This is a genomic window from Pararobbsia alpina, from assembly GCF_902859895.1.
Lineage (GTDB): Bacteria > Pseudomonadota > Gammaproteobacteria > Burkholderiales > Burkholderiaceae > Pararobbsia > Pararobbsia alpina.
The window spans coordinates 1-57671 of record NZ_CADIKM010000026.1; the positions used below are offsets into that span (position 1 = coordinate 1).

Here is a 57671-nt window from a genome sequence, read left to right on the forward strand (position 1 = left end):
TTATCGGCTGTGAATTTTTAAAGAACATACGCTGCGCCTGACTGCTTTGAACCACTCATCCGGTCCGGCGTTTGCGTCGCTGCGTTTGCAGCAGAGAAGCGAGATTATGTCGTCTGCACCTCTGATCGTCAACAAGTTTTTTAAACAAACTTCTTAACGCATCCGAAGTTAAAAGTTTAAAAACAACTTGAAACTCCGCCCGCCGCATTAGACCCATTCTGATAAACCAGAAGAAGTCTTTTTGAAGCGGGAAAGAAGAATTCTAGCGGCCCGTCCCCGGGCTATGCAAGCATTTTTTGGCGGGAAAACCAAGAAAGCGATACCCCCCACTCGCACGCGGCATCCGGCTCAAGCATTTCCTCGAACAGTACCCGCCTCCGGTACACGCAAACGTCAGGACCGCGGCAGCAACAGCCACATCCGGCCGCGTTGCTTCATACGTCCGGCCAGATCGCCGGCGTCATCGCCGAAGCCCCAGAAGTAGTCCGCGCGCACGGTGCCCTTGATCGCCGAGCCGACGTCCTGAGCGAACACGAGGCGATTCAGCGGCTGAGTGGTCATCGGCTGGGTCGTCGAGAGAAACACGGGGGTGCCCAGGGGTATCGACGCCGGATCGACCGCGATCGAACGCTCCGAAGTCAGTGGCACGCCGAGCGCACCGATCGGCCCATCGTCCGCACCGCCGCCCGGCATCTGCGCGGATAACTCGCGGAAGAACACAAAGCGCGGGTTCACCTCGAGCAGGCCGTCGACCCGCTGCGGGTTCGCGCGCGCCCATGCGCGAATGCCCTGCATGGTCGCCTGGCTCGGCGTGAGTTGGCCGTGATCGATCAGCCATCGCCCGATCGACTTGTAGGGCTGGTTATTGGTCCCTCCCACACCGACCCGCATGACCGAGCCGTCGTCCAGCGTGATCCGCCCCGAGCCCTGCACCTGCAGGAAGAATGCTTCGATTGGATCGTCGACATAGACGAGCTCATCGCCGTTGAGCGCGCCGCCCTGCATCAATTGCGCGCGCGTCGGCAGGGTCGCTCCCTTCGCGTAGGACTCGGGCCATCTATATAGGGGATAGAGGTAGGGCGCGCGCCGAACCCGGGAACCACGCAGGAGCGGCTCATAGTAGCCCGTGATGAGGCCATCGACGCTGCCGTCGCTGTTCGCCAACTGGTATGGCGCGAAGTACTTTTCGAAGAACGCCCGCACCGCCGTTGCATCCAGTTCGTCGAGACCGGCCGCGGCCGCGCACGCCGAACGCCAGCGCATCTCACCTCCGACACGCGCGCAATTGGAGCGAAGCGCGGGAAGCGCGCCGATCAAGGCATCGTCTTGCCAGCCCGGCACGTTGGCCCAACTGACGGGGGTCAGTCTCTGTGTGGCGATGATCCGGTCTTCATTGAGATCGGGTCCACCGATGCCGGACAGGGCAGGCGCGGAACGGGACGACGTCGGAGCAGGCCCCTGCGACGCGCACGAGGCGAGCAATACGAGCATGGCGGCCGACACCGACGCCAGCGCTCCGCGTGAACGGGCGTTCAAGCCTGCGTGCCCGCGCCCCGCTGCAGGACTCAATGCAGGGTACGCGGCATGGCAAGGCCAAACTCCGCGATCGGGGCCTCGAACCGCGCGCCGTCCTCGGCCACGCAGAAGTATTCGCCGCGCATCGAACCCGCGGGGGTCGCAATCACGGCCCAACTCGTATATTCAAACTGCTCACCGGGGCCGAGCAGCGGCTGGTTGCCGACCACGCCAAGTCCGGCAACTTCCTGAATGGTGTTCTCGCTATCGGTGATCACCCAGTGCCGGGAAATCAATTGGGAGGCAACCGAGCCCGTGTTGCGGATCGTGATCGTGTACGCGAACGCATACTGCCGTCCTGTCGGATCGGACTGCTCGGGCAAGTAGCGCGCCTTGACGGCGACCGTCATTTGATAGGGGTTCATGTCTTCCATTAGTGCGTCGGCGGCGGGAGTCGGGCCGCACTTCCGCCTCGGCACATTCTCCTTGATGCTTCCGCGAGCCGCAACCGGCCAATACGGCAAGCCGCCCTGCGCGGCGCTAAAATCAGGTTTTCGAATGCAGCACACTCCGGTCTTCCCCTTATGAATCCGACCTATCGCATCGCCCCCAGCATCCTGTCGGCCGATTTTTCGCGCCTCGGCGAGGAAGTCCGCAACGTCGCCGCCGCGGGCGCCGACTGGATTCACTTCGACGTGATGGATAATCACTACGTACCGAATCTCACGATGGGCCCGGTGATCTGCGAGGCCATCCGCCCCCATGTGACGATCCCGATCGACGTCCACCTGATGGTGCGCCCGGTCGATCGGATCGCGCCCGATTTTGCAAAAGCCGGCGCCAACAGCATCACTTTCCACCCCGAAGCCTCGGACCATATCGACCGGACCCTCTCGCTGATCCGCGACCATGGCTGCGAGACCGGCCTGGTGTTCAATCCGGCGACCACGCTCGACTATATGGACCATGTGATGGACAAGATCGACATTGTCCTGATCATGTCGGTGAACCCCGGCTTCGGCGGCCAGTCGTTCATTCCCGAGGCGCTGAACAAGCTCCGGCAGGCACGCGCGAAGCTCGACGCCTATAAGGAACGGACCGGGCGGCACATCAAGCTCGAAGTCGACGGGGGCGTGAAGATCGACAACATCGCCGAGATCGCCGCCGCGGGGGCCGATACCTTTGTTGCTGGATCGGCGATTTTCGGCCACCCGAACTACGCGCAGATCATCGGCGAGATGCGCAGCAGACTTGCCACGCTGGTGCAGACCGCATGAGCAGACCCCAATCGGAATCACTCGCGCAACCTCACGCGCAATCGTGCACCGAACTCCAGGCGGTACCTTCCACCACGGCTCCTGCGCAACCCTTGACGGCATCGCCCGCCGCCCCGATCGCGCGCAGGCAGATTCGCGGCGTGATCGTCGATCTCGACGGCACGATGGTCGACACGGTGGGTGATTTCCATGCCGCGCTGAACCTGATGCTCGGCGAGATCGCCCTGCCGAGCATCACGCCTGAGGAAGTGGTGCACTACGTTGGCAAAGGCTCCGAGCACCTCGTCAGGGCGGTACTGGCGGCCCGTCTCGCATCGGACGATGTCGAAACACGCTTTGTGCATGCGCTCGAACGCTACCAGCATGCCTATTCGAGCGTGAACGGCCGCCACGTCGAAGTCTATGCGGGCGTTGCCGAAGGTCTCGAGGCCCTGCGCACCGCCGGACTCCAGCTCGCCTGCGTGACCAACAAGCCGCACCGCTTCGCGGTCGACCTGCTCGAACAAGTCGGCTTGCTCGGGTATTTCAGCGTCGTGTTCGGCGGAGACAGTTTTCCGCGCAAGAAACCCGACCCCTTGCCCCTGCTCAAGGCCGCCGAGGCACTTGGCATCGCGCCGGACCGGATGCTCGCGATCGGCGACTCCGAAAACGATGCGCTCGCAGCACGCGCGGCAGGTATCGCCGTGCTCACCGTGCCCTACGGCTACAACCATGGCCAACCTGTACAATCGATTGACTCCGATGGTATAGTCGGCTCGCTGCTCGAAGTTGCGGGCTGGCTGAATCAATAGTCACCGCGAACAGCGGGGCACGCGGAAGGACCCGGAAATGACGATGTGAGACAGCCGTCGCGAGACTGCGGTCCCACGCTTTTTGAGTCCCTTACGCCCCGTCCATACGAGTCGGATCGCTACATTTCATATTGTCATGTTCGTCAACAGAAAACGGAGTCTGAGCGGTATCGACCGGGGAGCCTGGCCCTGGCGTCGCTGGTCTTGGTGATTCACACACAAGGCCGCTGAAGCTCGTCTTCAGCTTCCGTTTTCCGTCTGTGCTGCTTTCCACATCGATCGTTGAATCTCGCGAGTGATGATCACCCGGTGATCTCATTCAGCCGGGTCTGCCCGGGGCGAGATTTTCCGTGTGTGCCGATTCACCGGGCTGCCGCCCGTGGCTCACGCGGATCAAGCGAACGAAGCGTGCAAAGCATCCACCCGTATACTGAGCGCCGGCCGAGCCGCAGCGCTCGCGGGCACCCCCGGAACCTAAGACATGACCGAACTCGAATTCAAGTCGTTGGCCAATGCCGGCTACAACCGCATTCCGCTGATCGCCGAGGCGCTCGCCGACCTCGAGACGCCGCTTTCCCTCTATCTCAAACTCGCCCAGCCCGAACGCAACGGCGCGAACTCGTTCCTGCTCGAGTCCGTGGTCGGTGGTGAGCGCTTCGGGCGCTACTCGTTTATCGGCTTGCCTGCGCGCACGCTGATCCGTGCGATCGGCACACGTTGCGAAGTGGTTCGCGACGGCATCGTGGTCGAAACGCACGAGGGCGATCCGCTCGAATTCATCCGCGTCTACCAGGAGCGTTTCAAGGTTGCCCAGCGCCCAGGCCTGCCGCGTTTCTGCGGCGGCCTCGCCGGCTATTTCGGTTACGACGCCGTACGCTTTATTGAGAAGAAGCTCGAGGGCGGCGCGCCGAACGACGATCTCGGCCTGCCCGATATCCAGTTGCTGCAGACCGAAGAGGTCGCGGTGATCGACAACCTCGCGGGCAAGCTCTACCTGATCTCCTACGCCGATCCCTCGCAGCCCGAGTCATATCAGAAAACCCAGCAGCGCTTGCGCGAGCTGCGCTCGCGGCTGACCCGGACTGTCCAGCCGCCGGTCACCTCGGCCAGCGTGCGTACCGAGATCTACCGCGAGTTCGACAAGGCCGACTATCTGAATGCCGTGCGTCAGGCGAAGGAATACATCGCTGCGGGCGAACTGATGCAAGTCCAGGTCGGTCAGCGGCTGACGAAGCCTTTCCGTGACAACCCCCTCTCGCTGTACCGGGCGCTGCGTTCGCTGAACCCGTCGCCGTATATGTATTTCTACAATTTCGGCGACTTCCATGTGGTCGGCGCGTCGCCGGAAATCCTCGTTCGTCAGGAAGAACGCGGCGACGAACACATCGTGACGATCCGCCCGCTGGCCGGCACCCGGCCGCGCGGCAATACGCCCGAGCGCGATGCCGAACTCGCGACCGAATTGCTCAACGACCCGAAGGAAATCGCCGAACATGTGATGCTGATCGACCTCGCGCGCAACGACGTCGGCCGTATCGCAAAGACCGGCTCGGTGCTCGTCACCGACAAGATGGTGATCGAGAAGTACTCACACGTGCAGCACATCGTGAGTTCAGTCGAAGGCAAGCTGAAACCCGGTGTGAACAATCTCGACGTGTTGCGTGCAACCTTCCCGGCCGGCACGCTGTCGGGCGCGCCGAAGGTCCGCGCGATGGAGCTGATCGACGAACTCGAGCCCGTGAAGCGCGGCATCTATGGTGGCGCCGTCGGCTATCTGTCGTTCTCCGGCGAGATGGATCTCGCGATCGCGATCCGCACAGGCATCATCAAGAACGGCAATCTCTATGTCCAGGCGGCAGCCGGCATCGTTGCCGACTCCATCCCCGAGATGGAATGGCAGGAAACCGAAAACAAGGCCCGCGCCGTGCTTCGCGCCGCGGAACAAGTGCAGGACGGCCTCGATACGGAACTCTGACCCTACTGTTGAGATCACCGCTCACTTGACAGTACCACGCTGTGCTCGAGGTGCGGGCAGGGAAACCTGCACGCATCGTTCTTCGGGCGCCGCGTTCCCAAGAAGGAACTTCCGAAACCGGGCAATCGTTCACGCTCTGCTCGACCGATCCGCTTGCGATTTCGACCAGCGCTTATTCATCAAGCCGCGCCATGTAGGTCTTCCACCCCGCTTCCAGCGCTGAAGCGCGGTCGACTATCTTTTCCATCTGGGCGATCAACGGTCCGACCGACTGATCGGCAAGATCGAATTCTGCTTTCAGGTCTTCGTAAGTACTGGCGATTTCCCGAAGAATCGCGCCTTCGTCGATATCCGTCAGCCTGCCGTTGCGCATGACGCAGCGTCCTGCCACGAACGTGCTGTCGATTGACGTTCCCCGCTCGGCATACACGAGCTGACGTACGGGATCGGTAAGCGGCGAGAAATTGATTGTGTCGGTCCGATACGCCACAAGATCCGCCCGGTAACCCGGCGCAATCGCACCGAGTCGACCCGCCATGCCCAGCGCGCCCGCGCCACCGAGGGTCCCGGCCCGTAGCGCCTCGGCCGCCGTCAGCCAGCGGGAGTATTCCTTCCCGCGGATCTTCGACAAGGCAGCCGCTGAGCCCACGACGTTTAGCATGTTGCCGGTCACGGTGGACGAACAGCCGTCTGAACCCAGACTCACGTTGACCCCGGCGTCGAGCAGCCGGCGCGTCGGCTGCACGCCGGAACCGAGCATCAGGTTGCTCCATGGATTGTGTTGCACGGTGGCGCCGCTTGCAGCGATCCTGGCAATCTCGTCGTCGGAGAGCCAAACAGCATGAATCAGCGATGTTCCCGGCTTAAGGAAGCCCTGCTCGTCGAGGTACTGCACCATCGGCTTGCCGTAGAACGCCTGCGCCGTCACGATCTGCAAACGCGTCTCCTGGACATGCGTGATCACCGGCAACGCGTGTTCGTCGGCGAACGCCCGACAGCGCGCAAGAAACCCGGGCGTGCAGCGCTGCGGCGCCGACGGCGCCACCAGCACACCCACGCGGTTCGTCTGCGGATGTCTCGTCTGCACTTCCTCGCCGAGAAACGCGAACCACGCATCCGGGCTTGGCCGCGCTATCGCCCGCATCTGCGCCAGCAGTTCCTCTGGAAAAATCGCGTCGACGAACGGGAAGCTGTCCACGAGCGGGCGGTCCATCATCGAGAAGCCCACCATCGCGCGAATGCCGGCGTCTTCGTAAGCCTGGTAGATCGCATCGAGCGAATCGCGATCGATCGATCCACCCATATTGCAGTCATCCACGACCGTGGTCGCCCCGCTGCGCAGCGCTTCAATCGCGCCTATCAACGTGCGCAGATAAACCTGCCGGGGCGTCAGCCGGACCGGCTTTGGCGCGCGGACATAATGCATCCATAGTTCGAGCGGCAGGTTCTCGACCCGGCCCTTGTGAAAATGTTCGTGCGAATGTTGATGGCCATTGATGAGGCCAGGCGTCAGCAAACAACCGTCCAGCGGCACGACGGTGTCGCCTTCGGCGCGCGGCAACGTGCCGGCTGGCGCGATCGCGGCGATCCATTCGCCTTCCAGCGCGACGTCGAAAAGCTCGGGCAGGTACTGTTGTTCGACGCCATGCAGAAGACGAACGTTCGACAGGATGACAGTCATGATTGCGGTACCTCTTGCTTAGCGAAACTGACGGGATAGTCCGGCCACGCGCTCCATGATCAGCGTCGACACCAGCGTGACCAGAATGAGCACGCCGGCGGCGGCGGTGGCGCGAACCACATTCTCATCGCGCAAATAGTCGGCAACGAGATCCTGCTGCGCCTGATGCGCGAGCTGACGTCGCTGACCTGCGTGATCAATACCTTAATTCGATCTGGAAGATGCCTGTGGACCTACCGCAGTGGAACGGCTGGCCAAATCTTCGCGCCGATAGACTCGCCCCACCCTGAGCTGACGAGCCAAAGCAGCCGCTCCACCATACGACCCCGTTTGAGTGCGGGAAGGCATGACCCAATCCTCATTGAAATTTCATGCACTTTACTTCCAAAACCACCATCGCCCCACCCTCGGAACGGACGGTCTGAGCAATCAAATTGCACTGAGACAACTATCGGGCTTACCGAGCCGTGCCCTCCATGGCCCCGCGCTGGTAGAATCTACGAACCATGCGACACATCGGCAAGATCACTCCCTATCTGCTCCTTCACGGCTGGCGTCCCTAGTCCGCTGTGTGTCAACACGCCCCGCGCGGGCGCGCCGCCTGAAAGGGTGGTAAATCGGTGGTAAATCTATAGTTTCTCAGACCGATACAAAAGGATTTCCCCTTATTTTCATGGGGTTAGGAGTAGACATGCTGCTGATGATCGACAACTACGACTCGTTCACCTACAACCTGGTCCAGTACTTCGGCGAACTCGGCGAAGACGTGCGGACCTTCCGAAACGACGAGATCACCCTCGCGCAGATCGAGGCCCTCCAACCTGAGCGCATCTGCCTGTCGCCCGGCCCGAGCAACCCCCAGCATGCGGGGATCACGCTCGACGTGCTCCATCACTTTTCGGGCAAGCTGCCGATCCTCGGCGTCTGTCTCGGCCATCAGGCGATCGGCGAGGCCTTCGGCGGCCGTGTCGTGCGGGCGCGTACGATCATGCACGGCAAGACGAGCGAGATCGAAACCGATGGCCACGGCGTATTCTCCGAATTGCCCAAACGCATGACGGTGATTCGCTACCACTCGCTCGCGATCGAAGAAGCCACCCTGCCGAGCTGCCTCGAAATCACGGCGCGCACGGAAGATGGCGAGATCATGGGCGTGCGCCACAAGGAACTTGCGGTCGAAGGGGTGCAGTTCCATCCCGAGTCGATCCTGTCCGAACACGGTCACGCCATGCTCCAGAATTTCCTGCGGGGAATACGATGAGTGCGATGAGTGCGACAGGGGCAATGGCTGCGCCAGCCACCCACCCGGTTCCCGGGTCCACGGAGCTACGCGGAATGGAGACAGGCATGTCGATCACCCCACAGGAAGCGCTCCAGCGCACGATCGAACATCGTGAGATCTTTCACGACGAGATGCTGTACCTGATGCGGCTGATCATGCGCGGCGAGATCTCGCCCGTCATGACCGCCGCGCTGATGACGGGCTTGCGCGTCAAAAAAGAGACGATCGGCGAGATCGCCGCGGCCGCGATGGTCATGCGCGAGTTCGCGAACAAGGTCGAAGTCGCCGATAACACCCACTTCGTCGATATCGTCGGCACCGGCGGGGATGGTTCTCACACATTCAATATCTCGACCGCGACGATGTTCGTCACGGCGGCGGCAGGCGCGAAGGTGGCGAAGCATGGCAATCGCGGCGTCTCAAGCAAGTCGGGCAGCGCGGACGTGCTCGAAGCCCTCGGCGTCAACATCATGCTGTCGCCCGCCCAGATCGCCGAGTCCATCGCCGAAACCGGCATGGGCTTCATGTTCGCGCCGAACCACCATCCAGCGATGAAAAACGTCGCGGCCGTGCGACGTGAGCTTGGGGTGCGCACGCTGTTCAATATCCTCGGCCCGCTGACCAATCCGGCCGGGGCGCCGAACCAGCTGATGGGCGTATTCCATCCAGACCTCGTCGGGATCCAGGTCCGCGTGATGCAACGCCTCGGTGCGCAGCACGTGCTCGTGGTCTACGGCCAGGATGGCATGGACGAGGTTTCGCTTGGCGCGACCACCATGGTCGGTGAACTCCGGGATGGCAAGGTGTTCGAATACGAGATTCACCCGGAGGACTTCGGCTTGCAGATGATGTCGAATCGTTCGCTGAAGGTCGCGAACGCCGAGGAATCGAAGACGCTGCTGCTCGAAGCGTTGGAGAACAAGCCGGGGGTCGCGCGCGAGATCGTGACGCTCAACGCGGCGACCGCGCTGTATGCGGCGAATGTCGTCGGCTCGATCGCCGATGGCTTTGCCCTCGCGCGCGAAGCCATCTCGAGCGGTGCGGCGCGTGCGAAAGTCGACGCCCTCGTTCAATTCACGCGACGATGTGCCGCATGACCGCGCGTATCGACCCAAGCCTGCGACACTACCCGAATCCGGCAGCGAAGCCATGAGCGATATTCTCGACAAGATCATTGCAGTCAAGCGGCAGGAAGTCGCGATCTCCCAACAGAGCTACCCGTTCGAAGACCTGCGCCTGACCGCCGAGTCGCGCCCACCCGTGCGCGACTTTGTCGGCGCCTTGCGCGCGAAACACGAGATCGGCGCAGCCGCGGTGATCGCGGAAGTCAAGAAGGCGAGCCCTTCGAAAGGGGTCCTGCGCGAAGACTTCCGGCCTGCGGACATCGCCGCGACCTATGAACGGCATGGCGCGGCCTGCCTGTCCGTCCTGACGGATGTGCAGTTCTTCCAGGGCAGTGCTGCCTACCTCGAAGCCGCGCGCGCGGCCTGCCAGATCCCGGTGCTGCGCAAAGACTTCATCATCGACCCCTATCAGATTGTCGAAGCCCGCGCGATGAACGCGGACTGCATCCTGCTCATCGCCGCCGCGCTCGACCCCCAGCAAATGCGCGATCTCGAAGCATTTGCCCATACGCTCGGCCTGGCGGTGCTGGTCGAAGTCCACAACGCGAGCGAGCTCGAACACGCGCTGACCCTGAAGACGCCGCTGATCGGCGTGAACAACCGCAATCTCCGGACGTTCGAAGTCACGCTCGACACGACGCTCGACTTGCTCGACCAGATCCCCGACGACCGGATCGTCGTGACCGAATCGGGTATTCGCGGACGCGCCGATGTCGAACGGATGCGGGCAGCCGATGTGAACACCTTCCTCGTCGGCGAGACGTTCATGCGCGCCGACGATCCGGGCGTCGAGCTTGCCAAGCTGTTCTTTTAAACGGTTCTCTCGATCGGTGCTGTCACGCCTCGCCTGGCGTGCCCACCGACCGCACGGCTGGCTGGCCTGCTAGCTGAGTGGCTGGATGGCAATAATCGATGCCGATGACAGACACTCATGCAAGACCGTAACCCCGTCGTTTGATCCACCTATGTCCGCGGAGCGATCCATGTCTGTCGAATCCGAGTTGAAACTCGCCCTGCCGCGCGAGCACGCCACGTTGGCGCGGCAAGTGCTCGATCAACTGGCCGGCGGAGCCGGCCGCTCGATCCATCTCGCCAATGTCTATTACGACACGCCCGCGCTCGACCTTCAGCGTTCGCGCAGCGCATTGCGTCTGCGGCTGGCAGGCACGCACTGGCTCCAGACCTTCAAGTCCGGCGGCGGCGCGAGCGCCGGCCTGCATCGGCGCCACGAGTGGGAGATGCCGGTCGACCGCGATGCGCTCGATGCAGATGCCCTGCTCGAGGCTGTCGAGAAGGATCTCGGCCCTGCGCAAAGCGCCGACAGCGAAGAGCGCGTCTCACTCCAGCAAGCACTGCAATCCTTGCGTTCCGCTCTGCCCCAACTGAGTCCGCTGTTCCGCACGGACTTCACTCGCACACTGTGGAATCTCGTGGACGGCGATAACCAGATCGAAGCAGCGCTCGACGAAGGCGAGGTAAGCGTCGGTGAAGGCGCACTGCGGGATACGTTGCCGATTCTCGAAATCGAGCTCGAACTCAAGCAGGGTGACGAGGCCGCTCTGCATCGCGTCGCAACGATTTTGCGCGAACGCATTCCAGGACTCGCACACGACGATATCAGCAAGGCGGAACGCGGCTATCGACTGCGTGCAAAGCTACAGGGCACGACCTGAGCGCCGATGGACCCGATCCCGACACTCGAAGCCCAATTCGACGCGCTATCACCTGAGTGGAAAGCCTGCGTACGGCCCTTCGTGGGAAGCCCCCCATTGCGCAGCCTCTGCGCATTCGTGGATGGCGAGCGCGCCGCAGGCAAGATCCTCTATCCGGACACAGTCTTCCACGCGCTCGAACTCGTCGAGCCTGACGACATCAAGGTCGTGATCCTCGGGCAGGACCCGTATCACGGCGAAGATCACGGCATCCCGCAGGCTCATGGCCTTGCCTTCTCCGTGCGCCCGGGCGTCAGGCCACCGCCTTCGCTGCGCAATATCTTCAAGGAGATCGCCGCAAGCCTCGGCTATCCGATTCCCACCCACGGCAACCTCGAATACTGGGCGAAGCAAGGCGTGCTGCTGCTGAACACCGTATTGACGGTGGAACGCGGCCACGCGGCCAGTCATGCGAAGAGGGGGTGGGAGGGGTTCACCGATACCTTGATTGCCGGGCTATCGGCGCGGCATGAAGGCCTGGTCTTCATGCTGTGGGGCGCGCACGCCCAGGCCAAGCGCAACCTGCTGCGAGGACGCGACCACTTGATTCTCGAAGCGCCGCATCCCTCACCGCTCTCCGCGCATCGGGGCTTTCTTGGCTGCCGGCATTTCGTGCTCGCCAACGAAGCGCTCGAGCAACATCATCGCAAGCCGATCGACTGGCGTCTGCCCGACCTCTCGTCCGGCAGTTGAATCAAAAGAGCCCCGGACACACGCATCGTTCAGATGCGCGGCCGGGGCCCTGCCTCGTTGAGGCCGATTCGTGCGTGCTTAGATCGCGGCGATTGCTTCGCGCGCGTCGTTCAGTGCGGCAGCAGCGGAGTCGGGCCCCAACGCCAGGCCTTCGGCGTAGACGAACTCGATGTCCGTGATGCCGATGAAGCCGAGGAAGATCTTCAGGAACGGCGTCTGCGTGTCGGTCGGCGTACCACTGTACTTGCCGCCGCGCGCGGCCGCGATGTAGACCTTCTTGCCCTTGACCAGGCCTTCAGGGCCGGCTTCGGTGTAACGGAACGTCACGCCGTTGCGCGCGATCCAGTCGAAGTACGCCTTGAGCTGGGTCGAAATGCCGAAGTTATAGAGCGGTACGCCGATCACGATCACGTCGGCCGATTGCAGTTCGTCGATCAGCGCCTGGCTGCGTGCATCGATGGCGACTTGTTCGGGCGTGCGCTTCTCGGCCGGCGTGAAGAACGCGCCAAGCACGGTGTCATCGAGGTGCGGAAGGTTGTCGGCGAGCAGGTCGCGCACGATGACCTTCGCGCCACCGTGGGCCTGCGATAGCTTTGCGACCAGTTCGCTGGCCAGCATAGTCGATTGGGCGCCTTGCGAACGCGCAGCGGAATTCAGTTGAAGGATGGTCGTCATGTCGAGCTCTGGATCAAGTGGTGGGTCTCGCGGAGTGCCGAAGACCCTTGGACCATATGATGAATTCTTAACGCCATCTCAGAAAGCCACTACGTTTCAACAGATCGTTCCGCCTGGAGCAACAGTGGCCCATTACTCTCACTAACACCGGGCAGACGGAGTCGCTATTTCGTCAATGAGGGCATTACGACCCGATCCAGCCTTTGCGCAACTTGTCCTTCGGACTGAGGCCTCGGCGCGGGCCGGCCTCATCGACGGCCAAACGATAGCGCGCCACCTCGGGCGCGTCGAGCGTCACGACAGTCTGACGCAATTCGTCACGCCGGAAGGCATGGACCTCGACCTTGTCCCCCGCCCGGTATCGCGCCAGCAGTGATTCGAGATTGCTCCCTGTCACGCGGAGTCCATCGACGGCTACCAGCACGTCGCCGGCCGACAGGCCCCCACGCCGCGCCGCACTGCCGTCATGGACGGCGGCCAGCGTACAGTCGGCGCCCGCGCGCACCCGCACGCCGAGCGACGGCTTGCCGTTCGCTCCATCCGCCTCGAGCTTCACGCCGAACGGTGCGAGCAACTCCGCGAGCGGCAGGTCTCGCGTGCCGTCGACCGCGTCGGTGAACAGGCGCCCGAGCTCCACGCCGGTGGCCTCGCGGATCAGCGGCTCGACATCGTGCTCGCCGATGCCGATCGCCTTGCCCGTGTAGAAGTCGCGGCCGTAGCGGACCCAGAGCGCGCGCATCACGTCGTCGAGCGACTTGCGGCCTTCGCTCGCGGCCCGAATCGCGAGATCGAAGGCGAGCGCAACCAGCGAGCCCTTCGTGTAGTAGCTGACGATCGCGTTCGAGGCATTTTCGTCCTGCCGGTAGTATTTGACCCACGCGTCGAACGAGCTTTCGGCGACACTCTGCTTGCGGCGGCCACTGCCGCGCAGCACACCCCCGACCGTCTTGCCGACGAGCATCAGGTAGTCGTCACGCGTGATCACGCCGCTGCGCACCAGCACGAGATCGTCGTAGTACGACGTGAAACCCTCGAAGAGCCAGAGCAGCGACGTGTAGTTTTCCTGCTTGAGATCGTACGGTGCAAACGCGGCCGGCTTGATCCGCTTGACGTTCCAAGTGTGGAAATATTCGTGGCTGCACAGACCGAGATAGGTCCGGTAGCCCTCGGTCATCGCCTCCTTGCCACGCACGGGCAAGTCTGCGCGATTGCAGATCAGCGCGGTCGAGGCACGATGTTCGAGGCCACCATAACCGTCGGCAACTGCAAGCGTCATGAACACATATCGCTCCATCGGCGCACGCCGCGTGCGTGGCTCGAACAAGGCGATCTGCGTGGCGCAGATCTGCTCGAGATCGCGCGTGAGGCGCGGCATATCGAGCGAGGTCACCTTGCCCGAGATCACGACATCGTGCGAGACGCCGTGCGCCTTGAAACGGCCCAGCTCGAAACGGCCCAGGGTGACCGGATGATCGACGAGCTCATCGTAGTCGGCCGCCCGATATTCACCGAAGCCGTATCGCTTCGTGCCGCGCGCCTCGCACAATGCAGTCGCGACGCGCCAGTCGCCGTACTGCTCACCTGCCGGCGCCTCGATCACGACCCGGCATTCAGCCGCTTCATGTCCGAGCGGCAGCAGAAACACGCTCGTCCCGTTGAAGAAGCCGATATCGTCGTCGAGATGCGCGGCGCGCACCGACATATCCCACGCATAGACCTGATAAGTGAGCGTCAGCGCGCCCTGCTGCACGGGGGCGGCTTCCCACGTGTGCTTGTCGATTTTCCTCAGCGCGACCTTGCGGCCCGTCGCCTCACTGCGCGCGGCGATCGACACGATATTGCGCGCGAACTCGCGAACCATGTAACTGCCCGGTATCCAGACCGGCAGCATGAAACGTTGCCCTTGCGCGGCAGGCTCGGCGACGCTCACCGTGACTTCGAACAGATGCGCGGCGGGATCTTTGGGGACGATCGAATATTGGATGGGCTTCATCGAGCTGCTTTTTTGGAAAAGGTCAGGAAGGAGCGGTGCTCACGCAGGATGCCGTCGACCCACCCGGTCGACGGACTTGTCTTGCAGATAGGTTGAGGACACCGATGAACCGGTGTCGGACTTCATTGGACGCTCGACATTTCCTTCTCGAGCCGTTCCGCGCTGACCGCGCCCGGCAGGCGGCGTCCATCGGCGAGGAATACCGTCGGCGTGCCCGTCACACGCAAGGTCCGGCCGAGTTCGAGGTTTTGCGTCAGCACCCGCGTATCGCAGGTCCCGGGTGCGCTCGGAACGCGCTTGTCGAGCATCCATCCTGTCCATGCCTTCCCGCGATCCGCGGAGCACCAGATCGACTTCGACTTGCTGGTCGAATCCGGCGACAGGATCGGGAACAGGAAAGTGTAGACCGTCACGTTGTCGACCGCCTTCAGCTCGTCTTCGAGCTTATGGCAATACGGGCAATTCGGATCGGAGAACACGGCGATCTTGCGCAAGCCGTTGCCCTTGACCACCTTCACCGCATCCTGGAGCGGCAGCTTCGAGAAGTCGATCTTGTTGAGCTGGGAGGCGCGTGCGTCGGTCAGGTTCACGCGGTTCTTGAGGTCCATCATATCGCCCGTCATCACATAGTCGCCGTTGGCGTCGCTGTAGATGATCTGATCGGCCGTATCGACCTCATAGATGCCGGGAATCGGCGTCTTCAAGACATCGCGGACATCCGCCTCCGGACCGAGCCTTGCCTTCAGCGTTTCCTTGAGCTTGTCGGTGACGGCATCCGCGTTGGCGCGCGAATAGGGCATCAGCGCGGTCATCGTGAGCACCAGCATGGGCAGCACACGAAGAAGTTTGGGTTTCATCAGTGTCTCCGAGAAAAGTTCAGCTCCGGCCTGCACCGGATTTCAATGCGATGATCGATAAAGAAAACGAATCAGCCGAGCGCATGCGACACCAGCCAGCGCTTGACCTGCGGTTGCGCGCCGACCAGCGCGAGACCGGCATTGCGGATGCCCTTCGCGATCGGACCCGGCAGCGCGAACAGGCGATGCAGGCCGTCGGTCGCGACCATCATGCGTTGGATATCTTCGCGGCGCGAACGCTCATAACGGCGCAGCAGGATCGGGTCGCCGATGTCCCGGAAGGCCTCCTTCGCGGCAAGTGTTTCCGTGAGCGAGACCACATCGCGCAGCCCGAGGTTCATACCCTGTCCGGCAAGCGGATGAATCATATGGGCAGCATCGCCGACCAGTGCGACGCGCGGCGCGATCAGCCGATCGACCGTCTGCAGCGCAAGGGGGAAACCGCGCGGCGGCGTCACACACTCAAGTGCGCCGAAACGCTCGCCGGTGATCCGCTCGACTTCGGCGGTGAACTGCTCGGGCGACATTGAAAGCAATTCGTCAGCATGGGCCGTGTGGGCCGACCAGACAAGCGAGCCGTAGTCGCCTGCAAGCGGCAGCATCGCGACGACCTCGCCTCCGGTGAACCACTGCGTCGCCGTTTCGCCGTGCGGTTTGCCCAGGCTGAAGTTGGCGACGATGCCCGTCTGCTGATAATCGCGGCGCTTGACCGTCGCATCCGTCTGCGCACGAACCCACGAATGCGCGCCATCCGCGCCGATCACGAGCGCCGCGCTCAAGGTGTCGCCATCGTCGAGCGTGACCACCGCATGCTCGCTCGTCACCTCGAGCGCCTGCGCGCGCGCGTCGAGCCAGTTGAGCTGCGGCTGGAAGCGCAGCGCCGCATCGAGCGCCTGTTCAACCTGCGACGATTCGATGATCCAGGCGAGCTGGGGAACCGCCGCCTGGAACGCGGAGAAATGGAGCTCCGCCTGCGCGTCGCCGAACACCCGCATATCGTAGACCGGGGCGATCCGCGTCGCGTCGAGCGCCTGCCAGACCCGCAGGCGTTCGAGAAACGCTTGTGAACTCGACGAAAACGCATAGACCCGCGAGTCGAACCGTACCCCGGGCGCAGGCGAACTCGCCGGCTGCGCGAGCAGCGCGACTCGCATGCCGATCTGAGTCAGGGCGAGTGCCGCCGCCTTGCCGACCAGGCCACCGCCGACGACGACGGCTTGAAAAGTTTGGGAGTTTCCACGCATGAAAAGCATTATAGCCGCGGGGTTGTGAACAATCGGAGAGGTGCTGGCGCGCTTCGAGCCCGCGCCGATCCGGCGAGCTCGCCGCCACTGCCGCGCGGCGACGGTACAATATGCGCCTTTGCGGTATGGCTGGAGCAAGACGGGCGATCGACCTCGCCCGGGGCGCCGGCGGGTCTTCGCCTGCGTGCCCATACCGTTACCGATATTCCGATTCGAAGGATCGTCATGAGTCTCAAATGCGGCATCGTCGGCCTGCCGAACGTGGGCAAGTCCACGCTATTCAACGCGCTGACCAAGGCCGGCATTGCCGCCGAGAACTATCCGTTGTGACAACGGGGTCAACGTCCCGTTCATAATCAGATAGTTAGAGGCTCACTTCGAAATTCGAAGACAAAACTAGCACAAAATCCTGACGCACCATTCGCCCTTGTCGGCGATGTTTGATCTTACTTCGAAGAAGCATTTACAGCTACACGACTGGCGAACGCCGTCCGGCTACGTGTACAACTCGTCCCAATCCTCACCAAGCATCCATCGCAGCGCCGACAGCTTGCCGTTAATCATTCCCCATTCGAAGTCGGACCAAGGCCCAAAGTTGCCTTCACCGAGTTTCAGTTCTGCCTTCTTTGCAGACTTCAAGGCACCTTTCCAAATGTCGTCCGCGATGTGAGTTTGAGCACTGCTCCTGCGTCTGCTCCATCTCTCTTGCCATTCTTCTCGACTGACGATCTTGACCTTGCCCTTTTCGACTTGCCATGCAGTGTACTTGTGCCGGTTGTACCAGACCTGCGTCGTCAGCCGGTCCATTGCATCTAACATCTCCGAAAGACTTCTCGGCTCCTGTTCCCATTCCTGCTCCCACATCGCGTAGGTGACACGCATCGGGTCTATACGTCGCAAGCACTCCGCCAAGTTGATGAAGTACATGGACTTGATCTTCGAGAACGAAGCGGCCAAGTCAACGTGTGGCAGCTTCTGGTTGCCATTGACGATACTGAAGTCATGCTTGTTGTGTGTCACGAACGCGAACCGTTGGCCCGTACCTCCCATCGCCTGCACACATTCGAAGTACGTTTCGATCAGGATCGCATCAGCCATCGAATTTTTATTTTCGTGGTGGCACGGGGCTTTTCGGTAGAGCGCACGATCTGCCGCCCTAAGCTTGACCGCATCACTCGCTTCGATGATCGTTGATGAAGACAGGATCGCCGCAATTCGTGCCAGTGCACCCTCGGCGGCACCACCTAAGATGGGGATGCGGTGATCCAAGTCCGACAGGTAGTCCAGCACCCGATCCTTCTGCCGCTTGTCACCATCGACCTTACGTATGGCGCTCTTGACGTGATTGAAGTGCGTCGAAAGGCTCTTCGCACTTGATTTGGCGACCCGATCACGGTTCTTGTGGAATTCGTCTACGACGGTGCGTGGCACCAACAATCTCATCTGCGCGTCCGCCAGCAGCCGCTCTACCAAATCAAGCAGTGGTGTTTGCTTCGCATCTGCCGCAAGGTCCAGCCATACGCTTGTATCGATGAGTACGTTAAACATCGGAGAGCGATACTGCATCAGGTTTCAGGCTGTACTTTTCCACGATTTGAGAAGCCCACGTCCGGTGTTCCTCGCTCGACTCATGGAAATGAATCTCGGTCTGGAATAGCGGCCACTGACCCGCCTTCCGTATTAGATAGACCACTTCGGCTTCAATCGTTTCGATGTCCAAGCAGGGGCGCTGTTCTGGCGGATCGCGATGACACCATATGTCTAGCACTGCCGTTGACATTTCGCTTCGCCACGCGTATCCGTGATAACCATTCTTTCCTGTCGCACTCCAACCCAACCGTAGTCGGTTCCGAATCGATTGCTTGGTGATTCCCACGTATATCGGTCGGTCTAGGGCGCTGACGACATACAACTTCGGTAGCGCGGACGTCGCGAGGCCGGAGAACTTGTCGGTACCTAGAGGGCATTCCACCGTGAATTGGTCCTTGTCGAACGACAGTTTGTACCTGCCAACCCTTTCTATTTGCATCAACGTCCTCCCGAAGAAACGCGTGGTTTCGATCCATAATCGCAGCATATCGGCAACGCGAGACGCTACTTTAAGCCAACCACTGAAGCGTCAGGATCAAAGGTTCGGCGAGGTCGAATCCACGTAGCTGTTGCAGCCAGCGTGCCGGTATCCCGGCAAGGCCGAACCGGATTCCCGCAAGACCACCCGCCACGGCGGCGGTTGTATCTGTGTCATTGCCGAAGCTAATCGCCGTTCGAATCACATCCTCGAACGAGTCTTCTTCCAATGCCTTGCGTGCTGACCATATGGTGTCGATGACATACCCGGTGCCACGCGGCGTGTCGGTCCTCGAAAACCGTCTCAGCACGTCCAGTTCAGTCAGCAACGCCCTTCTTTCACGTTCGTTGGACCAATTGCTGTAAATTTCTTCGAGACGTTGGTCGGCCCATACCCACGGATCGGCCCGCGTCCCCAGGTAAGCCCTCGCCACAAGGCAGTAGTAGCCGCAGGCGACCAGCGAACGCGGATGACAGTGTGTGGGCATCGATTGCAGATGTGCGTCACGGACCAGTGCGTCATCGGGACCGGTGTGCCACAGGGCAAGCGGCAAGACACGCATCAACGATCCATTGCCGTTATCCCATTCGGACGCACCGCCAGATTCGTGCGGCGGCACACCATCGCGAAGTTTGCTCAATGCGTCGGCAGTCTGGATACCAACATCGAACACGTCCCCATCGACAGCCATATAACCGTGATCCAGCCATCGAAGCAGTCTGTCAGCGAAATCGGGTAGCGAGAACCGACCACATTCTATGAGACTTGCAAGCAAACACAGCGCCTGTGCACCATCGTCAGACCATGTACCGACAGGCACACCGGCATGAGAACGGCAGAATCTGGCGGGCGGCATCATCTCGATACGGTCGCGCGGCGGGATTTCAGACGGGTCGTGGAACTCGTATGGGACGCCCAACGCATCGCCAACAAGAAGCCCCACCAGTCCCGCAATCCGGGCATCAGCACAGCCCCGCAAGCCGACGAAACCTGCCTCGTTTCCCATCGATTCTCCTTCATCCGACGTAGACGACAGAACCTGTTGACGCGGTTGCACGCCCACAGGAGAGTGAAGAGGTGAAACGGTGTCCAGCGCCTACCGGTTCATGTGACCTTTGATCGCGGGTTATCACGCGAATTTGATGGTGGGCGAACAAAATAAACTGCGGCACACCATATGTCTGTCGATGAGTGCGCAACATCGGATTTTATCTAATTCGCAACACCAGAACTACGTGATTGACGGATTTGTCCCCAGTGGTGCATATCAATTCGGTCCGTGACCGATGAGCCAGTAGTTTGTACTTCTCGAATGAATAAGCAACCAACTGGTCACGAACCAAGATTGGTAACAGATCGGAAACGAGTAGAGAACAACTTGGTCCTTGTTCATTCGACCGGTCCATGAATTCGACGGTACGCAGTGACGGCGATTCACTTGGGCATTTGCGCAACTTGTCGGCGTACCGATGAACGAAGTCTAGATATGTGCAAGGCGAAACGGAATCATCGTGCTGGGCCGTGGAAAACGCGTGAGTCTGTCGAAGTGGCGACGCAGGAATGGGTGGCCCGGTTCAACCATCCGCTCGGCTATATCACGCCCGGAGAAGGCGGTGATGGCGCAAATGATTGCTATCGCAATAGTTCGCGATCTAGGGGTCGTTGCGGTTCTAGGCCCAAGGCGTATCCTCGCGAAGCACACGTCCTTTTGTGCCGCATTGACTTTAAGGTCCGCCCTACACTTCACCCCGGAGTTGGGGCGGCTTTTTTTTCGTCTGGATCCTCATACCCTGCTGGAACGGCAACTAGTACGCGTGGAACTGCTGCATTCAGGACACCAGCGACTTCGCACCACTCTGCACGGCGACGCCGTTCTGCAAGCTATTTCGCGGGCTCACTGAGTGCACTCCTTACCCTGCGAGAGACTGCGGATCTAACGGGTCCGACAGCAGTGTTACAGGTAGTCATCGCGGCAATTGAAGGAAGGCAAGCGGTCAGCGACTGCGGACCGGACCTATCGATGGAGGCTGCAATGGTCGAATCGTGGATGTGGATGTGGATAGTGATCGGTACGCTCGCCCTGATAATCGCGGCGACTGTCGTGGTCGGCCCCTATCGTCGCAAACGTCATCGTGCGCAACTACTCACGAACCTAGACCACCACGACTGGTGCCGCTGGACCCGGTCCCGACGGTGACAGTTCGCAGCAGATGAAGCGGCGAGGTGGAGTTAGCATCACCCGCTTCCTGCTTCCTATCTCCCCCGCCTCAGCGCATCAAGCAGTCCATCGTGATAGGTGGCGTCTCAATGTCATCCGGCACTTCTTCGCCGTACTTTGAGGCTACCCGGGCACGCATCGCGGCGATCAGCGCCGTCGGACCATATTGGCGGCATGGCGAATCATGCGGAGGTTCTCCCCGGCCATCGAATCGCTCGAAAGCAAGCCACTCAACGTCTGGAAACGGTTCTAGTTGGATTCGCTCGCGCTCGATAATCGGATGGCTCTGCCTCGGGTCGGTTGAAGGACTCCACTCCCTGCCGCCCGCGCATGCAATGCACAACGTTCCCGCGTTGTTTCTGAAAAGAACGGCCCGTCCATTGCCTACCGCAGCCCTGGCTATTGTCGCCGGGTCCGTGACTAACTCATGTCCCTCGGCCTTCGCAACCCAGAAGTCGAGAACAGCGCCCGACAGGTCAGCGACCTTCATCAGCTTTTTCCTCCGCAAACACATCCTATAGCGCCTTGATCGCATCCGCGTATAGGCGGTCTTTCCAGCTGCGACCGGTGTAGCCGGGCATTGGCTTTTCGGTAGAGCGCACGATCTGCCGCCCGAAGCTTGACCGCATCACTCGCTTCGATGATCGTTGATGAAGACAAAGATCGCCGCAATTTGCGACAGTGCGCCCTCGGCGGCACCACCTAAGATGGGGATGCGGTGATCTAGGTCGGACAGGTAGTCCAATATCCGATCCTTCTGCCGCTTATCGCCATCAGCCTTGCGAATGGCGCTCTTCACCTGATCGAAGTGTGCCGAGGCTCTTCGCACTTGATTTGGGGACCCGGTCACGGTTTTTATTTGGAATTCATCGACAATGATACGCGGTACCAGCAGCGTCAACTGGCCGTCCGAAAGCAGACTCTCTAATAGGTCCAGCCACGGTTCTGCTTCGCATCTGCCGCAAGGTCTAGCCAACACTGGTGTCGATACTCGGCGCCCCTGCATCTGTAGCAAGAGCGCCTGATTTATCAACCGTACATAAACAGTGCCCAAAGAATCGACAAGGCACTCAGGGAACTATAGGCGAGTGCAATGAGACCGCGTTGATCCATAGCTTCCTGTTATTCCCCCTAGTTACCTCGCCGTGCGTGTCGTGGACTAAAGCCATGTGTAACCCCTTGGTTGCATTGTTTTGCGGTACATCGGTATGGGTCGTTGTCGTCAACTGCGTACAGTATGACCGACACCGCGAATCGCGGCGTGGCTTACTTCACGCCGGGTTCAGTAACGGCTTTACTCCGAAGACGCCTCCTGAGCGAATCTGCATCTCCGATTGGTACGCTTGCTTGACATAAAACCAAACCTTCGAAGAGGCTGCCCGTTCAGGTTGCCCGAGAGACCGCCAGTTCGACGTTTGTAAGTCGCTACTGAAAATCGGGGTGAATACGAAACTGAGACTGGTGACGGTCAATGGGTTCCAGATCGGAGTTTGATTATGCGCGGCGGCTAGCGGAGCCCCACATTTCGTGCAGAATTTGCTTTGGGCACCGTTATCGGTGCCGCACTGCGTGCATTCCATATCGTCTCCCGTATTGGCTTTTTTTGGTCCTGTTAACGAACCTTTGATTTTTTGCGGTCGCGTCGTCAGAGCAATGATCGGTACACGACCACCTCTTTGTTATCTCCGTAGGTCTTTGCAGTATCGGGAAGCGGCCAAATTCTCACCAGCATTATTTTAGGAAGCAAGTGATTTGCTGGCTACCCATCAGGTGGATCGTCAGGGTATGCCTGCATGAGCTACCACATTGAGCACCGACACGTAGATCAATAGGATTGACCGGATGTGATCCATCGCCTAATATTGATCCATTGATTCAATTGATCCACAAGGCCAACATGCGAAAACTCTATTACGGGCGAATCTCCACCACGGATGGTCAATCGGCGGCAAGTCAGCATGAAGACGCAAAGCAGCACGGTGTGAATGTGAAAGACGTGTTCATAGACGAAGGTATCAGCGGTTATCACGTTGCGCCCGGAGATCGCGAACAGTGGCGAAAGGTCGAGCATGACTTGCGGCATGGCGGCGTGTTGATCGTTCGGTGGCTGGATCGGATCAGCCGCCGCTATGACGAACTGCACCGGACCATGCGACGACTCATAGACATGGGCGTTCGTGTCGAGTGCACGCTCAACGGTATGGTCTTCGACGGCAATGCGACGGACCCGATTGCGAAGGCGACGCGGGACGCTGTGCTTGCGTTCATGGCGGCACAAGGTGAAGCAGACTATAAAAACCGAGCGGAAATGCAGCGGCGTGGCGTTGCTATCGCCAAGGCTACGGGCAAGTACACCGGACGCGAACGGTCGCACGACTACGGCGCTATCCGGGCATGGCGGGCCGAACATGGCGCGAGCATCAGGCAGACTGCGGAACAGTTCGGCGTCGGCACTGCCACGGTCAAACGGGCTTGTGCGGAGCGTGCGTCAATAGCCTGATGTGGTCTTTGAACAACTTGGCAGCGGACACATATGGTTCGCAAGGCAGGAGTTCGGTTTCGGTTGCCTAAGGCCATACATCGAACCAGTCCACCGCACCGATGCAGCAGTTCGCATGGCGCATTCCCTTCCGAACTGTTTGTGGCATAGACGACGAAAGCACATCCACATACCGCAGTGGGGTTGGAGCGGGTCGTCCCCCAATAGCCGAATTAGAATTGCGTCCGGTATTCTTCCGACATAGCCTTGCTAGGCATGGGGGAATGGCATGACCTATGACGAAAGCCAAGAACTGACGCCGCCCGAGGAGTGCACGTGGCCAACGGTACCGAACATCGATAAATTGCGCGACACAGTATTGGAAAGGTCCGAGCGCGAGGAAGAGGAGATCATTAGCTATTTTGAATGGCAGGCAAACAAGGGGCGCGAAGACGGCGACTTAGTGACGGTACGGCACCTAGAAATGATGAAGACCGAGGTGGTATTCGGCACGACGTACTCGGCTTGGGATGTACATGCCAGCGACGGTCGATGGTGGGTTATTACAAGCCCGACAAATCTGTATTCTCGAACCGAATTCCCAAGCCTTGACTATCTCTTCTCGTTCCACGTTGGTCTCATGGCCCGGGTCGCATCTCGCGATGCCCGCAAGGCCGGAACACCCAATCAGGATCGATTCGCCGCAGCATGGCGGCGATGGGAACAAGCGGCTTCCGCTATCGATAACGCGTCCGAGGCTGAGGACTTTCAAGCAGTCGGCATGAAGTGCCGCGAATGCCTGCTGACCTTTGTCGCAAATGCGCCCGAGTATGTCGATCTGCCTGACAACGCTACGCTACCAAAGCGAGGGAACTTCACAGAGTGGGCGGAACTGATCGCGAACTGGTCGGCACCGGGGGCGCACTCGAAGGACATACGAGCATATCTGAAGCAGGTATCAGGTTCGGCGTGGGGACTGGTGAACTGGCTTACGCACACGTCCAATGCGGTCACCATCGATGCAGAATTGGCAATGGACGCGACGCATCATGTACTTGAAGTGTTCTCTGCTGCCGTCGTGAGAAGAGAATCTGAACGACCGGACCGGTGCCCCCGGTGTTCGTCCTATCAACTCGACAGCTTCTATGCTCCCGAACTTGAATCGGACCCGCCATACGTCACGCTTTGTCGGCGCCTGCGAATGGGAATCTGGTGTTCCGCCAGACGCTTCGACGACCCAATGAGGGCACACGGGGCGATCATAGAATATGTATAGATACTTCCTTGATGGCGAGGTTCATCCCGAACGGGCTCAGATACCGGATCGCCGCATCTCCGCGCGGTTCACGCATGCCGCATCCGGCGTCGATGCGAAAGCCGATGTTCGAATCCTTCTGAATCAAGTTGCCGTCTGGGTCGAAACAGAGGTCGAGTGGAATGCACTGGACCTGAGAAACGTCGTCAAGTACTTAGTCCAGTTGGAGATGGACATGGTGGGCTACGTTTTGGGCCACACCTACGATGTTGAGATTCGACGGGCAACTTGCTCGGAAATCGGCGTCGATGTCGTCTTCGGTATCGACGTACCGTGCATCAGCGAACTACATCGCGGAGTCGATCTGGACGCTCGAATCGCCACCATGCGTCCCAAACTTCAAGGCGAATCGGGAGTTTTCATTCATCGTTGCTTGCGGGACCTTATCACGGCGATGAAAGAACCGGACGACGTTGCGTTTCATTGCTACCGTGCTGTCGAATCGCTGCGACAGCACTGCATCGCCACTCGAATACTGGACCCGAAGGACAAGGCAACGCAATGGAAGACCCTGCGCGACATCGCAGGTTGCGACGAATCTGCCACAAGGTCGCTAGAAAAGGCAGCACAGGCACCGCGTCACGGAGAAGCAGAAGTCGTCCCTGAAGTAGATGCGGTCAAGCTGTTGACGACGGCATGGCTATCGCGGACGGCTACATCCTCAACTGCTGAATCATGTGAGAGTCTGGGGCGCTGGCGGTGAACGTATCGTTCGGCGTGAATTCATTTGTGAGATGCTCGGCTTCGGGGCCACTTTCAGCGAGACAGGCATCGTTTGAGTTTTCGCCGAAAAGTGCTTCGTACATATGCGAATTTGCGGCATGGAATTTTTTTAGTTTCGCGATTTGTTTTTTTAACACTTTTTCCATGGTTTTGTTTGTGGATACTTGTTTCATGGTTTGATTTCTGGATACTTGTTAGGTTTGTTGCGTCTGTCGTCGCCTACTTCAGGAGAACGGAACGCGATTTGTCACAACTACGCAAAGATTGTAGGTTTCCCACGGGAGATGCTATTGAATGCATGGGGCCACCATGTTTCCGAAGGCGCTGCCCTTCCCCTTCACCTGTAACGGCCTCACGCCGGAAAAAAAAGGCCCAGTGCTATCAGTGCTAATTCAACATCATTTTCAAGAATTTTTCTTATTGAATCGATATAGAAAAATTTATAAAAATAGACCTAAATCAGCACTGCCAGCACTGCCGGTTCCTGCGATCAGTTAAAAACCAGTTGTGCCGATGGGGAAACAAGCGGAACAACCGGCTGCGTGTTTGGGTGCCAGCCCAGCGAATCGGTCAAGGCCAAGCCCGGCCACCACGTCTTTCCATTAGATTTTCGTGGTTCGAAGCCGCGTTCACGGAGACGGCGACTCAATGTTTGTGAACTTGCGGCCTGAAAGCCGTTATCCATTGCCCATGACTTGTAGTTCGCATACAGCGCCGTTGACAGTGTTTCGCGAGAGACATCTTTAACCGTGCAGTCGGACAACCACTTGCCCGTGATGTCTTGGTCCTGCCGGTACCCATCAGTCGCATCAGTGATCGCATGCGGCGTGTCGGCCAATCCGCGCTTCTTCCACGCGAGACAGCCTTGCAGCATCCAGCCAAGAATGAGCGGTGCTTCAATTTTCAGCGTGGACAGAAGCTGCGGGTCACGTTGATCAGCCGTGAACGTCTTATTGAACGGAACCAGTCGGACACGCCGCCAGATTCCCGAATCAACGCCATTGATCCTTGGTTGGTGATTCCCGGCCATAATCAGCTTCAACATCGGCGTGAATTGAAGCTGCGCACCGTAATTTGCACGGACGGGCATTGTGTCACCGCCCACAAGACCCTTAACCAATGATTCAGCCATGCTGGCGTTGTCTTCAGTTTCGGAAGAAATTGCCAATCTCGCACCGATCAAAGGCACAAGATCAGGTGTAGCGGCACCGGCCTGTCGTCTCGTTGCGCAAAGTGTCTCCGGTGCAATCGCACGGGCATAGTCGCCCATAACGTGCTTCAGGGTCTCAATGAACACGGATTTTCCGTTCGCACCATGGCCGTAGCAGAAAAGAAAAAACTGCTCTTCTGTCGAACCCGTCAATAGGTACCCGCAAAACCGCTGAAGCCAGTCGATCATTTCGAGATCGTTGTCGAACACCTGCCTGAGAAATTGTATCCAGCGTATATCGTCGGTCGATGTTGCAATTGACGAGACGTTCAGCGACTTGGTGATGAGGTCTGTGGGCGTCGTCGGGCGTACTTCACCGGTATCGAGATCGATCATCTGTCTTGCGCCGTCAAACCCAATTTTTAGTATATCGGCATCGATGCAAGAAGACGGCAAGCGAATCTCTTCGAAGTCTTGCAGCAATGACACGGACGCCTTGATCGTCTTTTCCTTATGAGACTGTCTCGACCACTTCGCAAAGTGTTCGGCGTCCGTTAAATATTCACGAGCTTCGTTTAGGATCACCGTAGGTAACTTCATAGCCATTGCGCGGACCGAAGCGCCGTCCGTGTCCCACGTCCACGCTGTTCCGTCCCACTTCAGCCACTTTTTAACGTCGTAGACGTATCTCAACCGGTCGCCAACGAGATCAAGCATACGATACGCGTTGCCGAGTTCTGACAATGGGCGAGTGGTAGCCGTACCATCGCGGACGTCAGTTTTCGCCAGCGTCGGCACCGCAAAAAGCTCACGGATCGGCCCGGTCACTTCGGTAAACGGAAGCGCCATTGCACCGATTGCCGTACTGATCTGACTGCCAACCACATCGATTCCGTCACATTGGTGCAGGTCATTGAAATCGCCATGATCACGGCCATCGGCGAACGACGGATAGACAACCATCGAGTTATTAGCCACCGCCAGTGCCGCATTGGCAAACTTTGCACCCGCACCGGTTGAATCAAGATCACCTGCAACGACGAGACGCGAATTTGGATAACACAAGCGCAGGTTTTCGGCGACAGTTGCAATGTTGCTGCCGGAAAAACAGATGACCGTGGGGTGGCCCGTTGCCTGATGCAATGAACAACCGGTGGCCCAACCTTCGCACAAGATCAACCGCGAACCATCCTCGGGATCACCCAAGATCAGACGCCCGGACTTCATCTTGCCTTTGGCGAGAAACCTCTTGCTGCCGTCATCGGCAATGAACTGCAAACTCTGTAATGCATAGTCTGGGCCATACACGGGCAGTACCAGCCTGCCATCCGACGCCTGTCGTGCGCCGAAAGGCGTGACACTTTTGCGCGCCACATAAGGATGTGTCGCTTGTAGATCACTGCTTTCGGCCCACAACCGGCTGGCGGTTTGCATTGCTTCGGCCTGTTCTGCCGCACGTTCAACGTCTGCCTGTTGACGGGCCGCATCTGCTTTCGCCCAAGCAACCTGCCTTTCTTCATCGGTCGGCGGCGGTGCACCCGGATCGCGCTGCTGCCAGATGTAGGTAATGCCATTACGGTGATCGCCGAAGGCCGCACCAGTCCCATCGGGAAACAGCCTGCACCAACCGGCATCGTCGCTTTGCTTGTCGTTCGTGGGGAACCGGACAAACCGACCGCGTTCCAGCTTGCGCGTCGGGTAAAGCATTTGCGCTTCGGCGAACGCTTCATACAGGGATTGACAGAAGATTACATGTTTCTTTAACTGAAAAGACATGAGTTGTTGTACGCGGTGCTGCGTCTATAAATCAGCGGCCCCAGAAGTCCCGTTTACCGTTCACACGCAATGGCGTTGGATGACCTAAGCGCGTGGGTACAAAGCAGTCGGGGAAGCTGAATGATTTTCGATATGTTCCAGGACACCGCTTTGCAGTGATGGCAAAGCACAGCCAACGTTCGCACGAATGCAACGTAGGCTAAGTCAAGGAACTACTATTGGAATTCATATAGACGCGCAACCAGATGCGGTTGCTGCGTTGTGAGCGTTCAATAAAAATGCCGAACGTCACTCACATAAGGTCTTCTTGGGATGCTCAACATCTCCGTGAACGATTCGCTCCCTCAAGAAACGCTATTATAGCAAAAAGTGTCGCCACTGCCCACCGAAATGGTTGACAGTGCACGCCTTGTGTTGTATCGCGCCAACGTGAGTTACGTCGCCCGACTGAATTGACGACCGAAACAACGCTGGCCCGAGAGATTCCGTAATGCCGCGCCAAAGCACTCACCGTTTGGCCCGTCGCATACTTGCCCTTCATCTCTGACCGTCGGCTGTATGATCGCCACTGACATTACTGCATATCCCAATTTTTGAATGACTTCGGGGCTTGATGTTCGAGAAAGTCCGGCAGCCAGTCGTATGCTTGCCCACCTTGGTGTTCGACGACGAACTGATGCGACTGGGACGCGGGACAGGACGGAAACTGAATGCGCTGATTCCACGACATGTAGGACGAGTGGATGATGCCGCTCAGCAGGCAGAACCGCGTCGCAAAATTCATCGCGACAACCTTGAGATACTGTTTGGGTATCGGCGTGCGAAGTGCGACTATCAACTGATAGCTTCCGGTCGGATATTCGCTACAGAAGCAATGGCTGTGGGTGCTATACAGCCAGGATGCAAGCCCATCAACGCACGCGAGAATGTCTTTGGGTTGCGTGGAACCCCGGACTTTCTCGAACTTGAATGCGAGAAGGCTGCACTCTTGCGCGTGGTATGCGTGGAAATGACGTTGCGAGAACGTGAACGGTGAAAAGGTCGGACCGTCGTTCTTCTCTCTGATCTCTGGTGTGCGGCAGCGCATCGCCAATTCTTGGAACGATTCAGTCACGCGTTCCGGTACGGTCGTGGTTCTGTTCTTGAACCATGAGTACGTCACTGTGGAGCCGAATAGATCGTCGGCGCGATGATATACGTAGGAACCTTTTGCGGCGGGAGCACGCGTTGAAAGTTGAGTAGTTACTTGTTGCTGAGTTTTTTGGTTTTGATTGTTCAAATTCATTCTGAATGGCTGCATCTATATGCCAGCATTCCCTAAGGTCGTGCGTGCCACCCCACAAAGGCAGTGAATAGCCTGTGTGATACACGGCAACGTCGGGGACGCTGATTGGTTTTCGATCTGTTCCCGGACATCGCATTGCAACGACGGCGAAGCACAGCCAACATGCGCACGAAGGCGACACCGGCTAGGTCAGGGAACTGAAAATATAGACGCGCCAACCAGAACGATTGCCGCGATGTGAGCGCTCAAGAACTGAAAATTTCACTCCGCTCACTGAATGAATCGATGATTATACAGGACCTTGAAAGGATTGTCAACTACTTCACAAGCACGCCATTGTGCTATTCCAAAACAACATGGCAACGCGGTCCGTCGCTTGCATTGCCCGAGCGGTGTCGCACCCCAGCAACTGGCTGCGCCGCCACTCCTTCTCGCACCCGCATGATCGTCTGGCGGCTGGTCTTCATGTCTCGGCCCAACTGCGCCACGAATGTCCGGCCATTCAAGCGTTCTACCACCACGGCACGTTGTTCTTCCGTCAGGGCTGAAGGTCTGCCAAACACTTCCCTTCGGCTATGGATTCACGACAGCGAGAACGCTGGCCCGCGAAATCCCGTACTGCCGTGCCAAGGCACTCACCGTCTCACCCGACGCGTACTTCGTCTTCATCTCTTCACGTTTTGCGGGCGTGGTCTTGGACGGTCTACCGAGTACCTTACCTTCAGCCTTTGCACGTGCCAATCCGGCTTGCGTGCGCTCCACCAGCAGTGAACGCTCCATCTCCGCAACCGCAGACAGCATCGTGAGCATCAGCTTTCCGGCAGATGACGCGAGGTCCAGTTTCCCAAGTTGAAGCACGATGACCTCGATCTTGCGTTCGGCCAAGGTCCGCACCGTGCGCAACACGTCTTCGGCATCTCGGCCCAAACGGTCGAGACGAGAAACGACCAGCGTCTCGCAATCCCTGATCTTGTCCAACATGGCGACGAACTGCGGTCGCTGCGACGCGTGCGTCTTGCCGCTGATGCCCTCGTCCGTGAACCAGTAATCGACCTTGTAACCAGCATTCGCGATTTCCAGTCGCTGATTCTCGGTTGTCTGCTCCCGCGTGCTAACCCGGCCATACCCAAAGATCGCCATAGGCACCCTAACGTGTCGGAAAAGGGCGTCAGAATATCAGCATCTGTCAGAAACGGTCAACCCTATATTTCCAACAGTCTGACCGCTGCGATTTCATCACTGTTAGCAAACGGTGGTATTCCTGCGACGTCGTCGCCGACGTAACCCTCACCGCTGCTGCGCAACTCTTGGGACATTGCCGGACAGCCGCTGCGGCCGGAATATCAGGGCCTAGCGCCTGGTCCGAGATGTTAAAGTTGCGTGCCAATACTTGCTGGAACTGAGAAAGAAGATGGACGATACGGTAGCCGCCGCGAGGGAGCGCAAAACCCGCGAGACAAGCCCAAGCAAACCGAACGCTAAACCGAAAGCCGCGAAGGTGAATCCGAAGCCGCTCACTAAGGCGAACCCGAAGCCGCTCACTAAGGCGAATGCGGCCCTCGTCCCTACCGTTGCAACGCATGAAGCGTTCACCCACCCGGAATTACGCAAAGTTGCCTTCTACTCGGATGACCACGTTCTGATCCTGAACATGGATGTGCGCGAGGCCATGACGCACCTTGCGAAGGCGGGAGTCAGTGTCAACTGCATGGTGACCTCTCCGCCCTTTTATGGACAACGAGACTACGAAGTAGACGGGCAAATCGGGCTGGAAGAGCACCCGCGACAATTCATTGAGAACCTCGTCGAATCCTTTGAATCGGCTAGGCCGGTTCTAGCCGAAAACGGTAGCCTATGGGTAAATCTTGGGGACACTTATTGGAGCGGAAAAGGCGAGCACAGGAGCGGCGAGAGCAAACAAAGTGCTCGTCGGTTCGGTCTTCGTCCGCAAGACAAGACAGGCGATGGATTGCTGTGCAAGCCGAAGCAACTGTTGCTGATTCCCCATCGCTTCGCCATCGCGATGCAAGACAAAGACTGGCTGGTCCGCAATGACAACGTTTGGGTCAAGCCTAACCCAATCCCGGATCAGGTTCGGGACCGCTGCTCAATGTCGCATGAGTACATGTTCCATATGGTCAAGTCTCGATGGTATTACTTCGATAAGTCCGCAGTCGGGCGAAAGTCTGATTCGGGCAGCGTACTGCCGCCGCCTGACACTTGGGAAATTGCACCAGCGCGAAATAGTCACCAGCACAAGGCACGCTTTTCTGAAGAACTGGTGCGCATCCCAATCCTAGCTACGACGCCTCCGGGCGGCGTAGTGCTCGATCCGTTCGGAGGTAGTGGAACCAGCCTCGCGTTCGCCAGAAAAAACGGGTTTAGGGCGATTGGGATCGACATCAAGAAAGAGTTCTGTCAGTTGATGGTGGACCAACTTACTGACGGCGAATAAGACCCGCTCATAAGGGCATAACATGTCGAAGTTTCTCACTGCCGAGCGCCTGAAGGCGTCGGTCGAAGCGCTGTCTGACACCCAAGCTAAGGGGGCATTGCTCGACTTTCTGGTCGTCAAACGCACTATCGCCATCAAGGGGGCGGCCTCTGTTGCCATGGCGACGGGTGAGCCAGCTTTTGTTCAGGCCGCATGTGAACTAGCCTCTGTTCATAACACCGCGCGACCCGCCCCGACTGCGGTGAAGGAATACTTTGTCCCATTCACCGTCAACACTGACAAAGGCGGTTTTCGAAAAGGGAAATGGTTCTCGAATGGGACCGGCTCAACCATCGGCGGCACAAGTTGGGCTAACGTGATTAGCCTCTCATCAGACTCGCCTCGTCAGGCAAGTCTCGCCGAAGGGTATGACGCTCATCTTGCCGATCTCATGTTGAAAGAAGCAACGCGCGCGACTTCCAAACCCGCCCTGGGTGAATTGGCCGTTTGGACCTATCGTCACGCGGACATAGAACCGATACTCGGTTCGGAACCAAGTCCGCTTCAACGTGGGAAACTGCTTCAAGAGCGACTGATCGCCGACCTCGGACTGACCAACAACGAGATCGATGTGCTGTTCGACAAGCCCGAACTCGCTCTTGAGGACAGTGACCTTTCAACATCGGCGGCAGACCCAGCGAATTATTTGACCGGGCTGGCCGTGCTTGTTACCACTACCGCAGCCCCTGCTGGGGTGGACTGCTCCTTGGACTTGGTCGCAGCGCTTGCCGCCAAACCTTTTGTCATCCTCTCCGGCACATCCGGCACCGGAAAATCTCGATCATCTTTGCGCCTTGCGGAAGCTCTTCAATCTCACTACGCAGGATCGATCAACGGCCAGATTTTTCAACTTGTGCCGATTGGCCCTGACTGGACATCACCGAAAAAGCTATTGGGATACCGTACTCCATTTGGGCCGACGCGGAAGCGGGCTGACGGTTCGGAGACGAACGAAAGCTATGAAATCACGGAGACCCTGAGGATCATCCTTCGAGCGTGTCACAAAGACTCAACGAAGGTACCTCATTTCCTGATTTTTGACGAAATGAACCTTTCGCATGTCGAGCGTTACTTTGCGCCGTTTCTCTCTTTGATGGAGGCGTCAAATATTTTGGATGACGGAGAGAGTGCACCCATCGTGGACCGACAGGCCCTTGGCGTCATCAGCGAGATTCTCGATATTGAGGATAAAGGGTCGCCGGAGGCTGAGTCTGCCCGTTTATTGGTCGAACGGGACCAACCGTTGACTCTTCCGCCAAACCTTTTTTACGTCGGGACGGTCAACGTCGATGAAACGACGTACATGTTTTCCCCAAAGGTCCTGGATCGGGCGCACGTGTTGGAGGTTCATGCCATGAAGCCAAGCCAATATGTGGCGGGCGGTGCTTCAGGTCCGTGTATCGATTTGGCCCCTGCAAACGAACTGTTACGTGGCGCTATCGATGACCGAGAAGTGCGGACGGCAAACAATGCTGATCCCACGGCCATCATTGACTTGCTTGCTTCGAAACATGGCGTCAACCATGGGGAACTACAGGCGGCCAAAGCACTGACCTTGAACGCGCTAGACGGGTGCTTCCATCTCCTCAGCCCGACCGGGTTTGAGTTCGGTTTCCGAGTCGTTAAAGAGGTCTACGAGTACCTTCACGTCTGGATCAAAGCGCAGCTTGGGATGGGGCTGACACCCGCTGATGCGATGAAAACATGGAACGATGGTCTGGACCGCGCCATATTTCAGAAGGTTCTGCCGAAGATTCACGGCAATCGATCCGTCTTGGGAGACAGCCTAAAGGCGCTGGCGGCATTTCTCGACGGCGGTGACGGCAGCAGTGACCCCGCCGCTAAGTACACTTTGGGAGTAAACGCCGTGTTCCAGATTGCACCGGGCCAGGCGCTTCCCGTGTTGCCCCGCACGTTCAAGATCAGCTCGGCCAAACTGGACAGCATGCACTCGCGCCTAGTCACTCGAAACTACACGTCTTTCATCAAATAACATGTCGTTCGTTGCCCTACATCGAGCGAGGTTTGATCTTGGTTCCGGTGTCGTGCTGGACATCGAATCGGCACTCGGACAGGGCAGACCACTAGGCTCTTTTCAACCAATCCCCGGCTTGTTGGCTGCCGAGGAGGAATTGGATGCCGAAACCCTCGAATCAGGCGGCGTGCTGCCCATGTGCTGGCGAGAGACCAATCAGCTATTTGAACCCTTCCAGCTTCGAGAAGACAGTGACTATTTCATAGACATCACCGTCCCGCTTTCCTTGGCCGATGTTAAGCAACAGGCCACGATTCATCCCGCTTGGCCGTTCGATCAGCGCCTGACCAGCGCGTTCAAACGGGAACCCGTTCGGCGTTGGAGGGAGGTACTTGTCGCCGGTCGTGCACATACGATCATTACAGCGCAATTGCGCCTGCGTTCTCATGCTGGCGTAATTCATTTTGCTACACAATTCGGCGGATACCTGCGTGCCGAGGTCGTGTGTCGGAAGCTACGGTACTTCGACGAGTTCAAGCTGCTACTAGATAAATTAGCTGAAAAGGCAGCGGAATTACTACTCGCCTACGACAGCCCCGTATCGCTATCGTTTTCCGTCAGTGAGGATCAGGCAGAAACCGAAGCCGCCTTGCACTTTCTCATGCGACATGTGATGTCGTCGGGAAACTTGCCTGTGGCAGTCGAAGAAATTCTGGCAAACCCGCATGTTCGCCTTCTCGAACAGACCGAAGCGACCCCGGTTGAGGAACTGGAGGAGGCCGATCCCGAACTGATCGTTGACAGCATCGATCTGCACACACTCTCTCTTGGTGGTCCGTTGTCGCGCGTATTTCGGGGCTTTACCCCGACCGAACTTCCAAGGCGTGAGGCGTTTGAGTCGCATGACACGCCTGAGAATCGCTACGCCAAGGCATTTCTTGAACACTGCCGCCTAATCGCCCAGCGCCTAGAGAACCTTATGGCTCTGCGCCGACGCAGAGCAGCCGAACGGGAAGCGCGGGTATGGGGCAATCTATTGGATGAGTTGCTGCAATACGGACTGTGGCGCGAAGTGGGTCCGCTGGCTCAGGTTCCGACTAACTCGCAAGTCTTGTTGCGCAAGCGCGGCTATAAGGAGTTGTTTCGCTTCGACATCACACTACGCATGCGTCTTGCCCTAGCTTGGAAGCAGGGCGCGGAACTGGCTGATGGGCTGGTCGGCGATGTCCGACCGGTAAGCCACATCTACGAATACTGGTGTTTTTTCACGCTACGCGAAATTCTGTCAGAGATTTGCCCGCAAATCGGCGGCGGCGACTTCCTTACTGTGTCGAAGGATGGCTTGCGGATTCAACTGTCCAAAGGCCAACGCAGCGAGTGCAGGTTTGAGTTCGAATCCAAATCGGGCATCAAGGTCCACATCAGTCTTTTCTACAATAGGCGGTTCTCGCGGCCCAAGGCACCGCGAACTGATTGGTTTGGAAGCTACACCGCCTCGTTCGATCCTGATTTCAGCATAGTCGCCCGCATTCCGGGTCATCCTGCACATTGGTTTCATTTCGATGCCAAATATCGGCTTGATCGACAGGAAGCCGAGGACCTTTTCCAATCGTCTGGCGATCAGGGCGGGGGCGAGAGCGAGCCCGCCGCAGAAACAGATTATACGGTCGAACTATCGCGGGTTCACAAGCAAGACGACCTGTTCAAAATGCATACGTATCGCGACGGAATATTGGGTACGCGAGGAGCATATGTACTTTTCCCGGGTGACGGCGTTGGAGGGCAGGTACAAAACCCCAACCCCAACTTCTTCGTCCGGCACCCAAGTGCATTCGGTACAACGTCACCTCAAAGTGTGCCAAGCGTGGGAGCATTCCCTCTGGCACCGGAGCATTCAGGCACGCAGACAATGGCGGTGCGTGCCCTACTCTCGATGGCGTTTGAGGCAGTTGCATCAGGCTCAGGATACCGAGAAGAGGATGCATATTTCCCATAATCCCAATGCGCAAGTGATCGCGGACATCGAGTCCTTTACAACTGAACGCGGGACAGCCTCGCAGCACCAATGGTTGCGATTGCAACAACTCCGGCCAGTCGTGCGGACAGTCCCTGCAATACATCGGTACGGGTCGCAGTCCGATGGTCGAACAGTATTCAACCAATGGTCGGCAGTGAATCACTGGCCGATACGGTCACGACGCAAGGACTGAATGGTCAGCGGCACCATTCGGTCCACCGGTGCAACAGTGGTTCGGTAGCCCGCCTACCATTGCTATAGTGGCGCGGTACTGTTGATCGTCGGGACCAGCGTCACACATTACCATTGACATACCGAATATCAATTGTCTGTCGGCCATTGGTGGTACTACCGGACACTGCAATAGTGTGCTATCAGTCTGCCTACCATTGGTTCAATGGGTAGCTGCCGCCTGTCATTCACTAGTGGATCGTTCGCTACCACTGTCCGATGAACGGTAAGCCAGTGGCAGGTCCGCATCGCATTTCTGCCTATCAGTCGATGACAGTCACCAGAAGCGGTCCACCGGTCAATTAGTCTGCCGACATTGGTACACCGCCGTTACGCCTCCCGTCAGCAACGGTCATCACAGTGGTAGATGCCGCGTCGCCAGTCGATCCGTCAGCCTGCGGCGCGTTCATGACGAAGGCGGTACAGTCTTTCAGAAATAGGTCAGACCGGTTCTGCACGATAGTCGCCGCACTGTAGCCACGAAAGTGATTGCCTTGCGCTTCATCTAGAAATTTATGATATGCCCCTTAAAGTCACGGAACCTTCGAATCAACTTTCAATGATGCGCGTTTATACTAGCGGTGACTTCGTTAGTTACGGCCTGCGACTGCTGAACTGCCAGTGCCATACCTGACGGTTTATCGGTAGTGCCGCCCTGTGCCGAAACCCTTTCGCCCTGTGCTTCGGCGTTCTCCTGTTGTACTATTCGTATCGCTTCTTGTTCAGCTTGTGCCATTCTGTCGGCCTTTTCCTCCTCCGACCTTTCGTAAGCGTCCTTAGCTGCATTGTTAATGGTAGTTGCGTGGTCGTAAGCTTCCTGTGACACGAAGCCACCGGGACAATGACGATATGGGCACGGCTTGCCATCGAAATCAATCGGCGTCGCTATCTCGCGAGGATCATTGTTTGCCACAATTTGTTCTTTAATAGCCTTCATATGCGCCTTCGCGTCCAACGCCTTCTGTTCGGCGGGACTTGGTGCCGTTACTATCGAATACACCATGAATAAGAAGGCAACAAAAATCATAGCCAAGAATGCGCCGGGAAACGCCAACGCGAGTAACAGGCCACCCTCCCCGGACGTGAAATCCGAAGCTGAACCATATGCAGATACATTACGACCTACGCGTACTCTATATCGAATAGACATAATCTCCCCTTGGTTTGTTAACTTCGGTTGACTGCGTAAAAAATCGCGGACATCCTGACCCACGTTCTCGTATGCGAAGCATCGTGCCGCTTGGTCATTTCCCCCGCCAGTCGGGCAGCCCGTCACTCCGCGTTCGGGTCAACCGTGAACGTCACGGTCTCTCCTCCGCCCGTCAATACCGACGCTTCCGGCCACAATGTTCACGCGAGGTCAGTTGAGCAGATTTGCCGTGGGAGGGGTTCGACTTTCCTCGAAATCAATCAGGCCGCTCTCGTTCTGTGTATGCACTACGAAGTCGAGGAGTGACCCGAAACGTTGGACGATGGCTGCAAACTGTCCCGCGATCAGCCCGTGTCCATACGGCATGACGTATGTAACTGTGACATCTTCATCGTCGTCGAGCGTGAACGTCGCCAGAAAGATCGATGCGTTCAGTCGGTGCTCAAGTTCACGTTTTTTGGCGGTGGGTTCGTCACTACGCAATGGCAGGTAGGTACTCAGTCGAATGAATTGAGGCGAATCGTGAAGCGTGACGGAATAGCCGATACCCGCACCGGTACGCAGTGAAATTTGATTGTCTTCAACGCCTTGAACAACAAAGCCGCTATTGCTCAGATGCTCGGACAGTACTTCAATTGACACTTCTTCTTCTTTCCACACTGGTGTCATGGCATTTTCCGTTCGTGAAGGAAGCGTTCGCAGGAGCGACTCGCGACATAAAAGATAGATGCTCGGCCGGTCGTGCGGTGAACTACCGCAGAAGTACTAACTGCGGCACAGCATCATCACCCGACCATACAATCGCGTTCTGTGCAAATTGCTTTCCGATTGCCTTGGCATTTTCCAACGACACACCAAGCACCAAAAAGCTTTCCTCCGCAGGCCAGCCGTTGGAAGGAAGCTCGCCGATACCTTCAATGAAGATCAGGCCGCGCTGCGCTAGATCATTAGCCAATGCCTGCTGACGATGAACGTTGGACGCAACGTCAGCATCCTGCCTGCTGAACGGGTTGCAGGCGGTGATAAAGGCGCTGCACGTAACACCGGCAGCCTTATGCAATGCTGCCAGCGGCTGGTTGGCTTCACCGACAATCAACATCGTGGGCGCGTTGCCCAATACGCGATAGTGGGTCTCCCGATACGCTTGAATGGTATCGCGAGGAATGGCTGTGGCTGAAGACAAAAACCCTCCGTATAAGGAGGGTCGGTGCTTTACCCGCTTGGTTGCTCCTCAATGAGCCACATCCGCTTTCGCGATCCACCTTGCCCGGGAAGGCAGGTTGGCTTGGGCACCGACCCAATTCAGAATGTCCGCCGATTGGAACACAGGTGGTCAGCGTGCGTCAAGCGTCTGGACGCCGCATGCAGGCATTGTCGGAAGATCAATCTGACAAGTTGTAAATTGACTGTCCGGCACGCGACATGATTACGGTCTGAATGCTTTTTAGCGACTCCGCAACATCTTTGGCGTTGAGGCTGACGTAGTGACGGTGCAGTACGTCGCCGCGCTTCGGTGCGTGTCCCAGAATCCGTCGCAAGATGGCGTCTCCAATCGCCAACCGTGCGCCGACGCTTGCGAGAAGTTTTCTCAGATCATGGAGTGTGAATTCTGGCGCTCCCGACCGCTTCGCCATCTCCGTTACATGATCGGCTGAAAGCCCATCGAACAATTGATGTTCCGGCCTCAGTCCCGCGCAACGCCGATCTAAGACTTGGCGCATCTGTATGGTGATCGGCAACGAGTGCGGCCTCTTCCCTTTCGTCTCCGGGATCGTGAGTACGCCGCTGGCGAAGTCAACATCGCAACATCGGACGGCACGGCCCTCATTTTTCCGAAGTCCCGTGAGCGCGATCAGGCGTAGATAGTCGCCCTGTTTTTCGGTAAGGCAATCGACCGCATTCCACCATGCGAGAAGGTCGCTCTCATCAAGGTTTCTCGCACGCGGTTGCGGTCGATCAGGCATCAGACCCGCAGCACTCAGGCGGAGAAAAGGGCTTTCAATGCTGACGCCGTGGACCGCGAAGAGATACTTGATGATCGAACCAACAATCCCGCGACCTAGATCGACTATTGCAGCGCCCCTCGTCTGGGCGAACGCATAGCAGTGATCGCCGAATGCCGGTTCCTTCAAGGCTGAAACCGGTCTGTCAAACCAGTCGGCGAAATGCGTTTTCAGGAGTGACTCGTATCGCGCCAAGCTGGACGCCTTCACCTTCTTCGCCTTCGCGTATTCCGGCAGCACCTGCCGAAGGGTCGGCAACTGCGCCCGAACGGGTACCACGATGTATTCCCCGGACCGGCACCGGCGAAGTATCGGCAGTGCCAATTCGCGGGCTTCGTCAACTGTAATCAGCGGCCATCGCCCGAGAGTGACCCGTATTTGCCGTCCGCCAACACTAGTCGCAACGACGAACGTATTGGTACGCGCTCCAATTCTGAGACAAAGACCGCAGAGCGTTCGGTCTCTCACCGTAGCCCCGACCTTGCCCAGACCCTTGCGAATCAGGGCATCCGAAAGAGTTACAATCGCCATTTTCGTGTACAAAACTCGCACAAAATCGTTGAGCCAACGCCCCGATTCGTGCCGTTTGTCACTTTCCCGAATTCACCTTGCGGCTGTCGCATTCCGACTATCGCCGGATACAGTGCAACACTCTGAACAGTCGCAAATCAATGATTTATAAGGTTTTCCCATGAGTCTCAAATGCGGCATCGTCGGCCTGCCGAACGTGGGCAAGTCCACGCTATTCAACGCGCTGACCAAGGCCGGCATTGCCGCCGAGAACTATCCGTTCTGCACCATCGAGCCGAACGTCGGCGTCGTCGAAGTGCCGGACTCGCGCCTGGGCAAGATCTCCGAGATCGTCAAGCCCGAGCGCATCGTGCCGGCCGTGGTCGAGTTCGTCGACATCGCCGGGCTGGTGGCGGGTGCCTCGAAGGGTGAGGGCCTGGGCAACCAGTTCCTTGCGAACATCCGCGAAACCGACGCGATCACCCATGTCGTGCGCTGCTTTACCGACGACAACGTGATCCACGTGTCCGGCAAAGTCGATCCCCTCTCCGATATCGAGGTGATCAACACCGAACTCGCCCTCGCCGACCTCGCGACCGTCGAAAAGGCGCTGTCGCGCTACACCAAGGCCGCCAAGTCGGGCAACGACAAGGAAGCCGCGAAACTCGTCGCCGTGCTCGACAAAGTGCAGAAGCAGCTCGACCAGGCCAAGCCCGTGCGCGCGCTCGACCTCAACGAGGACGAGCTGGCCGTGATCAAGCCCTTCTGCCTGATCACCGCCAAGCCGACCATGTACGTCGCAAACGTGAAGGACGATGGCTTCAAGGACAATCCTTACCTTGAGGCAGTTGAAAAGCACGCCGCTGCCGAGAAAGCGCCGGTCGTCGCCGTCTGCGCGGCCATCGAAGCCGAAATTGGCGATCTCTCCGACGAAGACAAGGCCGTGTTCCTCGCCGACATGGGCATGGAAGAGCCGGGCCTCGATCGCGTGATCCGCGCCGGCTTCCGCCTGCTCGGTCTGCAGACCTACTTCACGGCCGGCGTGAAGGAAGTGCGCGCGTGGACGATCCATGTCGGCGACACCGCGCCGCAGGCAGCGGGCGTGATCCACACCGATTTCGAACGCGGCTTCATCCGTGCGCAGACCATTGCTTATGACGACTTCATCGCAAACAAGGGCGAAGCCGGCGCGAAGGAAGCCGGCAAGATGCGCGCGGAAGGCAAGGAGTACGTCGTCAAGGACGGCGATGTGATGAACTTCCTGTTCAACGTCTAGGACGCAGTCGGCTCGGACGATTTCGAACGCTTCGCCCTCCCTTGCAGGCACGAGAGATTTGCCATGTTCGACAACATTGCCGACTTGACCGAAAAGATCCGTCTTGGCGAGGATTCTTTCTTGGAACTGAAGGAAGTTCGCTTATCGGGAAGCCGCGTTTCGGCGCCTCGTCGCGACTCGCTGGCGGACGAGCTCGCGGCGTTCGCCAACAGCCGCGGAGGCGTATGCGTTTTGGGGGTGGCCGACAATCGCGAGGTGGTTGGCATCGCCCTCGATCAGCTCGACAGTGTCGAGGACTTCATCCGCGAACTTTGCATTTCAGCGATCACGCCGCCCTTGGCTCCTGTCATCGAGCGCCTGAGTCTTCCGAGCAACACTGGTGCGATGCTTCCGGTCATTAAGGTCGAGGTGCCGAGTAGCTTGTTCGTGCACAGGAGCCCGGGCGGCTACCTTCATCGGGTCGGGAGCGCCAAGCGAGAGATGGCGCCGGACTACCTTGCGCGGTTGTTCCAGCAACGCAGTCAGGCACGCATTATTCGTTTCGACGAACAGCCCGTGCCGGGGGTCACGCTCGACGATTTGTCTCCCGAACTCTGGCAGCGCTTCCGCAGTCCTCGACTGACCGAACGCCGCGAAGTCCTTCTCGACAAGCTGGCGATGGCCCGGCCCGACACAGATGGCATACTTCGTCCGACCGTTGCCGGCGTCCTAATGGCAAGTCGCGACCCTCGCCGCTGGCTGCCCAATGCCTTTATACAGGCCGTGGCCTACCGGGGAACTGAAATTCTGCCGCACGCCGGGCAGCACTATCAGATCGATGCACGAGACATCACGGGCCCGTTGGATCAACAAGTGCTGGAGGCCTGCCACTTTGTCGGAAGGAATATGCGAGTGGAAGCCATCAAGCAGATGGGCCGGCGCGATCTTCCACAATTCGACCTGACCGCCGTGTTCGAAGCCATGGTCAACGCAGTCGCGCACCGCGACTACTCGATCTACGGCGCGAAGATCCGCCTGCGTCTTTTTTCTGACCGGCTCGAACTCTATTCGCCAGGGGCAATTCCGAACACGATGACGGTCGAGAGCCTCCCCTATCGCCAGGCCGCCAGGAACGAAGCCATCACCAGCCTGTTGGCCCAATGTCCAATCCCCGAGGATGAACAGATCCTCACTGATCGAAACGCCATGATGGACAAGCGTGGCGAAGGCGTGCGAGTCATCCTGGACAGCAGCGAACGCCTGTCCGGAAAACACGCCTATTACCGATTGATCGACGAGTCGGAATTGTTGTTGGTCATTCCGGCCGCGTCGTTTTCCGAAGCTCCCGATTGATCGTTCGCTGAACGTACCCCGGCACAAGCGTCGAGTTACTCACAATAAAAAGAAGCACCTCGAGGAAAATCCAATGCGTCCGTCCGCTGACCGGCGAGGCTATTCGAAACCCGCGATCCTCTTTCACTGGGCGATCGTCATTCTGATCGCCATCGCCTTTCTGGCCATCGAGATACGAGGTCCGAAAGGGTCGGAGAGTCGCCTGATCTGGACCAATGTCCACTTCTGGGCCGGCTCCCTGATCCTGACCCTTTCCGTACTTCGCCTGCTCTACCGCCTGTGGCACGGAACACCGCCCGAGGTCGAGGAAGCACGTGTACTGACCTTCCTGGCCCGGCTCGTGCACCTCTCGCTCTACGTCTTCACGATCGCCCAACCCTTGCTGGGCATCCTGATGATCAACGCGGGCGGCCATCCCTTGAGCCTCGCCGGTACCAACCTGAACATCCAGTTGGTCGGCGCTGCCCCCCTCGCCCACAAAGTCCTCGAGGACACACACGTGTTCATCGGCAACGCCTTCTACTGGATCATCGGCCTGCATGCATTCGCCGCGATCGGACATCACATCCTGTTCAAGGACAACACCCTGCGACGCATGCTCGGCACCATGAGGTAAAGGCATCTCATGCCCGCTCGGCACCGAACCGGTTACTTCTGCCCGTCCTCGAAGAACCGGTTCGCGGGCCGCGCGAGGCCAAGATGATCGCGCAGCGTGCTTCCTTCATATTCCTTCCTGAAGATCCCGCGCCGCTGCAACTCCGGTACCACCCGGTCGACGAAATCATCGAGCCCACCCGGCAGCCACGGAAACATCACATTGAAGCCGTCCGAGCCCTCTTCGACGAGCCATTGCTCCATTTCGTCCGCAATCGAAGCCGGCGTCCCGACGAATGCGAGACCCGCATAGCTGCCCGCTTTCTGCGCGAGCTGCCGGATCGTCAGATTCCCCGCTCGCGCAAGATCGACCAGACGCTCGCGCTGACTCTTGCCCGCATTCGTCTCCGGAATCTCCGGCAAAGGCCCGTCCGGATCAAAGCCCGACACATCGTAGTCGAGCATGCTGTTCAGCGAGCCGATGCCACTTTCGTAATGAACCAGACCATCTAGAAGCGCCCGCCGTTCACGCGCCTGCTCCATCGTATCGCCGACCACCACGAACGCCGCCGGCAGGATCTTCAGCGACCCGGGATCGCGGCCGATCTTGTGCATGCGCTGCTTGATATCCGCGTAGAAACGCTTGCCGATCTCGAGCGAGCCCGTCGCCGCGAAGATCACCTCCGCTGTCTCCGCCGCCAGCTGACGTCCCGGCTCCGAGCTTCCCGCCTGCACGATCACCGGCCAGCCCTGCACCGGCCGCGCGATATTGAGCGGCCCGCGCACCGACAGGCTTGGCCCCTTGTGATCGAGCACATGCATGCGTGCCGGGTCGAAGTAGATCCCCTTGTCCACGTCGCGCACGAAGGCGTCGTCCGCGAAGCTGTCCCACAGCCCCGTCACGACGTCATAGAACTCCCGCGCCCGGACATAGCGCGCATCGTGATCCATCTGGCTCTCGTAGCCGAAATTCAATGCGGCGTCCGGGTTCGCCGTCGTCACGATATTCCAGCCCGCGCGGCCTGCGCTGATGTGATCGAGCGAGGCAAAACGGCGCGCGATGTGATACGGCTCGTCGAACGTCGTGGATGCTGTCGCGACCAGGCCGATCCTTTCCGTGGCTCCGGCGAGCGCCGAGAGCAGCGTGAACGGTTCAAAAGACGTGACCGTGTGACTGCGCTTGAGCGCATCGACCGGCATGTTCAGCACAGCCAGATGGTCCGCCATGAAAAACGCATCGAACTTTGCTGCCTCGAGTCGGCGCGCAAAATCGCGCAAGTGCCCGAAACTGAAGTTGGCGTCCGGAAAAGCCCCAGGGTACCGCCATGCCCCCGTATGAATACTGACAGGGCGCATGAACGCTCCAAGATGCAGGCGGCGAGAAGATTCCATCAATGGTCCTTTGAGGGGATATCGAAGCGAGAAGGAGGCTCATAACGATCCGCACGAGAAACCGTCTACGAGATCGAGCCTTGACGACTAACTTACCCGATTCGCGCAATGCCTGCCGCACACTGCAAAACCGCGACCACAAACACAAAGCCCCGAGCCCCCACCCAAACCCAGCCCACATGGCATTGACCACGCGGAACAGGACCGAGTGGGCGGACGGAGCGGGGCCGGTCGCACGCAGCGTGTTCCGCGGAGAGCGAGCGGCCTCGCTCTGGCCGCCTGGCTGGACATGGGAGGAGCAGCGAAGACCGTCCAACCGCGCCCCCAAATGAACCCCGACCCAAACCAACCGTTTCCCGCCCCACCCCTCACTCGCGCTAAACTTCGCCCACTTCCGACTTCCTCGCATCCTTGACCCATGGCTCAATACGTCTTCACGATGAACCGGGTCGGCAAAATCGTGCCGCCCAAGCGTCAGATCCTCAAAGACATCTCCCTGTCCTTCTTCCCTGGCGCGAAGATAGGCGTGCTCGGCCTCAACGGCTCCGGCAAGTCCACCGTGCTCAAGATCATGGCCGGCCTCGACAAGGAGATCGAGGGCGAGGCCTTGCCCATGCCGAACCTCAACATCGGCTACCTGCCCCAGGAACCCCAGCTCGACCCCGAGCAGACCGTTCGTGAAGCCGTTGAAACCGGCCTTGGCGAAGTCTTCGAAGCCCAGAAGAAACTCGAGGAAATCTACGCCGCCTACGCCGAACCCGACGCCGACTTCGATGCCCTGGCCGCCGAACAGGCCCGCTACGAAGCCATCATCGCCACGACCGAAGGCGGCAGCGCCGAACAACAGCTCGAAATCGCAGCCGACGCATTACGCCTGCCCGCCTGGGACGCCCGCATCGGCAACCTGTCCGGCGGCGAAAAACGCCGCGTCGCACTGTGCCGCCTGCTGCTGTCCAAACCCGACATGCTGCTGCTCGACGAACCCACCAACCACCTCGACGCAGAATCCGTCGACTGGCTCGAACAGTTCCTCACCCGCTTCCCCGGCACCGTCGTCGCCGTCACCCACGACCGCTACTTCCTCGACAACGCCGCCGAGTGGATCCTCGAACTCGACCGCGGCCATGGCATCCCATGGAAGGGCAACTACAGCAGCTGGCTCGACCAGAAGGAAACCCGCCTCAAACAGGAAGAATCCAGCGAGTCCGCTCGCCAGAAAGCCCTCAAGCAGGAACTCGAGTGGGTCCGCCAGAACCCCAAGGGCCGTCAGGCAAAATCCAAGGCCCGACTCGCCCGCTTCGAGGAAATGAGCAGCGCCGATTACCAGAAGCGCAACGAAACACAGGAAATCTTCATTCCCATCGGCGATCGCCTCGGCAATGAAGTCATCACATTCGAGAACGTCACCAAGAGCTACGGCGACCGCCTGCTCATCGACGACCTGTCCTTCTCGCTGCCCCCCGGCGCCATCGTCGGTATCATCGGCCCCAATGGCGCAGGCAAGTCGACCCTGTTCCGCATGCTGACCGGGAAAGAGACGCCCGACAGCGGCACCATCAAGATCGGCCCCACCGTCAAGATGGCCTACGTCGACCAGAGCCGCGACGCACTCGAAAGCAACAAGACCGTCTTCGAAGAAATCTCGGGCGGCGCCGATGTGCTCACCGTCGGTAAATACGAAACACCCTCGCGCGCCTATATCGGCCGCTTCAACTTCAAGGGCGGCGATCAGCAGAAAGTCGTCGGCAACCTGTCCGGTGGCGAGCGCGGCCGGCTTCACCTTGCCAAGACCCTGATCGCGGGCGGCAACCTGCTCCTGCTCGACGAACCGTCAAACGACCTCGACGTCGAAACCCTGCGCGCGCTCGAAGACGCCCTGCTCGAATTCGCAGGCTGCGTCATGGTGATCTCCCACGATCGCTGGTTCCTCGACCGCATCGCGACCCATATCCTCGCCTTCGAAGGCGAATCCCAAGTCGTCTTCTTCAACGGCAATTATCAGGAATATGAGGCCGACAAGCGCAAGCGCCTCGGCGAGGAAGGCGCCAAACCCAAGCGCCTGCGCTACAAGCCGATCGTCCGCTAGTACCGGCGAACAGCGACCCGGCAGTCATCGACAGGAAACCGGCTCACGGCGCTGCATCGATGACGGCCCTTCGCCGCGAGGGCGACGGCGAGGCCGCTGTGAGGGTGAGAGGGTAAGCGGGATCGAAGCGCATCAAGGGCCACGGCTCGCGCGACAAGCCCTTGCGCAGCGCACCCCGACACCGTCAACCGCTGTCCCGACATCATCCGGGTCCGCAATTTGCACAGATGTTTGAACAGCCGGAGTCGCCCGCAGCTTCGTTTCACTGCGGCGGCCCGGATTTCAACCATTCCGGCGCCGTCCATTGGCTGCGCGCACAGGAGCACCCGATGAGAGCCCAGCCGCGAGGCAAGCGTATTGCAGTCATCGTGCTGAGTATCGTCGTCCTTCTCGGGCTTGCCGTCCTCATCGCAATGCGCTGGGCCGCCGGCGAGATCAAGGGACGCATCGTCGAAGTGCTCGGCCCGAACGGCAGCGCCGAACAGATCGACGTCGGCCTGTACACCGTCCATCTGCGCAACGTCCGTCTCGGTGCGCCAGCCGGCTGGCCCGCCGCCGACTCGCTGCGCGCCGCGACCATTGACATCATCCCCGACTGGCCCGCCTGGTTCTCACACCGCCTCCACCTGAAGTCCGTCGTCGTCGACCAGTACTACCAGTCCGTATGGCGCACCACCAACGGCCAGCTCGGGATTCTTCCTGGCATCAGGGACAATCTCACCCGGATGACGCAGGCGCACGACGCCGACCAGGGACCGTCCGACCAGCCCCGGCACAAGACCATTGTCCAGATCGATCGCATCGAATTCCGTCAGGGTCAGTTCGACTTCTTCGACGAAAAAATCGCCAAGCCGCCCTACACCGTCCACATGAGCAACTTTAACGCGACGATCGTCAACCTGCAGTTCCCCGCGTTGACCGATCGCTCGATCATCCAGATCAACGCTGACCTGGGCGGCGGCAAGATGGCGCTCGATGGCTGGATGGAATTTGCGACACGCGATTCGCAGATCGGCCTCACCTTGAGCGGAGTCGAGGCGAAAACCCTTCAACCTTATCTGCTGAAGGGGCAGAAGGTCGCGATCGCATCCGGCACGATTGACCTGACCTTGAACTGGACCGTGCAGAACGGCCGGTTGAACGCGCCCGGCAAAATCACGCTCAACCACTTGCAGGTTGCGAACAAGACCGCCGGCCCGCTCGGTGAACTCGAGACCCTTCCGAAGAAAGCCGCCGTCGAAGCACTGAAAGACGACAACGACCGGATCGACCTGAATTTCGTGCTGAGCGGCGACCTCAACGATCCGAAATTCTCGATCGACGAAGATCTGTCAAAGCGCATCGGCGCAGGCGTGGCCAAGGCACTCGGCGTGACGGTCGAGGGAGTCGGCAAAGGCGCGGGCGATGCCGCCAAGGGCATCGGCAACGCGCTCAAGAGCTTGATCGGGCAATAGCACGCCGACCCGCCGCGCAGTCCCCCGCTAGAACTCGACGCCCAGCGCCTCGAGCCGACGCTCCGTCACCGCGGCGCTGGTATGGTGAATCCCATGCCAGCCCAGGGCCGTCGCGGCTTCCGCGTTCTTCTTGTTGTCATCGATGAAGACGAGTTCCTCAGGCCGGATGTTCGGAAAGTGCGCGCGAATGCGCTTCATCATTTCAGCGAAGATCGCCGGGTCCGGTTTCACGAGCTTCACGCGTCCCGACACGACGATATCCCGGAAACGATTCAGGAACGGGTAGTTCTCGAGCGCATAGGGAAAAGTTTCGGCCGACCAGTTGGTCAGGCTGAACAAGGGCACCTTGGCCGCCTCGAGCCGTTCGAACAAGGCGATGCCGTCATCGAGCGTGCCGCGCAGCATGTGATGCCAGCGCTCATAGAATGTCCGGATCAGCTTCTCGTGCTCCGGAAACTCGGCAACAAGCGCCGCCGTGCCGTCGGCAATCGTCTGGCCGCCGTCCTGCTGGATCACCCAGTCCATCTTGCAGACATGAGTCAGGAACCAGCGCCGCTCCTCGTCATCGGGAATCAGTTCCTTGTAGACATACTCGGGGTTCCAGTCGAACACCACCCCGCCGAGATCGAACACGACTACCTTGATTGCCATCAAGCAGGCTCCGCAGAAAAGAGTTGTTGAGGTAGATTGACTGAGCGCACCGCGCCAACTGCGACTGCCACTGAAACTGCAACTGCAACGGTGACGATGACGGCAACGCCGCGCGAAGAATCAGACAGGTCAGATCAGATCGCCTGAGCGCGCTCGATCAGCCAGGCCTTTGCCTCGCCGTCGACATGCGGTTCAAGCCGCGTGCGAACGGTCTCATGATAGGCATTGAGCCAGGCGATCTCCCCGGCCGTCAACAGTGAGCGCTCGATACAGCGCGTGTCGATCGGGCACAGGGTCAGCGTCTCGAAGCGCAGAAACTCGCCGAATGGCGTCTTGCCCGCCGCGACGTTGAGCACGAGGTTTTCGATCCGGATCCCCCACTCGTCCGGACGATAGATGCCCGGTTCGATCGAGGTGATCATGCCCGCCTCCATCGCCGTGTGCGCTTCGGGGGGCGCATAGTACGAGATCACCTGCGGACCTTCATGGACGTTCAGGAAATAGCCGACGCCGTGACCCGTCCCATGGGTGTATTCGACGCCACTTGCCCAGATCGGCGCGCGCGCGATCGCATCGAGCAGGGGCGACTTGATACCGCGCGGAAACGTCGTGCCCGACAGCGCGATCACGCCCTTGAGCACCACCGTGAAGTCGCGCTTCTGCGCATCGGATGGCGTACCGACGGGCACCACACGCGTGATGTCCGTCGTGCCGCCGAGGTATTGTCCGCCCGAGTCGATCAGCAACAGGCCGTCGCCCTCGATGACCGCATGGGACGATTCCAGTGCGCGATAGTGCGGCATCGCGGCGTTCGCATTGAACGCCGCGATCGTCGCAAAACTCGGACAGGTATAGCCGGGACGCCGCGCTCGCGCCGCCGTGATCTGCTCGTCGATGGTGAGTTCGGTGATACGTTCGCGATTCACGACACGATCGAACCACGAGAAGAACTCACAGAGTGCGGCGCCATCCTGCTCCATCGCAGCGCGCACATGCCGCGCCTCCGATTCGACCTTGCGAGACTTCGCGAAGGTCGACGGATTGACCGCGTTGACTTGCTTCACGCTCGAGGGCACCGCCTGCAGGACACCGAACGTGACACGGCGCGGATCGACGAGCAGCGTGTCGCCGGCGGGCAGGGCCGCGAGCGCAGCCGCCAGTCCGTCGTACGGCATCCGTTCGACCCCGTCAGCCTTCAGCGAAGCGACGACCTCGGCCGGCACCTTGCGCGGATCGATAAAGAGCTGCGCCGAGCTGCTGCCGATCAGCGCATGGGCGATGAACACCGGGTTGTAGTTCACGTCCGCGCCGCGCAGATTGAAGATCCACGCAAGATCGTCGAGCGTCGATACCAGATGCCAGCCGGCGCCCGCATCGGCCATCGCCTTGCGCACCTGGGCAAGCTTGTCCGCACGCGAAACCGGAGCAAACGCCGGGTCGTGCTCATACACCGGACCGGTCGGCGGTGCCGGACGGTCGGGCCAGATCGCGTCGAGCAAATCGAGATCCGCACGCAGTTCGATGCCACTTGGACTCAGGGCGTCGATCAGCGCGCGGGCACCCGCCAGGCCGAGCACCGTGCCATCGACGCCGACCCTCGCGTTCGCGGGCAGATTCGATGCGAGCCAGTCGATATGCGCATTGGGCTGCCCGGCCACGATCTTCATTATCTCGATGCCCGTGCCCGCCAGTTGTGCCTCGGCCTGTACCCAATAGCGGCCGTCGACCCAGAGCCCGGCGAAACGCTGCGTCACCACCAGCGTGCCAACCGACCCCGTAAAGCCGGACAACCATTCACGCCCCTGCCACCGTTCGGGCAGGTATTCGGACAGATGGGGATCCGCCGAGGGGATGATCGCCGCATCGGCGCCAGCGCTTCTCATCGCATCGCGCAGCGCCGCCAGACGCTGCTGCACAGGGGACGCCGCCGGCGTTCTTGCATTCATCAGTCTCTCCGAGAAACCTCGGCCCTCAGGCCGGGGAGGTAAGGAGACGGTTTGGGTGTGGCCTCCGCGCTCCAGTTGATGGTCTCAAAAATAGTCATGACGTGGTGTGAACCATGGACATCAAGCGTGCATACCGATTCCGGTTCCTGTTCCACCGGAGGGGGATTTGATCAGGGATGGCTGTCCGGCCCCCGGCCGCCGCCGGTGCGCCCGAGCAGCGCGACCACGGCGATCGCGCTCAGCACGGTCGCGAGCCATTCGAGCGACTGCCCGTCGCTGAAGGCGCCACTCGCATTTCCCCCGAGTTTGACGGCCAGGGCCACTACGATTGCCGCGCCGACCACGAATCCTGCGCGCCGCCCGCCGCGCGAAGGGTGAAAACGCCAGCCGGCGAAACCGATCACCGCGGCCAGAAAAACAGTTTCAAACCAGCCCATCCGAGCGGCACCCTATCAAGAACATTGAAAACAAGTATTTGCGCAATACCGGTGCGGGTAAGCACACTGCAACCGCGCTGTAATCCAGTCACCACTGCGGGTCAATCCAGGATTGAAGCGAGGAAACTCGCTGAAAGCTATAATACCGCCGAGAATCAGGGTCTAGTCGAATCGAATGCAGCTCCTCGCCATCGGGATCAATCATCACACTGCGCCGCTCGCCTTGCGCGAGCGCGTTGCGTTCCCGCTCGACCGGATCAAACCCGCCCTGCAGATGTTGCGTACCGCCTGGTATCCGCACGCTGCCGACGCGAGCCGCGACGAGCCCCGGGGCGAGACGCTCGCCACCCTGCCCGCGCTCGACGGTCAGACGGCCGAAGCGGCGATTCTTTCGACCTGCAATCGCACCGAACTCTATTGCGCGACCGACGACCACGCAGCCCGCGAACACGCGATCGGCTGGCTGTCGCAGTTTCACAATGTCCCGGTCGACGAGCTCGCGCCCCACGTCTATGCCTTGCCGCAGTCCGAAGCGGTCCGGCATGCGTTTCGCGTTGCTTCAGGGCTGGATTCCATGGTGCTGGGCGAGACCCAGATCCTCGGCCAACTGAAGGAAGCCGTACGCACCGCGTCCGACGCTGGCGCGCTCGGGACCTACCTGAACCAGTTGTTCCAGCGCACCTTTGCCGTCGCAAAGGAAGTTCGCGGGCAGACCGAGATCGGCGCGCATTCGGTATCGATGGCCGCCGCCGCCGTCCGGCTTGCACAACGCATTTTCGACAACGTCTCCAAGCAGAAGGTGCTCTTCATCGGCGCCGGCGAAATGATCGAACTCTGCGCGACGCACTTCGCCGCGCAGAACCCGCGTGAACTGGTCGTCGCGAACCGAACCGCCGAACGCGGCTCGAAGCTCGCCGAGCGGTTCAACGGGCGCTCCATGCCGCTCGCCGATCTGCCCTCGCGACTCCATGAATTCGACATCGTGGTCTCGTGCACCGCGAGCACGCTGCCGATCATCGGCCTCGGCGCAGTCGAGAGCGCGGTCAAGGCGCGGCGTCACCGCCCGATGTTCATGATCGATCTCGCCGTGCCGCGCGATATCGAATCCGAAGTCGGCCAGCTCGAAGACGTGTTCCTCTACACCGTCGACGATCTTGGCTCGATCGTCCGCGAAGGCAACGCGATGCGCCAGGCCGCCGTCGCACAGGCCGAGGCGATCATCGAGACGCGCGTCGCCAATTTCATGCAATGGCTCGATGCGCGCAGCATCGTGCCGGTCATTCGCCAGCTTCATGGCCATGCGGACGCGATGCGGATCGCCGAACTCGATCGCGCACAAAAAATGCTCGCGCGTGGCGAAGACCCGTCCGCGGTGCTCGAAGCCTTATCGGTCGCCCTGACCAACAAGTTCATGCACGGCCCGACTCATGCGTTGAACCGCGCGGCCGGCGACAGGCGCGATCAGCTCGTCGAACTGCTGCCCGACATGTTTCGCCCGACCGAAGGCCGTTACGGCGGCCATCGTTAGCGAAGCTCCCGCGCTCGCCCTTCGCCGGCGCGATGCGGTCAGCCCACGGGCTTGAGGTCCGGGCTTCGATGCCCGGCGCGTCTCAGGGGTTCGACCGGCTTGCGCGTCACGTCAGACCCGCTTCTCCCCATTCGAATGTTCCGATGAAATCGAGTATGCAAAGCAAGCTCGACCAGCTGTCGCACCGGCTGGCCGAACTCAACCAGTTGCTGAGCCAGCCAGACATCACGTCGAATCTCGACCAGTATCGCCGTTTCACGCGCGAACATGCCGAGCTCGCGCCGCTCGTCGGGCAATACGCCCGCTGGCGCCAGGCTGCCGACGACGAACTCACCGCGCTCGAACTGGTCGGCGACGCGTCGATGCGCGATTTCGCCGAAGACGAGGTCCGCGAGGCGCGCGAGCGGATGGCCTCGCTCGAAGGCGAGCTGCAGAAGATGCTGCTGCCGAAAGACCCGAACGACGACCGCAATATCTTCATTGAAATCCGTGCCGGTACCGGCGGCGAGGAAAGCGCGCTATTCGCGGGTGCGCTGCTGCGCATGTACCTCCGGTATGCGGAGCGCAACCGCTGGCAGGTCGAGACCATCTCCGAAAGCGCGTCGGATCTCGGCGGCTATAAGGAAGTCATCGTTCGGCTCGTCGGACAAGGTGCCTACTCGCGGCTCAAATTCGAGTCCGGCGGCCATCGCGTGCAGCGTGTGCCGGAAACCGAAGCACAGGGACGCATCCATACCTCCGCATGCACGGTCGCCGTGATGCCCGAGGCCGACGAAGTCGGCGAGGTCGAGATCAACCCGGCCGATTTGCGCATCGATACCTTCCGCGCCTCGGGCGCGGGCGGCCAGCACATCAACAAGACCGACTCGGCCGTGCGCGTCACGCATTTGCCGACCGGCATCGTCGTCGAATGCCAGGACGACCGTTCGCAGCACAAGAACAAGGATCGTGCGCTCAAGGTGCTCGCCGCACGGATCAAGGACAAGCAGTATCAGGAACAGCATGCGAAGGAAGCCGCGACGCGCAAGAGCCTGATCGGCTCAGGCGATCGCTCGGAACGGATCCGGACCTACAACTTCCCGCAGGGGCGCATGACCGATCACCGGATCAATCTCACGCTCTACAAGCTCGATGCGATCATGGACGGCGATCTCGACGACCTGATCAATGCCTTGCTCAGCGAACACCAGGCCGAACTTCTCGCCGCGCTCGGCGAAGCCGCGTGAGCCCGGCGACCCCGACCGAACTGCTGCGCGCCTCGCCGCTCGACGCGCTCGATGCGCGCGTCCTGCTGACCCACGCGCTCGGCTGGCGTCGCACGGACCTGATCACGCGCGGCGATCTGCGACTGAGCGAGGCCCAGATCGCCGGATTCGCGGCCCTCGAGCAGCGTCGGCTCGCGGGTGAACCGGTGGCTCAGATCACCGGCTGGCGGGAATTCTATGGACTCGATTTCGAAGTGACACCGGCCGTGCTGATTCCGCGGCCCGAGACCGAGCTTCTTGTCGAGACCGTGCTGGACAGCCTGGCCGGCCTTGCCTCGCCGGCCATCCTCGATCTCGGCACCGGTAGTGGAGCGATTGCCATCGCGATCGCCGCGCAGCGGCACGACGCGCGGATCGTGGCGACCGACCGTTGCGCCGACGCACTTGCTGTCGCACAACGCAATGCCCGACGGCTTCTCGACGCGGACCGGGCGGGCGGCTCACCGGAGTTTGTCGAAGGCAGTTGGTTCGAAGCACTCGCGCGCATGACGCCTCGTCAGTCCTTCGATGCGATCGTCAGCAACCCGCCTTATATCGCCGCGGGCGACCCTCATCTGTCGGAAGGCGATCTGCGCTTCGAGCCACCTGGCGCGCTGACCGATCATGCGGACGGCCTGTCGGCCCTGCGCGAAATCGTCGCCGGTGCGCGCGCGTGGCTGAGGCCTGGCGCGCCGTTATGGGTCGAGCATGGCTACGACCAGGCAGCGCGGGTACAAGCAATCTTTACCCAGTACGGATTTTCAGCGGTCGAGTCGCGGCGCGACCTCGCGGGAATCGAACGGATAACCGGCGCGAGGAGCTAGGCCTTCAGGCGCAGGCGCCCCCCAAGGGCGCGACCGCATCCGAAATCCGCTATCATTTCTCTATTGCTATCGTAATTTTTTCTAAGAGTTCCAACATGAACACCCAAGAACGCATCAAGGAAATTGTGACCAGCCATCCGGTGGTCCTTTTCATGAAGGGCACCGCCCAGTTTCCGATGTGCGGCTTTTCGGGCCGCGCGATCCAGGTGCTGAAGGCCTCCGGCGTCGACAAGCTGACCACGGTCAACGTGCTCGAGGACGAGGAGATCCGTCAGGGCATCAAGGAATATGCGAATTGGCCGACCATCCCGCAGCTGTATGTCAACGGCGAATTCCTCGGCGGCTCGGACATCATGATGGAAATGTATGAATCGGGCGAATTGCGTCAGGTGCTGACGGCGGCCGTCTAAGGCGTGCGCCGGCTGATCGTTGCCATCACGGGCGCCACCGGCGCGATCTACGCGGTCCGGCTGCTCGAGACATTGCGTGCGCTGGGCGGCATCGAAAGCCATCTCGTCGTGTCCTCGGCCGGCTGGCTGAGCATTCAGCATGAACTCACCCTCGACCGCCCGGCGGTCGAAGCGCTTGCCGATGTGGTGTACAACGTGCGCGATATTGGCGCGACGATTGCGAGCGGTTCGTTTGCGACCGACGGCATGGTCGTCGCGCCCTGTTCGATGAAAACGCTGGCGAGCGTGGCCCATGGGCTTTCGGACAATCTGATCGCACGCGCGGCCGACGTGACGCTCAAGGAGCGCCGCCGTCTCGTGCTGATGGTCCGCGAAACGCCGCTGAACCTCGCGCACTTGCGCAATATGACCGCCGTGACCGAGATGGGCGGCATTATTTTCCCCCCGCTACCCGCCTTTTACGACAAGCCGCAGACCATCGACGACATGGTCGTGCACACGACTTCGCGGGTACTCGACATGTTTGCGCTGGGGCCCACGCTGACAAGCGGCTGGCCGGGCCTGAGAAATGCTGGCGACTAGGGCGGAAGACCAGGGCGGGGTAGGATCAGGCCGATGCGGCGTTGACGCAGGCGTGGCGGCGTTCAGACAAGCCCCAGGCCGCAGAAATACCCATTGACCGCGGCGCGGATTGACCGTATAAAGCTATTGCAGGATTTTCAAGCGACCACGAGTAACAGCCTTAACGCAGTCGCCCTCCAACGGTACGCCGGTTGTCCTATTCAATTCCTTGATTTTCATGCGCAACACGGGGCTCAGCCCTTGATCTAATTCATCTTTAGGAAAGTAATATGGAAACGGGTACCGTTAAGTGGTTCAACGACGCTAAGGGCTTCGGCTTCATCACCCCGGACGGCGGTGGCGAAGACCTGTTCGCGCATTTCTCCGAAATCCGTGCAGAAGGCTTCAAGACGCTGCAAGAAAACCAGAAGGTCAGCTTCGAAGTGAAGACCGGCCCGAAGGGCAAGCAAGCAGCGAACATCAAGCCGCTCTAAGCGACTTCGATCACCGGCATCGTCAAGGTGCCGGCATCGCGTAAAAAAACCGCAGGACGCGAGTCTTGCGGTTTTTTTGTCTGCGCTTTTTGATCTGCGCTTCTGAGAACGCCGGCGCCTTCGCCGACCCGGCGTTTGCGAACGCGCGTCGCCAGCCCGCTCGACTGACGACCTAAGCCGCTGCGCCGAACACCCGTCGTGCATGGATGCCCAGCCCCGTCGCCACACTGGAGAGACGGTCGCCGACCACCGGCTTCGCATTCGGGAAGGCCGCCGACAAGGCATCGGTCAGAAACTTGAGCCCTGTCGAACCACCCGTGAAATAGAGCGCGTCGACCCGGCATGGAGGGATTCCCGCCAACTCGACCGTATGGCGCGCCGCATCGACGATTCGCTGCGTCTCGTCACGCGAACAGGCGATCAGCATGTCCGCATCGAACGATGCGCTCAATTCCTCCTCGACTTCGTCGAGATCGATCTCGACCTCACCCCCGGCCGACACGGCAATTTTCGCGTCCTCGGCGCGCGCGGCGAGCGCATGACCGAGCCGCCGATCGATCACGGTCATCAGGCGGCGATGATAGGCCGGCTCGCTGTAGATGTGCTTGAGCAGCGCAAACTCACCCGCACGGCGCGGACTGTAGACGGTATTGATCAGATGCCAGGTCGCCAGATCGAAATAGATCCGGTTCGGCACTTCCTTTCCCTTCGAATCGACCGATTTATAGCCGAATTCGGTCAGAACGCCCTCGAGCTCGACGCGCTTGTCGTAGTCGGTCCCCGCGACATGGACACCGTGATGGGCGAGTACATCCGACTTGCGATGCAGGTGTTTTGCGCGTTCGGGGCCGACGCGCACGAGTGAGAAGTCCGATGTGCCGCCACCAATGTCGGCGACGAGGACCACCTGTTCGTGATCGAGTCTCGCCTCGTAGTCGAATGCGGCCGCAATCGGTTCGTACTGAAACTCGACCTCGCGGAACCCGATGCTGATCGCAATCGCCTCGAGCTGTGCCTGCGCCATGCGGTCGGCTTCGGGATCTCCATCGACAAAGAATACGGGCCGCCCCATGACCACGCGCTGGAGCATGCGCTGTCCGGCCGCCTCCGCGCGCTGCTTGAGATGCTGGACGAACAGCGTGATGACATCGAGATAACGTATCGCCGAGCCATCCCCGAGGTCAGTCGTCGATTCGGCGAGTGCCGAACCGAGAATGCTCTTCATCGAG

The 57671-nt window shown here is 59.6% G+C and carries 49 protein-coding genes, 2 pseudogenes and 1 riboswitch (1 of these 52 running past the window's edge); of the genes and pseudogenes, 26 read left to right on the forward strand and 25 right to left on the reverse strand.

Annotated features, from left to right (window positions below; genetic code table 11):
- Positions 1–393 precede the first annotated feature (393 nt).
- Together mltA and apaG are read right to left on the reverse strand one after the other, a co-directional pair.
- On the reverse strand, positions 394–1491 hold the full coding sequence (gene mltA, locus HV670_RS20720) for a murein transglycosylase A (RefSeq protein ID WP_175106805.1): 1098 nt from the start codon (positions 1489–1491) through the stop codon (positions 394–396).
- Between the two features lie 74 nt (positions 1492–1565).
- Complete coding sequence (gene apaG / locus HV670_RS20725; protein WP_175106752.1) at positions 1566–1940, reverse strand: Co2+/Mg2+ efflux protein ApaG; 375 nt, start codon at positions 1938–1940, stop codon at positions 1566–1568.
- 159 nt (positions 1941–2099) lie between these two features.
- On the opposite strand from apaG, the gene rpe reads away from it, so the two are divergent.
- The 3 genes from rpe (at position 2100) to trpE (ending at position 5558) form a co-directional block, all read left to right on the forward strand.
- Complete coding sequence (gene rpe, locus HV670_RS20730) at positions 2100–2792, forward strand: ribulose-phosphate 3-epimerase (RefSeq protein ID WP_175106753.1); 693 nt, start codon at positions 2100–2102, stop codon at positions 2790–2792.
- Positions 2789–3583 carry a phosphoglycolate phosphatase gene (locus HV670_RS20735; RefSeq protein WP_175106754.1) on the forward strand — a complete coding sequence of 265 codons (795 nt, stop codon included), beginning with the start codon at positions 2789–2791 and terminating at the stop codon, positions 3581–3583. Before rpe ends, HV670_RS20735 begins: the two co-directional genes overlap by 4 nt.
- A gap of 481 nt (positions 3584–4064) precedes the next feature.
- On the forward strand, positions 4065–5558 hold the full coding sequence (gene trpE, locus HV670_RS20740; RefSeq protein WP_175106755.1) for an anthranilate synthase component I: 1494 nt from the start codon (positions 4065–4067) through the stop codon (positions 5556–5558).
- A 172-nt stretch (positions 5559–5730) separates the two neighbouring features.
- Here the strand turns inward: trpE and HV670_RS20745 are convergent, their stop codons facing one another.
- Entirely contained in the window at positions 5731–7239 is a 1509-nt protein-coding gene (locus HV670_RS20745; protein ID WP_175106756.1) for an amidohydrolase family protein, read from the reverse strand.
- A gap of 691 nt (positions 7240–7930) precedes the next feature.
- On the opposite strand from HV670_RS20745, the gene HV670_RS20750 reads away from it, so the two are divergent.
- From HV670_RS20750 to HV670_RS20770, 5 genes are all read left to right on the forward strand, one after another.
- Complete coding sequence (locus HV670_RS20750; RefSeq protein ID WP_175106757.1) at positions 7931–8500, forward strand: anthranilate synthase component II; 570 nt, start codon at positions 7931–7933, stop codon at positions 8498–8500.
- Between the two features lie 86 nt (positions 8501–8586).
- Positions 8587–9618 (forward strand): anthranilate phosphoribosyltransferase, encoded by a 1032-nt coding sequence (gene trpD / locus HV670_RS20755; protein ID WP_175106758.1) that lies wholly within the window; start codon positions 8587–8589, stop codon positions 9616–9618.
- A gap of 52 nt (positions 9619–9670) precedes the next feature.
- Complete coding sequence (gene trpC, locus HV670_RS20760) at positions 9671–10459, forward strand: indole-3-glycerol phosphate synthase TrpC (protein ID WP_175106806.1); 789 nt, start codon at positions 9671–9673, stop codon at positions 10457–10459.
- Between the two features lie 169 nt (positions 10460–10628).
- A complete protein-coding gene (locus HV670_RS20765) occupies positions 10629–11318 on the forward strand; it encodes a CYTH domain-containing protein (RefSeq protein ID WP_175106759.1) in 690 nt (229 codons plus the stop codon).
- Positions 11319–11324: 6 nt separating this feature from the next.
- Positions 11325–12050: a uracil-DNA glycosylase gene (locus HV670_RS20770; protein ID WP_175106760.1), complete on the forward strand. Its 726-nt coding sequence runs from the start codon at positions 11325–11327 to the stop codon at positions 12048–12050.
- Between the two features lie 78 nt (positions 12051–12128).
- Here the strand turns inward: HV670_RS20770 and HV670_RS20775 are convergent, their stop codons facing one another.
- The 4 genes from HV670_RS20775 to HV670_RS20790 form a co-directional block, all read right to left on the reverse strand.
- Positions 12129–12725, reverse strand: coding sequence for an FMN-dependent NADH-azoreductase (locus HV670_RS20775; RefSeq protein ID WP_175106761.1), 597 nt, complete (start codon positions 12723–12725; stop codon positions 12129–12131).
- Between the two features lie 184 nt (positions 12726–12909).
- Positions 12910–14718, reverse strand: coding sequence for a M61 family metallopeptidase (locus tag HV670_RS20780; RefSeq protein ID WP_175106762.1), 1809 nt, complete (start codon positions 14716–14718; stop codon positions 12910–12912).
- 122 nt (positions 14719–14840) lie between these two features.
- Positions 14841–15575, reverse strand: a complete 735-nt coding sequence (locus tag HV670_RS20785) for a DsbC family protein (RefSeq protein ID WP_175106763.1) — start codon at positions 15573–15575, stop codon at positions 14841–14843.
- 71 nt (positions 15576–15646) lie between these two features.
- On the reverse strand, positions 15647–16819 hold the full coding sequence (locus HV670_RS20790; RefSeq protein ID WP_175106764.1) for a UbiH/UbiF family hydroxylase: 1173 nt from the start codon (positions 16817–16819) through the stop codon (positions 15647–15649).
- 225 nt (positions 16820–17044) lie between these two features.
- Here HV670_RS20790 and HV670_RS20795 point away from each other — a divergent pair.
- Positions 17045–17143: pseudogene (locus HV670_RS20795) on the forward strand (GTPase); the annotation flags it as partial.
- A gap of 171 nt (positions 17144–17314) precedes the next feature.
- Here HV670_RS20795 and HV670_RS20800 read toward each other — a convergent pair.
- The 5 genes from HV670_RS20800 to HV670_RS32280 all read right to left on the reverse strand — a co-directional run bounded on the left by HV670_RS20800 (position 17315) and on the right by HV670_RS32280 (position 22685).
- Positions 17315–18367 (reverse strand): PIN domain-containing protein, encoded by a 1053-nt coding sequence (locus tag HV670_RS20800; RefSeq protein ID WP_175106807.1) that lies wholly within the window; start codon positions 18365–18367, stop codon positions 17315–17317.
- 551 nt (positions 18368–18918) lie between these two features.
- Positions 18919–19893 carry an ADP-ribosylglycohydrolase family protein gene (locus HV670_RS20805; protein ID WP_175106765.1) on the reverse strand — a complete coding sequence of 325 codons (975 nt, stop codon included), beginning with the start codon at positions 19891–19893 and terminating at the stop codon, positions 18919–18921.
- Positions 19894–21154: 1261 nt separating this feature from the next.
- A complete protein-coding gene (locus tag HV670_RS20810) occupies positions 21155–21595 on the reverse strand; it encodes a phage protein NinX family protein (RefSeq protein ID WP_175106766.1) in 441 nt (146 codons plus the stop codon).
- 138 nt (positions 21596–21733) lie between these two features.
- The gene (locus HV670_RS20815) at positions 21734–22006 is read right to left on the reverse strand and encodes a PIN domain-containing protein (RefSeq protein WP_175106767.1); all 273 of its coding nucleotides are present in this window, start codon (positions 22004–22006) and stop codon (positions 21734–21736) included.
- 370 nt (positions 22007–22376) lie between these two features.
- Complete coding sequence (locus HV670_RS32280) at positions 22377–22685, reverse strand: zinc ribbon domain-containing protein (protein WP_175106768.1); 309 nt, start codon at positions 22683–22685, stop codon at positions 22377–22379.
- Positions 22686–23002: 317 nt separating this feature from the next.
- Here HV670_RS32280 and HV670_RS20825 point away from each other — a divergent pair, with 317 nt between their 5' ends.
- From HV670_RS20825 to HV670_RS20835, 3 genes are all read left to right on the forward strand, one after another.
- Positions 23003–23605, forward strand: coding sequence for a recombinase family protein (locus HV670_RS20825; RefSeq protein WP_175106769.1), 603 nt, complete (start codon positions 23003–23005; stop codon positions 23603–23605).
- A 268-nt stretch (positions 23606–23873) separates the two neighbouring features.
- On the forward strand, positions 23874–24860 hold the full coding sequence (locus HV670_RS20830; protein WP_175106770.1) for a hypothetical protein: 987 nt from the start codon (positions 23874–23876) through the stop codon (positions 24858–24860).
- Positions 24853–25602, forward strand: a complete 750-nt coding sequence (locus HV670_RS20835; protein WP_175106771.1) for a DUF8168 domain-containing protein — start codon at positions 24853–24855, stop codon at positions 25600–25602. The genes HV670_RS20830 and HV670_RS20835 overlap by 8 nt, the downstream gene beginning before the upstream one ends.
- On the opposite strand, the gene HV670_RS20840 is transcribed toward HV670_RS20835, so the two are convergent.
- From HV670_RS20840 to HV670_RS20855, 4 genes are all read right to left on the reverse strand, one after another.
- Positions 25553–25795, reverse strand: coding sequence for a hypothetical protein (locus HV670_RS20840; protein WP_175106772.1), 243 nt, complete (start codon positions 25793–25795; stop codon positions 25553–25555). The genes HV670_RS20835 and HV670_RS20840 overlap by 50 nt on opposite strands.
- Before the next feature lie 317 nt (positions 25796–26112).
- The gene (locus HV670_RS20845; RefSeq protein ID WP_175106773.1) at positions 26113–28548 is read right to left on the reverse strand and encodes a phage/plasmid primase, P4 family; all 2436 of its coding nucleotides are present in this window, start codon (positions 28546–28548) and stop codon (positions 26113–26115) included.
- A gap of 574 nt (positions 28549–29122) precedes the next feature.
- Positions 29123–29833, reverse strand: a complete 711-nt coding sequence (locus HV670_RS20850) for a hypothetical protein (RefSeq protein ID WP_175106774.1) — start codon at positions 29831–29833, stop codon at positions 29123–29125.
- 573 nt (positions 29834–30406) lie between these two features.
- Positions 30407–30973 carry a recombinase family protein gene (locus HV670_RS20855; RefSeq protein ID WP_175106775.1) on the reverse strand — a complete coding sequence of 189 codons (567 nt, stop codon included), beginning with the start codon at positions 30971–30973 and terminating at the stop codon, positions 30407–30409.
- 271 nt (positions 30974–31244) lie between these two features.
- Between HV670_RS20855 and HV670_RS20860 the strand changes: the two genes are divergently transcribed.
- The 3 genes from HV670_RS20860 to HV670_RS20870 are packed head-to-tail and all read left to right on the forward strand — an operon-like array spanning position 31245 to position 36298.
- On the forward strand, positions 31245–32288 hold the full coding sequence (locus HV670_RS20860; RefSeq protein WP_175106776.1) for a DNA-methyltransferase: 1044 nt from the start codon (positions 31245–31247) through the stop codon (positions 32286–32288).
- A gap of 22 nt (positions 32289–32310) precedes the next feature.
- Positions 32311–34320, forward strand: a complete 2010-nt coding sequence (locus tag HV670_RS20865; RefSeq protein ID WP_175106777.1) for an McrB family protein — start codon at positions 32311–32313, stop codon at positions 34318–34320.
- 52 nt (positions 34321–34372) lie between these two features.
- Complete coding sequence (locus HV670_RS20870; protein ID WP_217478479.1) at positions 34373–36298, forward strand: DUF2357 domain-containing protein; 1926 nt, start codon at positions 34373–34375, stop codon at positions 36296–36298.
- Positions 36299–37106: 808 nt separating this feature from the next.
- On the opposite strand, the gene HV670_RS20875 is transcribed toward HV670_RS20870, so the two are convergent.
- The 4 genes from HV670_RS20875 to HV670_RS20890 all read right to left on the reverse strand — a co-directional run bounded on the left by HV670_RS20875 (position 37107) and on the right by HV670_RS20890 (position 39982).
- Entirely contained in the window at positions 37107–37583 is a 477-nt protein-coding gene (locus HV670_RS20875) for a hypothetical protein (RefSeq protein ID WP_217478480.1), read from the reverse strand.
- Positions 37584–37910: 327 nt separating this feature from the next.
- Positions 37911–38369 (reverse strand): YbjN domain-containing protein, encoded by a 459-nt coding sequence (locus tag HV670_RS20880; RefSeq protein WP_175106780.1) that lies wholly within the window; start codon positions 38367–38369, stop codon positions 37911–37913.
- An 82-nt stretch (positions 38370–38451) separates the two neighbouring features.
- Complete coding sequence (locus HV670_RS20885; RefSeq protein WP_246257765.1) at positions 38452–38883, reverse strand: DUF3293 domain-containing protein; 432 nt, start codon at positions 38881–38883, stop codon at positions 38452–38454.
- Between the two features lie 27 nt (positions 38884–38910).
- A riboswitch (SAM-I-IV-variant riboswitch) is annotated at positions 38911–39016 on the reverse strand.
- 66 nt (positions 39017–39082) lie between these two features.
- Complete coding sequence (locus tag HV670_RS20890; protein WP_175106781.1) at positions 39083–39982, reverse strand: tyrosine-type recombinase/integrase; 900 nt, start codon at positions 39980–39982, stop codon at positions 39083–39085.
- A 412-nt stretch (positions 39983–40394) separates the two neighbouring features.
- Here HV670_RS20890 and ychF point away from each other — a divergent pair, with 412 nt between their 5' ends.
- The 3 genes from ychF to HV670_RS20905 all read left to right on the forward strand — a co-directional run bounded on the left by ychF (position 40395) and on the right by HV670_RS20905 (position 43437).
- A complete protein-coding gene (ychF, locus tag HV670_RS20895) occupies positions 40395–41489 on the forward strand; it encodes a redox-regulated ATPase YchF (protein WP_175106782.1) in 1095 nt (364 codons plus the stop codon).
- A 63-nt stretch (positions 41490–41552) separates the two neighbouring features.
- Positions 41553–42821: an ATP-binding protein gene (locus HV670_RS20900; RefSeq protein ID WP_175106783.1), complete on the forward strand. Its 1269-nt coding sequence runs from the start codon at positions 41553–41555 to the stop codon at positions 42819–42821.
- Positions 42822–42894: 73 nt separating this feature from the next.
- Positions 42895–43437, forward strand: a complete 543-nt coding sequence (locus HV670_RS20905) for a cytochrome b (protein ID WP_175106784.1) — start codon at positions 42895–42897, stop codon at positions 43435–43437.
- A 32-nt stretch (positions 43438–43469) separates the two neighbouring features.
- On the opposite strand, the gene HV670_RS20910 is transcribed toward HV670_RS20905, so the two are convergent.
- Positions 43470–44807, reverse strand: coding sequence for an LLM class flavin-dependent oxidoreductase (locus HV670_RS20910; RefSeq protein ID WP_175106785.1), 1338 nt, complete (start codon positions 44805–44807; stop codon positions 43470–43472).
- 418 nt (positions 44808–45225) lie between these two features.
- Between HV670_RS20910 and ettA the strand changes: the two genes are divergently transcribed.
- Complete coding sequence (gene ettA, locus HV670_RS20915; protein WP_175106786.1) at positions 45226–46893, forward strand: energy-dependent translational throttle protein EttA; 1668 nt, start codon at positions 45226–45228, stop codon at positions 46891–46893.
- 329 nt (positions 46894–47222) lie between these two features.
- Entirely contained in the window at positions 47223–48347 is a 1125-nt protein-coding gene (locus tag HV670_RS20920; protein WP_175106787.1) for a DUF748 domain-containing protein, read from the forward strand.
- A 27-nt stretch (positions 48348–48374) separates the two neighbouring features.
- Here the strand turns inward: HV670_RS20920 and HV670_RS20925 are convergent, their stop codons facing one another.
- The 3 genes from HV670_RS20925 to HV670_RS20935 form a co-directional block, all read right to left on the reverse strand.
- The gene (locus HV670_RS20925) at positions 48375–48998 is read right to left on the reverse strand and encodes an HAD family hydrolase (RefSeq protein ID WP_175106788.1); all 624 of its coding nucleotides are present in this window, start codon (positions 48996–48998) and stop codon (positions 48375–48377) included.
- A gap of 134 nt (positions 48999–49132) precedes the next feature.
- On the reverse strand, positions 49133–50944 hold the full coding sequence (locus HV670_RS20930; RefSeq protein ID WP_175106789.1) for an aminopeptidase P family protein: 1812 nt from the start codon (positions 50942–50944) through the stop codon (positions 49133–49135).
- 170 nt (positions 50945–51114) lie between these two features.
- On the reverse strand, positions 51115–51381 hold the full coding sequence (locus HV670_RS20935; RefSeq protein ID WP_175106790.1) for a hypothetical protein: 267 nt from the start codon (positions 51379–51381) through the stop codon (positions 51115–51117).
- Positions 51382–51631: 250 nt separating this feature from the next.
- Between HV670_RS20935 and hemA the strand changes: the two are divergent.
- The 6 genes and pseudogenes from hemA to HV670_RS20960 form a co-directional block, all read left to right on the forward strand.
- Positions 51632–52909: pseudogene (gene hemA / locus HV670_RS20940) on the forward strand (glutamyl-tRNA reductase); the annotation flags it as partial.
- Positions 52910–53052: 143 nt separating this feature from the next.
- On the forward strand, positions 53053–54135 hold the full coding sequence (gene prfA / locus HV670_RS31150) for a peptide chain release factor 1 (RefSeq protein WP_246257766.1): 1083 nt from the start codon (positions 53053–53055) through the stop codon (positions 54133–54135).
- Positions 54132–54977 (forward strand): peptide chain release factor N(5)-glutamine methyltransferase, encoded by an 846-nt coding sequence (gene prmC, locus HV670_RS20945; protein WP_246257768.1) that lies wholly within the window; start codon positions 54132–54134, stop codon positions 54975–54977. The genes prfA and prmC overlap by 4 nt, the downstream gene beginning before the upstream one ends.
- Positions 54978–55072: 95 nt before the next feature.
- Complete coding sequence (grxD, locus tag HV670_RS20950; protein WP_175106793.1) at positions 55073–55387, forward strand: Grx4 family monothiol glutaredoxin; 315 nt, start codon at positions 55073–55075, stop codon at positions 55385–55387.
- Positions 55388–55390: 3 nt separating this feature from the next.
- Positions 55391–55969 (forward strand): UbiX family flavin prenyltransferase, encoded by a 579-nt coding sequence (locus HV670_RS20955; protein ID WP_175106794.1) that lies wholly within the window; start codon positions 55391–55393, stop codon positions 55967–55969.
- Between the two features lie 269 nt (positions 55970–56238).
- Positions 56239–56442, forward strand: a complete 204-nt coding sequence (locus tag HV670_RS20960) for a cold-shock protein (RefSeq protein ID WP_175106795.1) — start codon at positions 56239–56241, stop codon at positions 56440–56442.
- 172 nt (positions 56443–56614) lie between these two features.
- Here HV670_RS20960 and HV670_RS20965 read toward each other — a convergent pair whose 3' ends face one another.
- Positions 56615–57671 carry the 3' portion of an Hsp70 family protein gene (locus tag HV670_RS20965; protein WP_175106796.1) on the reverse strand. The gene runs 203 nt beyond the window's last position, so only the last 1057 of its 1260 coding nucleotides appear in the window; its start codon lies off the right edge, out of view; its stop codon occupies positions 56615–56617.

What these genes read in the sequence shown, in the direction of transcription:
- HV670_RS20900 (WP_175106783.1), top strand. Translation starts at nt 41,553, where the DNA reads ATGTTCGACAACATTGCCGACTTGACCGAAAAGATCCGTCTTGGCGAG.
- HV670_RS20845 (WP_175106773.1), bottom strand. Translation starts at nt 28,548, where the DNA reads ATGTCTTTTCAGTTAAAGAAACATGTAATCTTCTGTCAATCCCTGTAT.
- HV670_RS20800 (WP_175106807.1), bottom strand. Translation starts at nt 18,367, where the DNA reads ATGTTTAACGTACTCATCGATACAAGCGTATGGCTGGACCTTGCGGCA.
- ychF (WP_175106782.1), top strand. Translation starts at nt 40,395, where the DNA reads ATGAGTCTCAAATGCGGCATCGTCGGCCTGCCGAACGTGGGCAAGTCC.
- HV670_RS20785 (WP_175106763.1), bottom strand. Translation starts at nt 15,575, where the DNA reads ATGAAACCCAAACTTCTTCGTGTGCTGCCCATGCTGGTGCTCACGATG.
- HV670_RS20865 (WP_175106777.1), top strand. Translation starts at nt 32,311, where the DNA reads ATGTCGAAGTTTCTCACTGCCGAGCGCCTGAAGGCGTCGGTCGAAGCG.
- HV670_RS20930 (WP_175106789.1), bottom strand. Translation starts at nt 50,944, where the DNA reads ATGAATGCAAGAACGCCGGCGGCGTCCCCTGTGCAGCAGCGTCTGGCG.
- HV670_RS20810 (WP_175106766.1), bottom strand. Translation starts at nt 21,595, where the DNA reads ATGAAGGTCGCTGACCTGTCGGGCGCTGTTCTCGACTTCTGGGTTGCG.
- apaG (WP_175106752.1), bottom strand. Translation starts at nt 1,940, where the DNA reads ATGAACCCCTATCAAATGACGGTCGCCGTCAAGGCGCGCTACTTGCCC.
- HV670_RS20830 (WP_175106770.1), top strand. Translation starts at nt 23,874, where the DNA reads ATGACCTATGACGAAAGCCAAGAACTGACGCCGCCCGAGGAGTGCACG.
- HV670_RS20790 (WP_175106764.1), bottom strand. Translation starts at nt 16,819, where the DNA reads ATGCGTGGAAACTCCCAAACTTTTCAAGCCGTCGTCGTCGGCGGTGGC.
- prfA (WP_246257766.1), top strand. Translation starts at nt 53,053, where the DNA reads ATGAAATCGAGTATGCAAAGCAAGCTCGACCAGCTGTCGCACCGGCTG.
- HV670_RS20925 (WP_175106788.1), bottom strand. Translation starts at nt 48,998, where the DNA reads ATGGCAATCAAGGTAGTCGTGTTCGATCTCGGCGGGGTGGTGTTCGAC.
- HV670_RS20745 (WP_175106756.1), bottom strand. Translation starts at nt 7,239, where the DNA reads ATGACTGTCATCCTGTCGAACGTTCGTCTTCTGCATGGCGTCGAACAA.
- HV670_RS20920 (WP_175106787.1), top strand. Translation starts at nt 47,223, where the DNA reads ATGAGAGCCCAGCCGCGAGGCAAGCGTATTGCAGTCATCGTGCTGAGT.
- HV670_RS20835 (WP_175106771.1), top strand. Translation starts at nt 24,853, where the DNA reads ATGTATAGATACTTCCTTGATGGCGAGGTTCATCCCGAACGGGCTCAG.
- mltA (WP_175106805.1), bottom strand. Translation starts at nt 1,491, where the DNA reads ATGCTCGTATTGCTCGCCTCGTGCGCGTCGCAGGGGCCTGCTCCGACG.
- HV670_RS20840 (WP_175106772.1), bottom strand. Translation starts at nt 25,795, where the DNA reads ATGAAACAAGTATCCACAAACAAAACCATGGAAAAAGTGTTAAAAAAA.
- HV670_RS20880 (WP_175106780.1), bottom strand. Translation starts at nt 38,369, where the DNA reads ATGACACCAGTGTGGAAAGAAGAAGAAGTGTCAATTGAAGTACTGTCC.
- HV670_RS20905 (WP_175106784.1), top strand. Translation starts at nt 42,895, where the DNA reads ATGCGTCCGTCCGCTGACCGGCGAGGCTATTCGAAACCCGCGATCCTC.
- HV670_RS20855 (WP_175106775.1), bottom strand. Translation starts at nt 30,973, where the DNA reads ATGGCGATCTTTGGGTATGGCCGGGTTAGCACGCGGGAGCAGACAACC.
- rpe (WP_175106753.1), top strand. Translation starts at nt 2,100, where the DNA reads ATGAATCCGACCTATCGCATCGCCCCCAGCATCCTGTCGGCCGATTTT.
- trpD (WP_175106758.1), top strand. Translation starts at nt 8,587, where the DNA reads ATGTCGATCACCCCACAGGAAGCGCTCCAGCGCACGATCGAACATCGT.
- trpE (WP_175106755.1), top strand. Translation starts at nt 4,065, where the DNA reads ATGACCGAACTCGAATTCAAGTCGTTGGCCAATGCCGGCTACAACCGC.
- HV670_RS20775 (WP_175106761.1), bottom strand. Translation starts at nt 12,725, where the DNA reads ATGACGACCATCCTTCAACTGAATTCCGCTGCGCGTTCGCAAGGCGCC.
- HV670_RS20765 (WP_175106759.1), top strand. Translation starts at nt 10,629, where the DNA reads ATGTCTGTCGAATCCGAGTTGAAACTCGCCCTGCCGCGCGAGCACGCC.
- HV670_RS32280 (WP_175106768.1), bottom strand. Translation starts at nt 22,685, where the DNA reads ATGGAATGCACGCAGTGCGGCACCGATAACGGTGCCCAAAGCAAATTC.
- HV670_RS20750 (WP_175106757.1), top strand. Translation starts at nt 7,931, where the DNA reads ATGCTGCTGATGATCGACAACTACGACTCGTTCACCTACAACCTGGTC.
- HV670_RS20825 (WP_175106769.1), top strand. Translation starts at nt 23,003, where the DNA reads ATGCGAAAACTCTATTACGGGCGAATCTCCACCACGGATGGTCAATCG.
- grxD (WP_175106793.1), top strand. Translation starts at nt 55,073, where the DNA reads ATGAACACCCAAGAACGCATCAAGGAAATTGTGACCAGCCATCCGGTG.
- HV670_RS20860 (WP_175106776.1), top strand. Translation starts at nt 31,245, where the DNA reads ATGGACGATACGGTAGCCGCCGCGAGGGAGCGCAAAACCCGCGAGACA.
- trpC (WP_175106806.1), top strand. Translation starts at nt 9,671, where the DNA reads ATGAGCGATATTCTCGACAAGATCATTGCAGTCAAGCGGCAGGAAGTC.
- HV670_RS20735 (WP_175106754.1), top strand. Translation starts at nt 2,789, where the DNA reads ATGAGCAGACCCCAATCGGAATCACTCGCGCAACCTCACGCGCAATCG.
- HV670_RS20770 (WP_175106760.1), top strand. Translation starts at nt 11,325, where the DNA reads ATGGACCCGATCCCGACACTCGAAGCCCAATTCGACGCGCTATCACCT.
- HV670_RS20935 (WP_175106790.1), bottom strand. Translation starts at nt 51,381, where the DNA reads ATGGGCTGGTTTGAAACTGTTTTTCTGGCCGCGGTGATCGGTTTCGCC.
- HV670_RS20850 (WP_175106774.1), bottom strand. Translation starts at nt 29,833, where the DNA reads ATGAATTTGAACAATCAAAACCAAAAAACTCAGCAACAAGTAACTACT.
- ettA (WP_175106786.1), top strand. Translation starts at nt 45,226, where the DNA reads ATGGCTCAATACGTCTTCACGATGAACCGGGTCGGCAAAATCGTGCCG.
- HV670_RS20780 (WP_175106762.1), bottom strand. Translation starts at nt 14,718, where the DNA reads ATGAAGCCCATCCAATATTCGATCGTCCCCAAAGATCCCGCCGCGCAT.
- HV670_RS20805 (WP_175106765.1), bottom strand. Translation starts at nt 19,893, where the DNA reads ATGGGAAACGAGGCAGGTTTCGTCGGCTTGCGGGGCTGTGCTGATGCC.
- HV670_RS20910 (WP_175106785.1), bottom strand. Translation starts at nt 44,807, where the DNA reads ATGGAATCTTCTCGCCGCCTGCATCTTGGAGCGTTCATGCGCCCTGTC.
- HV670_RS20960 (WP_175106795.1), top strand. Translation starts at nt 56,239, where the DNA reads ATGGAAACGGGTACCGTTAAGTGGTTCAACGACGCTAAGGGCTTCGGC.